The organism is Streptomyces sp. NPDC091279 (genome assembly GCF_044757465.1).
Taxonomy (GTDB): Bacteria; Actinomycetota; Actinomycetes; order Streptomycetales; family Streptomycetaceae; genus Streptomyces.
The window spans coordinates 1-56,528 of record NZ_JBIVVA010000003.1 but is presented as its reverse complement, the minus strand read 5'-3'; the positions used below and the strand labels follow the sequence as shown (position 1 = coordinate 56,528).

Here is a 56,528-nt window from a genome sequence, read left to right as displayed (position 1 = left end):
TCTGGACCTTCGCGTGCGGGACGAGCGAGAGGCGCCGCCGCAGCAGCCCGCGCCGGGTCACGAACACGGCGTCGGTCACCGCGACCCGACGGCCCCGCCACCACAGCGGCACGCACCAGCGGGCCCGGCCCGGCGGGCGGGTCAGCTCGGCCGGCGACGGCACGGTCACGCCGGGCAGCACGCGCGCGACGAGGGCCTCGGCGACCGCGCGCGGGGCGACCGGCACCAGCACCGAGTTCGACGAACCGGCCACGTCCAGCTCCACCCGCACCCAGCCGCGCCACCGCCACAGCAGCGGCTCCACGATCCGCACGGTCTGCACCCGGCCCGGCGGCACCGTCTCGTGGGCGCGGTCCAGCAGCCCGTGGTCGATGCGCAGCCCGTCGGGGGACTCGCCGACCGTCCAGTCGTACTCGGTGACGAACCGGCCCGCGCTGCTCGCGCCCGCCGTGCCCAGCAGCGGCAGCGCGGTCGCGAGGACCGTCCACAGGTTGTGGGTGGCCATCCACAGCAGCGGCGGCACGACCAGCGCGGCGGCCAGGGAGCACCAGGTGGCGCCCGTCAGCAGCAGGGAGATCACGAGGTCGCGCGGGGGCGTGCGCAGCAGCTCGCGCGCCGGAGCCTCGCCTACCTCGTGCGCCGTGCCGGGTGCGAAACCGGCGGCGCGCGCCAGGAGTTCCGCGCGCAGCGCACGCGCCTCGCCCGCCCCCAGGAAGGCCAGCTCGTCCTTCTTGTCGGCGCCTATGACGTCGAGCTTCAGCTTGGCGACGCCCGCCACGCGCGCGAGGAGCGGCTGCGTGACGTCGATGGCCTGGACGCGTTCGAGCCGGATGTGCGCGGTGCGCCGGAACAGCAGTCCGGTCCGGATGCGCAACTCGGACTCGGTCACCGCGTAGTGCGTGAACCACCAGCTGAGGAAGCCGTACAGGGCGGCCGCCGGTATCAGCACGGCGAGCGCGATCAGCAGGGTCGTGGTCGTCAGCCGGGTCAGCTGCCGTTGCGCCTGGTCCGGGTCGTGCACGGCCCACCCGATCAGCACGGCCACCGGCGCCCACGCCCGCCTGAGCGGCGTCACGGGGTGCAGCCGCTGCTCGGCGACGGGCCCCGCGGCCCCGACGGTGTCCTCGGCGCCCGGCGTCGTCACAGCCCCGCCGATCGAGCCTGGCCCAGCTCGGTGAGCCGGTCGCGCAGCCGCTCGGCCTCGGCCGGGTCGAGGCCCGGGATGGTCGCGTCGGTCGCGGCGGCGGCCGTGTGCAACTGCACGCTGGCCAGCCCGAAGTACCGTTCCACCGGCCCGGACGTCACCTCGACCAGCTGCATCCGCCCGTACGGCACGACGGTCTCCTGACGCCACAGCACACCCCGGCTGAGCAGCAGGTCGTCGGCGCGCTCGGCATACCGCCAGGACCGCCAGTTGCGGCCGATCAGCCCCCAGCCCCAGACGGCGAACGCCGGCGGCAGCAGCGCGAACGCGGCCCACACCGGCGCCACCAGCAGCCCCAGCAGCAGCCCGGTCGCGACGGCTGCGAGGCCCAGCCACACCACCAGCAACAGCCGCCGCATCCGCAACAGCCCCGGCGGCAGCCCCGTCCAGCCGGGCTCGGCCTCCGTGCCCCGCGCCCCGCCCGTGTCCCGCGCGCTCCCCGTATCCATGGGGCCAGCGTACGTAGGACAGACTGTGTCCATGACTCCTACGACGGAGACCGTGGTCGGCGTCGGCGGCGCGGCGGAGAGCACCGACATGGTGCTCAACATCGGCCCCCAGCACCCCTCCACCCACGGCGTGCTGCGGTTGCGGCTGGTCCTTGACGGTGAGCGCATCACGCGCGCGGAGCCGGTGATCGGCTATATGCACCGGGGCGCGGAGAAGCTCTTCGAGGCCCGCGACTACCGGCAGATCATCATGCTCGCCAACCGCCACGACTGGCTGTCGGCGTTCTCGAACGAGCTGGGCGTGGTCCTCGCCGTGGAGCGCATGCTCGGCATGGAGGTCCCCGAGCGCGCGGTGTGGACGCGCACGCTGCTCGCCGAGCTGAACCGGGTCCTCAACCACCTGATGTTCCTCGGCTCCTACCCGCTGGAACTCGGCGGGATCACCCCGGTCTTCCACGCCTTCAGGGAACGCGAGGTCCTCCAGAACGTCATGGAGGAGGTCTCCGGCGGCCGCATGCACTACATGTTCAACCGGGTCGGCGGCCTCAAGGAGGATCTGCCGGCCGGCTGGTCCACACGCGCGCGTGCGGCCGTCTCCGCCGTCCGCTCCCGCATGGACGTCTACGACGATCTGGTGCTCGGCAACGAGATCTTCAGGGGGCGCACGCGGGGCGTGGGCGTCCTCGCGCCGGAGGCCGTGCACGCGTACGGCGTGAGCGGGCCCATCGCGCGCGCCTCGGGCGTCGACTTCGACCTGCGGCGCGACGAGCCGTACCTCGCCTACGGGGAACTGCGCGACACCCTGCGGGTCGTGGGGCGGCGGGAGGGCGACTGCCTGGCCCGTTTCGAGGTGCTCCTCGAACAGACCCACGTCGCCCTCGACCTCGCTGACGCCTGCCTCGACCGGCTCGCCGACCTCGCGCCGGGGCCGATCAACCAGCGGCTCCCCAAGGTCCTCAAGGCGCCCGAGGGCCACACGTACGCGTGGACCGAGAACCCCCTCGGCATCAACGGCTACTACCTCGTCAGCAAGGGCGAGAAGACCCCGTACCGGCTCAAGCTGCGCTCGGCGTCCTACAACAACATCCAGGCCCTCGCGGAACTGCTGCCGGGGACGCTGGTCGCGGACATGGTGGCGATCCTGGGGTCCCTGTTCTTCGTGGTCGGAGACATCGACAAGTAGAGCGGCGCGAACGTCGACAAGGAGGAGCCGGGCGGCGTCAACAGGGCGCCTACCGGGGGCGGCCCCTTCTATGCGCCCTTCTTGCGAAGTCTTGAGGAGGCGTCATACGGCGGCCTCCTGAAGCCCTTCAGGAAGAGGGCGTCGTGAAGGCACGCCCTCCCCGCTCGGCGCTCCTCACGCGGGGGCGTCGATCGGGGGGTCCGGGATGCCGATCGGTTGCAGTAGCCAGCCGAAGTCGCCGAGGCCTCCGGCAGCGGTGAGTTCGGCGGCCTCACCGGCGCTCGCGAGGGCGCGCAGATAGGACGCGGGGTGCGTGGAGGCGAGCGCGAGCGAGGGGCGCGCGCCGTCGATACCGAAGGCGCGGAGAGCTGTGCGCTGGGGGAGGAGGCGGGGGGCGCCGGCAGGCGCGAGGCGTGCGGGCGCGAGGTCTGTCGTGTGCGGGGGCGCGGAATCCGACGGGTCCGCCGCAGGCCCCTGGGGCCGGTCCGCCCCGGGCGCCCGGGCCCCGGTCGCCCGCCCACTCCGGATCACGCCCGCCGCCGCGCACGCGTCCAGGGCGACGTGGGTCGTCAGGTCGCAGGTGCCGTCCGGGACCGGGGACGTCTCGCGGCCGTTCCGGAAACCGGTGAGGGTGCCGAACGGGGGGCGCGTGTCGCGGGCGTGCGCGTAGTCGACGGCGACGGCGAGACCGCGCTCCACCGTCCCGACCGCCGCCGCCCAGGCCGCGTCCCGGGGCGCCCCGATCTCCGCCCGCAGCCCTTCCCCGGCCGCCAGCGGCCACCACCGGGCGAGCCACGCGGCGTCGGCGCCGGTGACGGGCTCCCCGAGCCGCTCGACGCCGTCCCGCCGCACCAGGACGTGCCGGACGACGCCGCTCGCGTCGGTCTCGGCGATGTCGACAGGGACGTTGTCCAGCCACTCGTTGGCGAACAGCAGCCCCGTGATGCCGGGCGGCGGTGCGGGGAGCCACCGGACGCGGGGGTCGAGGCCCTCGGGGCGGGCGGCGCGTTCGACGGCGTGGGCCCGGGTGCGGGCGGCGACCTCGGCGGGGAGGGCGGCCAGCACGCCGACGGTCAGTTCACCGCGGCCCGCCGCCATGTCGACGAAGTCGAGCACCGGGGGCCGGCCGAGGGCCTCGTCGACCCGGCACAGCAGCCGGGCCACCGCGCCGGCGAACAGCGGCGAGGCGTGCACCGACGTCCGGAAGTGCCCGGCGGGTCCCTCGGGGCGGTGATAGAAGCCGCCGGGCCCGTACAGGGCGCCCTCGGCCGCCTCCCGCCAGCCCTGCCACGCGCGCGTGGGGGACGACATCTGCTGAATCACCGTTCAAGACTAGGGGCACAGAGGAACGGAGCCTCCACCTTGGGGAGTACGCGCGGGGGACGGGGATCGACCCTCCGGTTGACCCCGGTGGGCATTCCGCTTCCCTACGCTGGGTTACGTGCAGCGCCTCTACGATTTCCTCCGCCGACACCCGACCGGGGTGGACACCCTCTGGGCCGTCGTCCTGTTCGGGATCTCGGTGGTGAGCGCGGCGGCCGGGCAGGAGACGCGGGGCACCGACTCGCTCGCGTTCACCGTCCCGATCGCGCTGCTGCTCTGCCTGATCATCGCGCTGCGCCGGCGGATGCCGGAGAAGATGCTGCTGCTCGCGATCGGGGTCGGCCTCGCGCAGGTCGCGCTGAACGTCGCGACCCAGCCCGCCGACTTCGCGATGCTGGTGATCGTCTACACGGTCGCCGTCCAGGGCGCCCGCTGGCCCTCCCGCACGGCGCTCGTCCTGGGGCTCGGCGCGGCGCCGCTGGCGCAACTGCGCTGGCCGAACGGCGAGACCAGCTTCGTCGGCAACCTCGCGCTCACCGTGTTCATGACGGTGCCGTTCGCGCTCGCCTGGGTGCTCGGTGACTCGATGCGCACCCGGCGCGCGTACTTCGCCCAGTTGGAGGAGCGCGCGGCCCGGCTGGAGAAGGAGCGCGAGGCGCAGGCCAAGGTCGCGGTGGCCGCCGAACGCGCCCGTATCGCCCGTGAACTGCACGACGTCGTCGCGCACAACGTGTCCGTCATGGTCGTGCAGGCCGACGGCGCCGCCTATGTCCTCGACGCCGCTCCCGACCAGGCCAAGAAGGCCCTGGAGACGATCTCGTCCACCGGTCGGCAGGCGCTCGCGGAGATGCGCCGCCTGCTGGGGGTGCTGCGCACCGGCGAGCACAAGGAGGTCGGCGAGTACGTCCCCCAGCCCGATGTCGAACAGATAGACGACCTGGTCGAGCAGTGCCGGATCGCCGGGCTGCCCGTCGACTTCAAGGTCGAGGGCACCCCGCGCCCGTTGCCCAGCGGCGTCGAGTTGACGGCGTACCGGATCGTCCAGGAGGCGCTGACCAACACCCGCAAACACGGCGGCCCGAACGCCGGTGCGAGCGTCCGGCTCGTCTACTTCGACGACGGCCTCGGGCTGCTCGTCGAGGACGACGGCAAGGGCGCCCCGCAGGAGCTGTACGAGGAGGGCGGCCCGGACGGCCAGGGGCACGGCCTGATCGGCATGCGCGAGCGGGTCGGTATGGTCGGCGGCACGCTGGACGCGGGACCGCGCCCGGGCGGGGGATTCCGGATCAGCGCCCTGCTGCCGCTCAAACCCGCACCCTGACATCGACGTGTGCCCCGCGTTGACACCTGTCACGACCCCGGCGACCAGCGCCGACGCCCACGGAAGAGAACGGAAGAGGCTGCGATGACGATCCGCGTCATGCTCGTCGACGATCAGGCGTTGCTCCGTACCGGATTCCGGATGGTGCTCGCCGCACAGCCGGACATGGAGGTGGTCGCCGAGGCCGGGGACGGCGTCGAGGCCCTCCAGGTGCTGCGGGCGACCGACGTCGACGTGGTCCTGATGGACGTCCGGATGCCGAAGCTCGACGGCGTGGAGACCACCCGGCGGATCTGCTCGGAGCCGGAGCCGCCGAAGGTGCTGATCCTGACCACGTTCGACCTGGACGAGTACGCGTTCTCCGGGCTGAAGGCGGGCGCCTCCGGTTTCATGCTGAAGGACGTGCCGCCCGGCGAACTCCTCACCGCGATCCGCTCCGTGCACAGCGGCGACGCCGTGGTCGCGCCCTCGACCACGCGCCGGTTGCTCGACCGGTTCGCGCCGATGCTGCCCAGCGCGAACCAGGAACCCCAGGGCAAGGAGCTGGAACGGCTCACCGGCCGGGAGCGCGAGGTGATGGTGCTGGTCGCCCAGGGCCTGTCCAACGGCGAGATCGCGGCCCGTCTCGTGCTGTCCGAGGCGACGGTGAAGACGCACGTGGGCCGCATCCTCACCAAGCTGGGCCTGCGCGACCGGGTCCAGGTGGTCGTCCTGGCCTACGAGACGGGCCTGGTCCGCGCGGGCGGCCACGGCTGAGGCGCCGGGGCGGGCCGTTGGGGGCGTGACCTGCGTGTAACCCGTTCCCACTAGGGTCTGCGCATGCTTTTGTGGATCAACGGGCCGTTCGGCGGCGGCAAGACACAGACCGCGTACGAGATCCAACGGCGGCTGCGGGGCAGCGTCGTCTGTGACCCCGAGCATCCCGGTTTTGGCCTGCGTCGGATGCTGCCTCCCGAACTGCGCGGCGACTTCCGGGAGTTGGCGTCCTGGCGGGAGGGCGTCGTCGAGGTGCTCGATCTCGCCCTCACCCGGCGGGAGGGCGTGGTGATCGTGCCGATGACGGTCACCGACTCCGGCTGCTTCGCCGAGACCGTCGGCCGGTTGCGTGAACTCGGGCACGATGTACGGCACTTCACGCTCCTCGCCGAACGGGAGACGGTGCTGCGACGGTTGCGTGAGCGCAGCCTCGGGGACCTGCTTCGGGGCCTGAGCAGGAAGAACGCCCCGTTGCGGAACGAGAGTTGGGCGGTGCAGCAGCTCGACCACTGTCTGGAGCGGTTGCGCGAGGAGGAGTTCGCCGAGCATCTGTGGACGGACCGTTCGACCGTGCCGAAGACGGCCGACCGGATCGCGGTGCTGGCCGGGCTGACGCTGCGGCCCAACAACGAGGGCGCGCTGCGTACGCGGCTTCGCCAGGTCCGGATCGGCATCCGGCACGTACGGTTCGACTGACGTCCTGTTCCGGACGCGTTCCGTTCAAGTGACCTCCTGGTCAGGTGAGTTCCTGGTCGTATCCATGGGGGTCGCGGTGGTGCCGTTGGTCGCGGGCGCGGGGGACCTGCCGGAGTGGGGCTCGGCTGGGGCACCTCCGGCCGGGGCGGCGGGGCTCGGTGGGTCTCCTCCGGGTGGGTCAGCGGAGGATGCCCTCCAGGAAGTCGCTGCCCAGGCGGGCCGCCACCGTCACGTCCAGTTGGTGCAGGACGTAGCGGCCACGGCGGCGGGTGGTGAGCAGGCCCGCCTTCTTCAGCACCCCCAGGTGCCGGGATATCTCGGGCGCGGACATGCCGTGGATCTGGGCCAGCTCGCCGGTGGTGTACGCGCTGCGGGCGAGGTGACGGCAGAGCCGCATCCGCACCGGGTGGGACAGCGCGGCCATCCGCAGCGCGAGCTGCTCGACCGAGGGCGGGGAGGCCAACTCGGGGGAGTTGACCGGGTAGTGCAGCACCGGCTGCCAGCCGTGCCGGTGCAGGACGCTGAGGTGCGGCCAGCCCATGCTGGTCGGGATGAGCAGCAGGCCGCCGTCACCGGTGCGGGTGCGGCCCTCGCCGAGCTTGTCGACGGTGATGCGGGTGCCCGACTCGTCCACGCCCGCCGCAGGGGAGACCGCGGCGAGCGCTCCCGCGAGGCCCTTGCGGCGCAGCAGGTCGGTCTTGTGACGGGCGTCCGCGGCCAGTTGGTGGCCGAGGCGGGCCCAGGTCTGGGAGAAGAACGCCTCCTCGCAGTCCTCCACGAACTGCCTGAACCACGCCCGTATCCGCGGCGGGTCGGACAGCAGCCGTTCGGTGAACCGGACCTGCTGCGGCCCGCGCGAGGCCGCCAGCTCCACGGCGCGCCGCCGCTGCTCCGAGTCGTCGAGCAGCACCGGCCCGGGCGAGCCGTACGACGACACGCACGTGAACTCCAGCGCCGCGTCCACGAACTGCTCGTCGGTCAGCTTGTCCAGCAGGCTCAGATCCTCGGCGATGGTCCCGCCGGGCAACGCGCTGCGCCCCGGAACGCCCGCGAACGGCAGGAACAGGTCCGACAACGTCGTCCGCCACAGGAAGTCGGCCTCGCACATCCGGTCGGCCAGGTGCGGGTCGAGGCGGGCCGTCACGCCCGTCGCCCAGGCCTGGAGGCCGGGGTGGTGGCCGGGCTCGGACAGCGCGTGCAGCGCCATGCAGAGCTCGGCCAGCGGAGAGGGCACGAAGGCGATCTTCTCCGTCCGTAGCCCCGCGATGTCGATGTGCACGCTCATGACCTCATGGTGCACCGCACCACTGACAACGGCGTCCCCGATTGACTGCGGACGTCAATCGACGCGACCGCACGGCCGACGAAGGCGCAGGGTGGAGCCACCGGGGCAGCAGCGGACAACGCCTCCCCGTCCCCGTTCCCATCTCCCTTCCCCATCGCTGGGACACGTCCCGAGAGGGCGGATTGTCATGAGCCTCACACAGCAGTACCTCCTCGACACCTACCGCGCCCGGCAGCTCGGGATGCCCGACCCGCCCGCGCCGGGCAGCGGGGAGTGGCAGGTCGTGCGCGACTGGCGCGACCACCGGCACCTCACTGCGGCCCTCGCCGGACCACCGGCAGACGGGCGCGTACGGCGTGCCCTGCGCCGACTGCTGCGCCCGCGCACCACCTGCTGACCCGTCCGCTACCGCGCGCCGGTCTCCTCCCCGAGGAGGGCCACGAAGTCGGCGACGGCCGCCGTCACGTCGTCGGCCGTCCACTCCAGGCCCTCCGCGCGGACGGAGACCTCGGTGACGGCGAGCCCGGGGCCCTTGGCGTCCCAGGCGTCCGTGAACAGGAGCGTCCCGCTCTCCTCGCCCTGCCGGATCGCGGCCTCGGCGAGCACCTCGGCGTCGTAGGGCAGCCAGACCTGGAACTCATGGGTGTGCGGGCGCTCGGGGTGCACGTGCGACCAGGGCACCCCGGCCGCCGCGAACCCCGCGCGCAGGGCATCGGCGACCACGCGCGCGTGCGCGACGTAGGAAGGCAGCCGGGGCAGCTCCCGTTCCAGACCCGCCAGGGCCGCCAGCGCCGTCGGGAACTGCTGGTAGATCTGGCCTCCGTACCGATGACGCCAGGTCCGGGCCTCCTCCATCAGGGAGTTCGGCCCGGCGAGCGCGGCGCCGCCGAAGCCGTCGAGCGACTTGTAGAACGACACGTACACGCTGTCCGCGAGGCCCGCGATCTCCTCAAGGGAACGGCCGAGATGGACCGTCGACTCCCACAGGCGGGCCCCGTCGACGTGCACCACGGCGTCCCGTTCGCGCGCGGCAGCCACCACCTCGGTCAGCTCCTGCCAGGAGGGCAGCACGAAACCGGCGTCCCGCAGCGGCAGTTCCAGCATCAGGGTCCCGAACGGCTCCGGGAAGTCGCGTACTTCATCTGCGGTCGGCATCCGCTGCTCGCTCGTGATCCGCACCGGGCGCAGACCGCTGACCTGGCTGAGCGCACCGCGTTCGTGCACCTCGGGGTGGGCCAGCGCGTGCAGGGCGACGGTCGGGTTGCCGGTGCGCCCCGCCCAGCAGCGCAACGCCACCTGCTGCGCCATCGTGCCCGACGGGAAGAACGCGGCGGCCTCGGTGCCGAGCAGCCCGGCGACCTTCTCCTCCAGCGCCTCCACGACGCCGTCGCCATAGAGGTCGACGCGCTCGTCCAGGTCGTACACGCTGTCCACGCCGTCCAGCAGCGCGAGGCGTTCACGGAGGGTGCCCACATAGCCGGGGCGGGCGAGGACGCGCCGCGCGCTGCGGTGAGCGCCCTGGCGCCGTGCCCGACGACGCGCGAGCCGCTCGTCGGCGGTGACCTCTTGGGGTGGGGCGGGCCGTTCGGGGGCCGTGGCCTCTTCGACCGGCTCGGTGTCGGCGCGCTCCTCCGACTGACGGGACTGCTCGATGTCCGTGCCGTTCTCGGGCGGGCCGGGGTGCCCGGGGGCTGGGGGAGTCGTGGGGTGCGTGGTCTGCTCGGCCGGTTCGCTCATGCCCGGATCATGCCGCGCGCGTCTTGATGCGGGCACCCGAGTATGTCGGCCCCGGACGATCGCCTCCGGCCCGGCAGGATCGTTGCCTCGATGGCGCCCTGTTTCTCCACGCGTGCGTGGCCACGTGCCAAGGCACCGACGTCACGGTCGTCGCGGCCCGTGCTTCTCCACGCGTGTGTGGCCACGCGCAACGTGGGACTTCCGGGGCGCCCTGCGATACGTTGCGGCCCCGCGCTCGCCCCCCCGTTCCCCGCTTCCTCGCGGGTACGCGCGCGTGCCGAGAGTCCGCCCACAGCCTGTGGACAACCGGGGCCGGGTCCCGCAGATCGCGTTAACATGACGAGAAATCGTCCGGTACCCAGTGCGGACTGGAACGGGAAGGCCACCGTCGCGTGAGTACAGTCCAACCACCAGATCCCCGGGACCGCCCCGCGCGGCTCACCGTCGGCGTCGTCGGCGCCGGTCGGGTGGGCCCCGCCCTCGCCGCGTCCCTCCAGCTCGCCGGACACCGTCCGGTCGCCGTCTCCGCGGTCTCCGACGCCTCCAGGCGCCGTGCCGCGCAGCTGCTGCCGGACGTGCCCGTGGTGCCGCCCGCCGAGGTCATGGCCCGTGCCGAGCTGGTCCTGCTCACCGTCCCGGACGACACCCTGCCCGGGCTCGTGGAGGGCCTCGCCGAGACCGGCGCCGTCCGCCCGGGCCAGCTGCTCGTGCACACCTCGGGACGGTACGGCGCACGCGTGCTGCACCCGGCGCTGCGGGCGGGCGCGCTGCCGCTCGCGCTGCACCCGGCGATGACGTTCACCGGCACGCCCGTGGACGTCCAGCGCCTCGCCGGCTGTTCGTTCGGCGTCACCGCGCCCGAGGAGCTGCGGCTGGCCGCCGAGGCTCTCGTCGTCGAGATGGGCGGCGAGCCCGAATGGATCGCCGAGGAGCACCGCCCGCTCTACCACGCGGCCCTCGCCCTGGGCGCCAACCACCTGGTGACGCTGGTCGCGCAGTCCATGGAGCTGCTGCGCGAGGCCGGGGTCGAGTCCCCCGCGCGGATGCTCGGGCCGCTGCTCGGCGCGGCTCTGGACAACGCCCTGCGTTCCGGCGACGGGGCGCTGACGGGGCCGGTCGCGCGCGGGGACGCCGGCACGGTCGCCGCGCACATCACGGAGCTGCGCACGCACGCACCGCAGACCGTCGCCGGGTACCTGGCGATGGCCCGGGCGACGGCCGACCGCGCGCTCGCCCACGGCCTCCTGAAGCCGGAGCTGGCCGAAGACCTCCTCGGGGTACTCGCCGACGAAGGCACCGGAACCGGAGCCGAGGGAGACACCCGATGAACAACGCCGTGTCACGCTCCATAGACACCGTGCACACGGGCCGCCGGAACCCGGCTCGGGTGAGCCACGCGCGCACCCACACAGGCCACCAGCCGACCCCGGACACCTCGCGTGGAACCGCGGCCGGTCCGATCGACGCCGCCGATGCCCTGCCCGCAGGTACGCACGCGGGAGGGGGTGTGCGATGAGTGCCGTTCTGGTGCGTACTGCCGGGGAGTTGCACGCGCGGGCGCGGGTGGGGCGGCGGGCTGTTGTCATGACCATGGGTGCGCTGCATGAAGGGCACGCCACTCTGGTGCGGACCGCGCGCGGGATCGTCGGGCCGGACGGCGAGGTCGTCGTCACCGTCTTTGTGAACCCCCTTCAGTTCGGGGCCGGTGAGGATCTCGACCGGTATCCGCGCACCCTCGACGCCGACGTCAAGATCGCCGAACAGGCCGGTGCGGACGCCGTGTTCGCGCCCTCCGTCGACGAGGTGTACCCGGGCGGCGAGCCGCAGGTCAGGATCAGCGCGGGCCCGATGGGGGAGCGCCTGGAGGGTGCCACGCGCCCCGGGCACTTCGACGGCGTCCTCACGGTCGTCGGCAAGCTGCTGCACCTCACCCGGCCCGACGCCGCCCTGTTCGGGCAGAAGGACGCCCAGCAGCTCGCCCTGATCCGCCGCATGGCGCGGGACCTGAACTTCGGCGTCGAGATCGTCGGCGTGCCCACCGTGCGCGAGCCGGACGGCCTCGCCCTGTCCAGCCGCAACCGCTACCTCACGCCCTCCGAACGGCGCACCGCGCTCGCGCTGTCCCGCGCGCTGTTCGCCGGCCGGGACCGGCACGCGGCGCAGGAGGCGCTGCGCGCGCGGGCCCGCGAAGTGCCCGCCACGCACGCGCGTGCGCAGGCCCTCAGCGCGCTCGGCGAGTCCCGCGCAGCCGCCGACACGCACGCCGTCGCGAAGGCCCTGCCGGGCGCTCCCGCCGCCGTGCGCGCCGCGGCCCGGCTCGCATTGGACGACGCCGCCCGGGCCAACCCGCCGTTGGTCCTGGACTACCTGGCGCTCGTCGACCCGGCCGACTTCACCGAGATCGGGGACGACTTCACCGGCGAGGCCGTCCTCGCCGTCGCCGCCCGGGTCGGCACGACCCGGCTGCTCGACAACCTCCCGCTGACCTTCGGAGCCGCCCCGTGACCAGCACAGGCATACGTCTGCACGCGCCCGCCCCGGGCTGGTCCATCGCCGCGGACGTGGTCGTCGTCGGCTCCGGCGTCGCGGGCCTCACCGCCGCCCTGCGCTGCGAGGCGGCCGGGCTGCGCACCGTCGTCGTCACCAAGGCGCGCCTCGACGACGGCTCCACCCGCTGGGCGCAGGGCGGCATCGCCGCGGCCCTGGGCGAGGGCGACACGCCCGAACAGCACCTGGACGACACGCTGGTGGCGGGCGCGGGCCTGTGCGACGAGGAGGCCGTACGGCTCCTCGTCACCGAGGGACCGCACGCCGTGCGCCGGCTCATCGACACCGGCGCCCACTTCGACGAGTCCTCCGAAGGAGGACTCCAGCTGACCCGCGAGGGCGGCCACCACCGGCGCCGGATCGCCCACGCGGGCGGCGACGCGACCGGCGCCGAGATCTCCCGGGCGCTCGTCGAGGCCGTCCGCGCGCGGGGGCTGCGCACCATCGAGAACGCGCTCGTCCTGGACCTGCTGACCGACGCCGAGGGTCATACGGCGGGCGTGTCGCTGCACGTCATGGGTGAGGGGCAGCACGACGGCGTGGGCGCGGTGCACGCGCCCGCGGTGGTCCTCGCGACCGGCGGCATGGGCCAGGTGTTCGCCGCGACGACCAACCCGTCGGTGTCCACGGGCGACGGCGTGGCGCTCGCGCTGCGGGCCGGCGCGGAGGTCTCCGACCTGGAGTTCGTGCAGTTCCACCCGACGGTGCTGTTCCTCGGGGCCGACGCCGAGGGACAGCAGCCGCTGGTCTCCGAGGCGGTCCGGGGCGAGGGCGCCCACCTCGTCGACGCGGACGGCGTGCGCTTCATGGTGGGCCAGCACGAGCTGGCCGAGCTGGCGCCCCGGGACATCGTCGCCAAGGGCATCATGCGCCGGATGCGCGAACAGGGCGCCGACCACATGTTCCTGGACGCCCGGCACTTCGGCGCCGCCATGTGGGAGCGGCGGTTCCCGACGATCCTGGCCGCCTGCCGCGCCCACGGCATCGACCCGGTCACCGCCCCGGTCCCGGTCTCCCCGGCCGCCCACTACGCCTCCGGAGGCGTCCGCACCGACGCCCGGGGCCGCACCACCGTGCCGGGCCTGTACGCGTGCGGCGAGGTCGCCTGCACCGGCGTGCACGGCGCCAACCGGCTCGCCTCCAACTCCCTCCTCGAAGGCCTCGTCTACGCGGAGCGCATCGCCGCCGACATCGCCGCCGACGGCCGCCACGCACGCGTACCCGTCGAGCACCCCGCCCGCCCCGAACCGCCCGCCCACCCGCTGCTCGCCCCCGAGACCCGCCTCGCCGTGCAGCGGATCATGTCCGACGGCGCCGGTGTCCTGCGCTCCGCCGACTCCCTCGCCCGTGCCGCGGGCCGCCTCCAACGGCTGGACGCGGAGGCGCGGGAGGCCCTGGAGGAGAACGGCAAGACCGCCGAGCCCGGCGTCGACACCTGGGAGGCCACCAACCTCCTCGCGGTCGCGCGCGTGCTCGTCGAGGCGGCCCGGCTGCGCCAGGAGACGCGCGGCTGCCACTGGCGCGAGGACCACGCCGAGCGCGACGACACCGACTGGCGCCGTCACATCGTTGTCCGGCTGAATCCTGACCGGACGCTGGCCGTGGACACCACGGACACCTCAGACTTCCCCCCTACCCGGCCGTCCCCGTGCCCCCAGGAGCAGTGACAGAAGTGAGCACCCCCGACCTTCCCCTCGCGTCGACCGGCGGCTGCGGTGACGGCTGCGCCTGTGGCGCGGGCGGCGATCCCGAATCCGCCGAGTACGCCGAATACATGGAGTGCGGGCTCGACCCCGCCCTCGCTGACCTGCTGACCGACGCCGGTCTCGACCCCGTCGAGGTCGAGGACATCGCCAACGTCGCCCTCCAGGAGGACCTCGCGGGCGGCGTGGACGTGACCACCGTCGCGACCATCCCCGAGGACGCCGTCGCCACCGCCGACTTCACCGCGCGCGAGGCGGGCGTCGTCGCCGGGCTGCGGGTCGCCGAGGCCGTCGTCTCGGTGGTGTGCGCGGACGAGTTCGAGGTCGAGCGGCACGTCGAGGACGGCGAGCGGGTGGCGGCCGGACAGAAGCTCCTGTCGGTCACCACGCGCACGCGTGACCTGCTCACCGCCGAGCGCAGCGCCCTCAACCTGCTGTGCCGCCTCTCCGGCATCGCGACCGCCACGCGCGCGTGGGCGGACACGCTGGACGGCACGCGCGCGAAGGTGCGCGACACCCGCAAGACCACCCCGGGCCTGCGCGCCCTGGAGAAGTACGCGGTGCGCTGCGGCGGCGGCGTCAACCACCGCATGTCGCTCTTCGACGCGGCCCTGGTCAAGGACAACCACGTGGTCGCCGCCGGTGGCGTCGCGCAGGCCTTCAAGGCGGTCCGGGAGGCGTTCCCCGACCTGCCCATCGAGGTCGAGGTCGACACCCTGCACCAGCTGCGCGAGGTCGTCGACGCGGGCGCCGATCTCATCCTTCTGGACAACTTCACGCCCGGCGAGTGCGAAGAGGCGGTCGGCATCGTCGCCGGCCGCGCCGCCCTGGAGGCCTCCGGACGGCTCACCCTGGACAACGCCGCCGCGTACGCCGCCACCGGCGTCGACTACCTCGCCGTAGGCGCCCTGACCCACTCCTCGCCGATCCTGGACATCGGCCTGGACCTGCGCGCGGCGGAGTAACCGGCATGCTGCTCACGATCGACGTGGGGAACACGCACACGGTCCTCGGTCTGTTCGACGGCGAGGACATCGTCGAACACTGGCGCATCTCCACGGATGCCCGCCGCACCGCCGACGAACTCGCCGTCCTCCTCCAGGGCCTGATGGGCATGCACCCGCTGCTCGGCGAGGAACTCGGCGACGGCATCGACGGCATCGCCATCTGCGCCACCGTGCCGTCCGTCCTGCACGAGCTGCGCGAGGTCACCCGCCGCTACTACGGCGACGTGCCCGCCGTCCTCGTCGAACCCGGCGTCAAGACGGGCGTGCCGATCCTCACCGACAACCCCAAGGAGGTCGGCGCCGACCGCATCATCAACTCGGTCGCCGCCGTCGAGCTGTACGGCGGCCCCGCGATCGTCGTCGACTTCGGTACGGCGACGACGTTCGACGCGGTCAGCGCGCGCGGGGAGTACGTCGGCGGGGTGATCGCGCCCGGCATCGAGATCTCCGTCGAGGCGCTCGGCGTCCGGGGCGCGCAGCTGCGCAAGATCGAGGTGGCCCGGCCGCGCAGTGTGATCGGCAAGAACACCGTCGAGGCCATGCAGGCCGGCATCATCTTCGGCTTCGCGGGACAGGTCGACGGCGTGGTGACCCGGATGGCCCGCGAGCTGGCCGACGACCCGGACGAGGTCACCGTCATCGCGACCGGCGGCCTCGCGCCGATGGTGCTCGGCGAGGCGACGGTGATCGACGAGCACGAACCGTGGCTGACGCTGGTCGGGCTGCGCCTGGTGTACGAGCGGAACGTGTCACGGATGTGACGGACGGGACGGACGGGACGGACGGGACGGAAGGGGTGTGCCCGGGGCCACGGGCGCAACCGGGTGGCCCCAGGTGCGCCACACCCGCCCCCTATGTCGAGTTTGTCTGATTAGCGCGTATCGTCGCCGCATGCCCACGCCATACGGATCTCGCGGCGGCATGGCGTTCGGCGCGGCGGAGCTGCGTGTGCTCCGCCGCGCGCTCGCCCTCGCCCTGAACCCCGCCCCCGCCTCGGCCGAGGACGTCCAGGACTGCCACCGGCTCGCCGAGTCCCTCGACGAGGCGATGTGCGAGGGCGTCAGACTGCGCGCCTTCCTGCTGGCCGACCTCGCCCGCTACCGCGCCGCGCTCCCCGGCACCGCCGCCGGCTTCCTCACCCTCCTTGAGGAGGCGCTGCGCGCCGGGTACCGGCCCGGCGCCGACGACCTCGCCGCCCTGCGGGCCCTGCGCGGCAACCCGATCGCGGCGGCACTGCTCGACCACTGCCAGGCCGCCGCCGAGCAGGACGTGAGGGCCCGTCTGGCGCGCGCGACGACCCGGCAGGCCGCCCCGACCGTCCCCGCGTCCCGCACGCGCCTCACGGCCCTTCCAGGCGGCCTGTCGGCCATGTCGGGCGACGACGCGGAGGAGACCCCCGCCCGGCGCCCCGCCGACCGGCCCGCGCGTCGACCGGCGCCGCCCGCCCCCGCGCCGACCCCGACTCCGACCCCGACCCCGAATCCGGCCCCGGAGAAACCGTCCCGGCCCATCCCCACCCCGGGCGAGGTCTTTCCGCCGCGCCGCAAACCGGCCCCCTCGGCCACGTCGTCATCGCGCGAGTTGGCGGCCGGCTGAACCGAACAACGTTCGAAAGAAGGGGGCGAAGACGGCCGGTCGGGCCGCCTTCGCCCCCTTCGAATTCGATGAGAAGTTCTGCCCAAGGCTGGATTCCGGTGGCCAGGATTCGGAAAAGGTTCCGCCCGCCGGGTCCCAAATCCCCCGACCCCCATCCCGGACCACCCCGCCCCCGTGGCTACTCTGGGCCCATGGACTACGTCTCCGCGCTTGTGCCCCCGGTCGTCATGGCCGTGTTCTTCATCGGTCTGATCAGGGTGATCGTGAAGACCCAGGGCGGCGCCATGAAGGCCAAGGAGGACGCGGCCGTCGACGCCGCGCTCGCCCGCGCCGAGAGCACCCGGCAGGCCGGCGCCACCGACGGCGGCTGAGGCCGGCGGGCCCCGAGGGCGTGCGACACCGGTGTTTCCCGGGCCGTACGCCCCTTTTTGATGCTGTTTGCCGCTGAACGAGCCCGTCCGGCGGGTCAATGACCGGACCTCCCACTATTGTCGGAGCTGTGCCTCGCCCATTGGGAGAACTCGAAGACTCGGTCATGACGCGGGTGTGGAAGTGGAACCGCCCGGTGACTGTTCGAGAAGTCCTGGAAGACCTTCAGCAGGAACGGACCATCGCCTACACCACGGTGATGACCGTTTTGGACAATCTCCATCAGAAGGGCTGGGTGCGCCGTGAGGCGGAAGGCCGGGCCTATCGATATGAAGCCGTCTCCACCAGGGCCGCCTACGCCGCCGCCCTGATGAACGACGCCTGGTCGCAGAGCGACAACCCGGCCGCCGCACTCGTCGCGTTCTTCGGGATGATGAGCGACGAACAGCGACAGGCCCTGCGGGACGCCGTACGCATCGTCCAGGGGCCGGAAACCCCACAAGACGAGAACCAGAACCCCGGCGCGGCGCGGGACGACACCGAGCGATAGCGTCCGCACATGTCAGCCGAACGTCCCGAACGCGCCGAAGTCAGCGCTAAAGCCATCACCGTCCGCCGGGCCCGTACCAGCGATGTCACGGCCGTACGCCGTCTCCTGGACGCCTACGTTCGTGACCGTATCCTGCTCGACAAAGCGACCGTGACGCTTTACGAGGACATCCAGGAGTTCTGGGTCGCCGAACGGGACGACAACGCCGAGGTGGTCGGTGCAGGTGCCCTGCATGTGATGTGGGAAGACCTCGCGGAAGTGCGCACTCTTGCTGTGAAGCCCGGCCTGAAGGGTGCCGGTGTAGGGCACCAGTTGCTGGAAAAGTTGCTGCACACGGCACGCTGGCTCGGCGTTCGTCGCGTTTTCTGCCTCACCTTCGAAGTCGACTTCTTCGGCAAGCACGGCTTCGTCGAGATCGGTGAGACACCGGTCGACACCGATGTCTACGCGGAGCTGCTGCGTTCCTATGACGAGGGTGTGGCGGAGTTCCTCGGTCTCGAACGGGTGAAACCGAACACCTTGGGCAACAGGCGGATGCTTCTGCATCTGTGATCGCCCCGGAGTATTCGATCCGGCCGCCCTGCCCACGTTCCCTATGTCCGAAACGCGCATGTTTCCGGACCGGGCCCTGACTGCCGGTCTCTCCGGGGGGTTTGTGTTTTTCCCGCAAAAGCGGTTTGCTTTCCGACGTACTGCTGTACTGCATATAACAGGGGACGGCGAAACGGCGGATGCCGCAGGCCCCCGGCCCTCACGTTATGGATGAAAGGAAATCCCGGTGGCACAGAAGGTTCAGGTCCTTCTTGTCGATGACCTCGACGGCGGCGAGGCGGACGAGACCGTGACGTTCGCGTTGGACGGCAAGACGTACGAGATTGATCTCACGACCGCCAATGCGGACAAGCTTCGCGGCCTTCTGGAGGCTTACGTGAAGGGCGGCCGTCGCACCGGCGGGCGTTCTTCGGGTGGTCGCGGAAAGGCCCGCGTCACGGCCGGCGGCAGCCAGGACACCGCGCAGATCCGCGCCTGGGCGAAGGAGAACGGCTACGAGGTCAACGACCGCGGCCGTGTTCCCGCGTCCATCCGCGAGGCCTACGAGAAGGCCAACGGCTGATCACGGACGAGTGGCGAGGTCCACGGCCTGGACGCCGGGGGCCGGGCGCATCAGCGCCGCAGCCGCGAACGGTGGCACCAGGTGGCCACCGTGTCCACGAGACGTACGAGATCGGGGGCGTCCCCACCGCCCCCCAGGGCCGGCATCGCCGGCAGCGAGGCCTCCACCTCGCATCCAGGCTCGGGGGGTCGCATCCAGACGGCGGCCCCCTGAAGGTCGTCCGGGCGGTGCGCGGTGGTCCACGGACCCGCCCCGGGAGGCGGCGGCGCGTCCATGAGGCCGCCCTCCCCGGTCGCCGTCAGATCGAGCGGCAGCCCGCCCCACTCCAGCCACTCAAGGAGCCCCGGCAGCTCCTCGGCGCCGCCCACGGCCACCAGCAGCCGCATCCGGTCGCCCTGGACGGCCACCGGAGAGCCCGGCGCCAGATGACGCAGCCCCGCCCGGCCCGCCTCGGCCGCCACCTCCAGAACGTCGAAATCCCGGCCGACGATAAGTCGTACCGGAAATCCGGCGGAGGCGGGCACCGTCGCCCACCCCAGTTCGTTCTCGTACCAGTGGCGCACCGCCTCGGGGCCGTGCGGAGGCGGACCGGGAGGACGAGGGGCGTCCGGATTCAGGGGGCGGCGGGGGAGCGGAATCGCGCCGCGATCCGTACCGGAGGGCGGGGGAAGCGGACGGAGGCTGCCAACCATGCCAAGCGCAACGCCCGAAAAGGCCTCCGGGTTACGCTGGGTGGCCTGTCGAGCGCCCAGTGTGCCGACAGAGGGGTGTGTGGGGGCTGGGGAAGACATGAGGTTGTTCGCCCATAGCGGAGGGAACGGGCGCGCGAGGCATGTGGACTGTCCGTACCTACGGGTAAGACATCCCTAGTGGGAGGGGGCGACACACAGAAAGAGCCGTCTCACGTTCGCCATCGGCGTACTGGAGACAGGGGTAACTGCCTGGCCTGCGGGAACATCGTCTCGCACCATCGGGTTGGAGCAGATGTCGGCGTACGGGGTCAGGAGGCAGAGTTGGTTCTCGGTCCGGTGTCGGCAGTTGGAATGAGCGGTCCCCGCTTGCGGGACTAAGCTGCGGAAGGACAGGGAGGGGAAGTTCCCCCCACTGCCTGACCGCTCTGAGGAGCGATTAACGATGTTCGAGAGGTTCACCGACCGCGCGCGGCGGGTTGTCGTCCTGGCTCAGGAAGAAGCCCGGATGCTCAACCACAACTACATCGGCACCGAGCACATCCTCCTGGGCCTGATCCACGAGGGTGAGGGTGTCGCCGCCAAGGCCCTTGAGAGCCTCGGGATTTCGCTCGAGGCGGTCCGCCAGCAGGTGGAGGAGATCATCGGCCAGGGCCAGCAGGCCCCGTCCGGACACATCCCCTTCACCCCCCGTGCCAAGAAGGTCCTGGAGCTGTCGCTCCGCGAGGCCCTTCAGCTCGGCCACAACTACATCGGCACGGAGCACATCCTGCTCGGCCTGATCCGCGAGGGCGAGGGCGTCGCCGCCCAGGTCCTGGTCAAGCTGGGTGCCGACCTCAACCGGGTGCGGCAGCAGGTCATCCAGCTGCTCTCCGGCTACCAGGGCAAGGAGACCGCCACCGCGGGCGGCCCTGCCGAGGGCACGCCCTCGACGTCCCTGGTCCTCGACCAGTTCGGCCGGAACCTCACCCAGGCCGCTCGTGAGTCCAAGCTCGACCCGGTCATCGGGCGCGAGAAGGAGATCGAGCGGGTCATGCAGGTGCTGTCCCGCCGTACCAAGAACAACCCGGTGCTGATCGGTGAGCCCGGCGTCGGCAAGACCGCCGTCGTCGAGGGGCTCGCGCAGGCCATCGTCAAGGGCGAGGTGCCCGAGACCCTCAAGGACAAGCACCTCTACACCCTCGACCTCGGCGCGCTGGTCGCCGGCTCCCGCTACCGCGGTGACTTCGAGGAGCGCCTGAAGAAGGTCCTCAAGGAGATCCGCACCCGCGGCGACATCATCCTGTTCATCGACGAGCTGCACACGCTGGTCGGTGCGGGTGCCGCCGAGGGCGCCATCGACGCCGCGTCGATCCTCAAGCCGATGCTGGCCCGTGGTGAGCTCCAGACCATCGGCGCCACCACGCTGGACGAGTACCGCAAGCACCTGGAGAAGGACGCGGCCCTTGAGCGCCGTTTCCAGCCCATCCAGGTCGCCGAGCCGTCGCTGCCGCACACGATCGAGATCCTCAAGGGTCTGCGTGACCGGTACGAGGCCCACCACCGCGTCTCCATCACGGACGAGGCACTGGTGCAGGCCGCCACGCTGGCCGACCGGTACATCTCGGACCGCTTCCTGCCGGACAAGGCGATCGACCTGATCGACGAGGCCGGGTCGAGGATGCGCATCCGCCGGATGACCGCGCCGCCGGACCTGCGCGAGTTCGACGAGAAGATCGCCGGTGTCCGCCGGGACAAGGAGTCCGCGATCGACTCGCAGGACTTCGAGAAGGCCGCTTCGCTGCGCGACAAGGAGAAGCAGCTCCTGGCCGCCAAGGCCAAGCGCGAGAAGGAGTGGAAGGCCGGCGACATGGACGTCGTCGCCGAGGTCGACGGCGAGCTGATCGCCGAGGTCCTCGCGACGGCCACCGGCATCCCGGTCTTCAAGCTGACCGAGGAGGAGTCCTCGCGTCTGCTGCGCATGGAGGACGAGCTGCACAAGCGGGTCATCGGTCAGGTCGACGCCGTCAAGGCGCTGTCGAAGGCGATCCGCCGTACGCGTGCCGGGCTCAAGGACCCGAAGCGTCCGGGTGGTTCGTTCATCTTCGCCGGCCCGTCCGGTGTCGGTAAGACCGAGCTGTCCAAGGCGCTCGCCGAGTTCCTCTTCGGTGACGAGGACGCGCTGATCTCCCTCGACATGTCGGAGTTCAGCGAGAAGCACACGGTCTCGCGGCTCTTCGGTTCGCCTCCCGGCTACGTGGGCTACGAAGAGGGCGGCCAGCTGACCGAGAAGGTCCGCCGCAAGCCGTTCTCCGTGGTCCTGTTCGACGAGGTCGAGAAGGCCCACCCGGACATCTTCAACTCGCTGTTGCAGATCCTGGAGGACGGTCGTCTGACCGACTCCCAGGGCCGGGTCGTGGACTTCAAGAACACGGTCATCATCATGACGACCAACCTCGGCACGCGGGACATCTCCAAGGGCTTCAACCTGGGCTTCGCCGCCTCCGGCGACACGAAGACCAACTACGAGCGCATGAAGAACAAGGTGTCGGACGAGCTGAAGCAGCACTTCCGCCCCGAGTTCCTCAACCGCGTCGACGACGTCGTCGTCTTCCCGCAGCTCACCCAGGCCGACATCCTGCGGATCGTCGACCTGATGGTGGGCAAGGTGGACGAGCGCCTCAAGGACCGGGACATGGGTCTTGAGCTGTCCTCGTCGGCGAAGGAGCTGCTGTCCAAGAAGGGGTACGACCCGGTGCTGGGCGCGCGTCCGCTGCGGCGCACGATCCAGCGCGAGATCGAGGACACGCTGTCGGAGAAGATCCTCTTCGGCGAGCTGCGCCCCGGTCACATCGTGGTCGTCGACACGGAGGGCGAGGGCGAGGCCCAGACCTTCACCTTCCGGGGTGCGGAGAAGGCGGCCCTGCCCGACGTCCCGCCGATCGAGCAGGCGGCCGGCGGTGCCGGACCCAACCTGAGCAAGGAGGCGTGACCCGCTAGGGACACGCTGAGCCGGACAGAACGGCAGAACAGAAGGGGCCGGTGCTTTCGAGCACCGGCCCCTTCCGTATGGCGTGTCGCGGGTTACGAGAGCTGGCCGTCGTAGTCCGGCAGCTTGAACGTCTTCTCGGCGTGGCCGCCCGACAGGTCGGAGGCGCTGTTACCGATGTTGGCGATGATCGTGTAGCCCTTGTTCTCGATGGCGACGCGCTGCGCGGTCTTGTACGCGGCGACGTCCTTGAACAGGTCGGACACGCCGCGGACGTAGAGACCGGAGACCTCGTAGCCGTCGTGCTTCAGGTTCCACTCGGTGGGCGCGGCGATCAGGCCAGGGCGCGCGGTGACGAAGAAGAGGGCGACGCCGTGCTGCTGGGCGTACTCGGCGACGTTCAGGACCGGCTTGTTGGCGGGCTGCGGGTAGCTGAACCCGAAGTCGGTCTCCAGCGTGGTGTTGTCGATGTCGAAGACGATGGCCCGCTTCTCGCCGGACTTGCCGGCGGAGATCCGCTGCGTCACATAGGGCAGCGCCTGGTCCATCACGGCCTGGCAGTCGCTCTGCCAGGTCGCGTAGTCGACGTCCTCGGCGGCAGCGGCGGTGCTGGTCGCCGCCTGGGCCGGCACCGCGAGCGCCAGGAAGGCGGAGGCGGAAACGGCGGTCACGGCGATGCGGTGCGCCCAGGGGCGTCGGCTCGTCATGGGGGTCCTCTTCTCACGTCTGTATGCCGTTGTCCGGAGCATGCTGGGCGAGCAGAGTGGCTGAAAAGGAACCACAGGGTTACCGGGTGGTAGTCAGTGAGAGGCCGGTGTCACATCGAGGCGGGTTCCGGGCGCGGGGTCCGGTGACAAGCCGCACAGGGGATATGTCCGGTACTAGCGGGTCTAGTAGCTCTGGTGAGGTTTGCCGGGTGGGGCGGCCGGGCAGAAGGGGGCCTCGGCCGCGCGGCCACGGCAGGGCGATCGTCGGATTTCGCCGTGATCGGCCGGTCTATTCCCGATGGATTCCCTGTCAAGGTCCATGGGGATATGGGGCGAGATACTAGCTTCCGTCGTAGTTGGAGGGTTTTGGGGTCCGGGGGGTCCCGGGTTACCAAGGGATGGTCCATTCGGCGATCGCGTCCCGCGGTCCGCGCCGGATGGATTTCCTCGTCCCCCATCCCATGAGGTCTTCATGTCTTCGCGCGTCCCGTCCCGTTCCGCCCGCACGTCCACGCTCCGTGCCCGTGCGACCGTCCTGGCCGCAGGCCTGGGAGTGTCGGTCGCGCTGGGGGCCGGGGTCGCGGTCGCCGCCGACATCACCGGCGTGTCCGCCACGGCCGGTACGGCCAGCGCCGTCACCGCCCAGGCCCAGGCGCAGGCCAAGGCCGCCAAGAGCGCCGCCGCGAAGAAGAGCGCGCAGGTGGCCGCCGCCAAGAAGGCCGCAGTCAAGAAGGCCGCCGCCAAGAAGAGCGCCGCCAAGACGTCGGCCAAGACCGCCGCCGCCAAGAAGAACGCCTCCTGGATCGCGCCGGTGAAGAGCTACACCCTCTCCGCGAGCTACGCGCAGGCCGGCGGCATGTGGCAGTCCACCCACAGTGGCCAGGACTTCGCCGTCTCCACCGGCACCGATGTCCGCGCCGCGCACGGCGGCACCGTCGTCAAGGCGGGCGGCAACGGCGCCGGCGACGGGCCCGCGTACGGCAACGCCGTTGTCATCAAGCACGCCAACGGCACGTACTCGCAGTACGCGCACCTGTCCCGGATCGACGTCAAGGTCGGCCAGGTCGTCTCCACCGGGCAGCACATCGCGCTCTCCGGCTCCACCGGCAACTCCAGCGGTCCGCACCTCCACTTCGAGATCCGGACCACCGCGAACTACGGCTCGGCCGTCAACCCGGTCGCCTTCCTGCGCACCCAGGGCGTCAGCGTCTGACCGACGGCCTGCATGGCTGCCTGCACGGATGCCGGACAGACGTCCGGCGGACGCCCGACGGATGCCTGACGGGTGCCCGACCGGCGTCGGATCTGCGGCTAGGAGGAGGCCTGCATGCCCTCGTGGGCGCGGGTCACCAGGTCGGTGGCGACTTCGAGGACGGCCTTGCGCTTGGCCTCGGGGTCGCCCTCGATGTCGCCCAGGGCGAACATCCCGGCGTGCAGCGTGAACATCGCGCTGACACAGCGGACCTGGTCGATCAGCTCGGACTCCGGGTCGATGAGGATGTCCCGCATGCCGATCATGCGGTTGCGGAACATCTCGCCGATGCGGAGTTCCTTCACCGTCGCCTGGTTCTCCTGCATGAAGCGGATGAGCCGGGAGGCGCCGGCCAGGACGTCGCTGTACCGGCGGATGATCTCCTGCTTGGTCGCGAGGTTCTGCGGCTGCCGCCTGCCCCACTCGATCAGGGCCTCTATGGGCTGCGAGAGGTCCTCGAAGATGCTGACGAGGATCTCTTCCTTCGTCTTGAAGTGGTAGTAGAGCGCGGCCTTGGTGACGTCGAGGCGCTCGGCGATCTCGCGCAGGGAGGTCTTCTCGTAGCCCTGTTCGGCGAAGAGTTCGAGGGCCACGTCCTGGATGCGCTGGCGGGTGTTTCCGCGGCGCTGCTGCTTGGTGCCGTCCATGGTGCCGACCATCCTCGCACTCCGAAAAACTTACTTGACGCCCGGCTAGTTACGGGGCTACCTTCCGCAGTGTAGTGAACTAGCCGGGCGGCAAGTAAGTGGTCGGCCGGGGGGAAGCACCAAGGGGAAGTGGCTGGCCATGGCGGACACGACGAAGGTCGACGAGGTCGACCCGTTGACCGGGAAACAACCGAGAAGCGTGCGGGTGGTCCTGCTCGCCCTCATGATCACGATGATGCTGGCGATGCTCGACAACATGATCGTGGGCACCGCGATGCCGACGATCGTGGGGGAGCTGGGTGGGCTCGAACACCTGTCGTGGGTGGTGACGGCGTACACGCTCGCGACCGCCGCGTCGACCCCGGTCTGGGGCAAGCTCGGCGACATGTACGGCCGCAAGGCCACCTTCATGACGTCGATCGTGATCTTCCTGATCGGGTCCGCGCTCAGCGGCATGGCCCAGAACATGGGCGAGCTGATCGCCTTCCGCGCGGTGCAGGGGCTCGGCGCGGGCGGCCTGATGGTCGGCGTCATGGCGATCATCGGCGATCTGATACCGCCCCGTGAGCGCGGCAAGTACCAGGGCATGATGGCCGGCGTCATGGCCATCGCGATGATCGGCGGACCGCTGGTCGGCGGCACGATCACCGACAACTGGGGCTGGCGCTGGGCCTTCTACATCAACCTGCCGCTCGGTGTGGTCGCGCTCGGCCTCATCAGCGTTGTCCTGCATCTGCCGAAGAAGCGGTCCAAGGCCGGGATCGACTACCTCGGAGTCGTTCTGCTGACCGTCGGCATCACCGCGATCGTGCTCGTCACCACCTGGGGCGGCTCGGAGTACGCGTGGACCTCGGCCCGCATCATGGAGCTGACCGGCATCGGGGTCGCCTCGCTCGTCGGGTTCGTGTTCTGGCAGACCAAGGCGGCCGAGCCGGTGCTGCCGCTGCACATCTTCCGCAGCCTGAACTTCACGCTGATGTCCGTCATCGGCTTCATCACCGGCTTCGTGATGTTCGGTGCGACGCTGTTCCTGCCGCTGTACCAGCAGTCCGTGCAGGGCGCTTCCGCGACCAACTCCGGGCTGCTGCTCCTGCCGATGCTCGGCGCGATGCTCGTCACCTCGATGGTGGCCGGGCGGGTCACCACGAACACCGGCAAGTACAAGGTCTTCCCGATCGTCGGCAGTGCCCTGATGATCGTCGGGCTGTATCTGCTGTCCACGATGGACACCGGGACCTCGCGGTTCACGTCCGGTGTGTTCATGGCGGTCGTCGGGCTCGGCATGGGCTGCCTGATGCAGATCACCATGCTGGTCGCGCAGAACAGCGTCGAGATGAAGGACATCGGCGTCGCGTCGTCGTCCGCCACGCTGTTCCGTACGCTCGGGTCCTCGTTCGGCGTCGCGATCATGGGTGCGCTGTTCAACGACCGGGTCCAGGACGTCATGTCCGAGCGGGCGGGGGCGTTGGGATCTCAGATCACCGAGAAGTCCGCGCAGCTGGATGCGGCGAGTCTGGCGAAGTTGCCGGAGGCGGCGCGGGAGGCGTATCAGCACGCGGTGTCCGCGGGGACGCACTCCGCGTTCCTGCTGGGGTCGGTCGTGGCCGTGGTCGCGCTCATCGCCTCCGTCTTCGTCAAGGAGGTCGCCCTTCGGGGGGCGGGGCCGGCGAAGGGCGAGTCTGCCGACGGGGCTGAGGGTGGCGTGAAGATTCAGGCGCCGATCGTCGAGGCGGTCTGAACGGCCGTGTGAGCGGCGGGGGTTGAGCGCTTGCGCTCTGCTTGGGCTGAAGGCCTCTCGGTGGTGTCCGCCACGGGGGCCTTCGGCGTTGGCGGGGGTGTGTCCGGGCCCGGGCGGGCCCTGGCTGGTGGCCTGTCGGCCGGGGGGCTTGTGCGGGGCGCGTGTCAGGGGTGCGGGTCGCTATCGGGGTGTGGGTGCGGGCCGGTGGGGGGTTTGCGCAGTTCCCCGCGCCCCTGGATATGCGGGGTTGTGGGTGGGTGCGGGGCCGTGGAGGCTGGTTGCGCCCGCGCGGCGGAGCCGCATATCGATACAGCCCCGCGCCCCTAAGACACGGGCCGTGGGGGCTGGGCCTGCCCGTGCGGTGGAGGCGCATATTGATGCAGGCCCGCGCCCCCTAAAACACGGGTTGTGGGCAGGTGCGGCGCCGTGGGGGCTGGTCGCGCAGTTCCCCGCGCCCCTAAAACAGGGGTTGTGGGCGGGTGCGGGGCTGTGGGGGCTTGTCGTGCCCGTGCGGCGGAGCCGCATATCGATACAGCCCCGCGCCCCTAAAAACAGGGGTCGTGGGCAGGTGCGGCGCCGTGGGGGCTGGTCGCGCAGTTCCCCGCGCCCCTAAAAACAGGGGTTGTGGGCGGGTGCGGGGCCGTGGGGGCTTGTCGTGCCCGCGCGGCGGAGCCGCATATCGATGCAGGCCCGCGCCCCTTAAGGGCGTTGCCCGGCCGTGGGTTGGATGGTCGGGGCGGTTGGTCGTGGCCCCTTAACGGCGGTGCCCGGCCGTTGGCTGTGGGGGCGGGGCCGTTGGTCTTGGGCTTTGGTGGCGTTGCCCGGCCGTTGGCTGTGGGGGTGGGGCCGTTGGTTGGTGGGGTGGGGGTTACGGGAGCATGGGGTAGCTGCCTGTGTTGGTTGGGGCGTGTTCGGGGAGCCAGAGGACGGCCACCGCGCCCTCCGCGGGGACGTGGTCCGGGGCGCCGGTGGGGCGGACGTTGCGGAAGGTGAGGCGGGCGCCGAGGACGCGGGCCTGCCCGGCCGCGATGGTCAGGCCGAGCCCGTGCCCCTGCCCCGCGCGGTCCGCGCTGCCGGTGCGGAACCGGCTCGGGCCGTCCGCGAGCAGGTCGGACGGGAAACCGGGGCCATGGTCGCGGACCCGGATGACCCGGCCCTCGACGGTGACCTCGATCGGCGGCTTGCCGTGCCGGGCGGCGTTGGTGAGGAGGTTGAACAGCACCCGCTCCAGGCGGCGCGGGTCGGTCGTCACCTCGGACTCGTGCACCACCCGCACCACGATGGCCGGGTCCTTCGCGATCACCCGCCGGGCCACGAACTCGCCGAGCAGCAGATCCTGGAGTTCCGCACGTTCCGAGGCGCCGTCCAGGCGGGCCACCTCCAGGACGTCCTCGACGAGCGTGCGCATCGCCTTCGCCCGGTCGAGGACCAGCTCGGTCGGCCTGCCCGGGGGCAGCAGTTCGGCGGCGGTGAGCAGTCCGGTCACCGGGGTGCGCAGCTCGTGCGCGATGTCGGCGGTCACCCGGCGTTCCGCCTCCAGGCGCTGCTGGAGCGCGTCGGCCATGGCGTCGACCGCGCGCGCGAGGTCGTCGGTCTCGTCCCGGATCACCCCGCCGATCGCGTCCCGCACCCGGACGTCGGTCTCACCCCGGGCGACCGCGTTCGCGGCGTGGGCGGCCTTGCGCAGCCGACGTGACAACTGGCCGCCGATCAGCACGCCGAGCGCGCTGCCGCCGAGGACCACCGCGATCGAGCCGATCACCAGGGCCTGGTCGAGATCCTTGAGGATGTCGGTGCTGCGGTCGGTGAACCCGGTGTGCAGGGACAGCACATGCCCGCCCTTGACGGGGACGGCGGCCCAGATGTCCGGGACGCCGTTGGGGCGGTCGGTGACGAAGGTCGCCCGGCGGTTCTGCTCCATCTTGGTCTGGAGGGCCGCCGGCAGGTCGGGGTCGTCGATCTTCACGCTGGGGAAGTTCGGCCGGCCGGACAGTTCGTAGGTGCGCTGCGCGATCTGGATGCGTTCGTCGGCGAGGTCGCGCGCGTTGTCGAGCATCGAGACGCGGGCCGCGTTGTGCACGACCAGGCTCAGCGCGACCGCCACCAGCGCGCCGACCAGCGCGATGGCGGCGCTCAGCTTCCACCGCACGCCGGTGCGGATGCCGTTGGTGTCGTCGTGCGCCGGGTTCAGGCGCCGGAAGATCCCCCGCATGTCGTGGTGTCCCCGCTCAGGCCTTCAGCTTGTAACCGAAGCCGCGCACCGTCTCGATGCGGTCCTGGCCGATCTTCGTGCGCAGCCGCTGCACATGGACGTCGACGACGCGGGTGTCGCCGCCCCAGCCGTAGTCCCAGACCCGCTCAAGCAGCTTGTCCCGGGACAGGACCGTGCCCGGCGCCGACGAGAACTCCAGCAGCAGCCGCATCTCGGTCGGCGTCAGCGCCACCGGCTGCCCGGACCGGCGCACCTCCATGCCCTCGGTGTCGATCTCCAGCTCGCCGAAGCTCAGCACCCCGCCCTCGGCGCCGTCGCCCGGTGTCTCGGAACGGTCCCCGCCGCTCGCGTGCCCGAAACGGCGCAGCACGGCGCGGATGCGGGCCACGAGGACGGCGCCGTCGAACGGTTTCGTGACGTAGTCGTCCGCGCCCGCCTCCAGGCCGAGGACGACGTCGATCGAGTCGGCGCGCGCCGACAGCATGATGACCGGCACGGTGGAGTCGTCGCGGATACGCCGGCACAGGCTGACGCCGTCGAGGCCGGGAACCATCACGTCGAGGAGCGCGATGTCGGGGCGGTCGGCCCGGAACGCCTCCAGGCCGGACAGTCCGTCGGGCATCGCCGTGACCGCGAAGCCGTCCCGCTCCAGGGCGAGTTGGGTGGCCTCACGGATGACGTCGTCGTCCTCGACGAACAGGACGTGGGTCTGGTCTGCCATCCCGGTGCTCTCAGTTCTCGATTCGGGTCGGGGTCTGACGGGGTCGGTCTCATGGGCTGCGGGTCGCGCGAGGTACGGGTCTCGCGGGACCGAACGCCGTTCACCCATCTGTACATCACCTGGGCCGGTGTATGCCCCCTACATCGGGCCGGGGTGGGTGATCGGTTCACCGGCGACCGGTCCCACCTGCGATCGAACCGGCCGACGAGGCCCTGACCACAACTGCTGGGTCACGTGCTCGGGGCCGGGGACGCGACGCCTCCGACGGCGGTGCTGTAGTCGTTGTGTGTGCGGTACTCCTCGGTGAATCGGTTCGCCGTCCAGCGGTAGGTGATCACGTTCTCGCCGGACGGGCTCGACACCGGGTCGCCCTTCTCGTACACCTGTTTGGTCACCACCAGGTCGCCGCGGTCTATCTCGGCGTAGACCGGGGGTTCCTCGGCCTTGAAGACATTCTCGTACCGTCCGGCGACCCGGCGATAGACATACGAGCCGACCCCCACCGCGTCACCACAGGTCAGGACGTTCACGACCACGTCGTCGGCCGAACCGCCGGTCAGCTCGCCGTAGGACACGTCGACGGGGTACTCGTCGGCCACGCAGGGTTTCAGCTCGCGCTTGACCTCCGCGGAGACCTCCGGGTCGTCCTTGACCAGCCGGACCGCGTTCACCTGGCCGGGCGTGGCGGTGGCGCTTGGCGTGGCGGAGGAGGCCACTCCGGCCACCGAGTCGGCGTGCGCGGGGCCCTCGTCACGGGCGCCGGTGCCGCCGGTCGCGCACGCGGACGCGAACAGCCCGAGGGCGACGAGCACGGCCACCGCCGTGAACGTCGCCCGCACCGCCCCCCGTCCCGGGGGTTCCGCGTCGCTCAGACCGCGCACCGCTCCCGCTCCTCACGCTCCAGCGCGCGTGCGTCCAGATCGCGGCTCTCCAGCTCCTCCCGGAGCCGGGCGAGCGCCCGGTGCAGCGTGCTCTTGACCGTTCCGGCCGACATGCCGAGCGCGGCGGCCGTCTCCTCCGTGGACATCTGCTCCCAGTGTCGCAGGACGACGACGCTGCGCTGCTTCGGTGCCAGAACTTTCATGATGTCCATGAGGAGCGCGCGGTCCGCGTGCTGCTCGGCGGAGTCGTCCACGCAGGCCTCGGGCAGCTGCTCGGTCGGCACCTCCTCCAGCTTCCGGGCCCGCCACCACTCGGTCCGGGTGTTGATCATCACCCGGCGCAGGTAGGCGTCCGCGAGGCGCTTGTCGGCGATGCCCTCCCAGCGGCCGTAGGTCCGCACCAGCGCCGTCTGGAGGAGGTCCTGGGCGTCGACCGGGTCCGGGACCAGCCGACGGGCGCTGCGCAACAGCGCGTCCTGTCGGGTGCGGACGTACTCCTCGAACTCCAGCACCTCGGCCTGCGCCATCTGAACCGCCTCCCGTTCCCCGTTCCGAGCGGCTCGATGGCCGTCGGGCTCCGCTTGCGTTCCCTCGTCGTCCCCGGTCCGCCGGGCACACAAATGAAGCTACGGACGGGTTGTCACGGCACTGTGCGAGCGAGCGCGCGGCTGGCAATCGGCTGTCCGTCGGTTGTGTAACAGCGGGAGGCAACGACGGAGCAGACGGGCCCTGTTGTCCGGCTGTGCGGCGATTTGTCTAGGTGGCGCGGCCCTTACAAAGGCGTCGGAACGGCGTCTGCGCGCACGTCGACGTGACAGCGAGGCCGGTCAGACCTGTGAACGTGTCCTTATGCCGACGGCAACCGATACAAACCGTTCGGCAGCGGTTCGACGAGCCCGTCCGCGACGAGCCCGTCCAGGGCCCGCGCCCGCTGCACCGGCTCGTGCCAGACCCGGTCGAGCGCCGACTGCGGCACCGGCGCGTGCGCCTCGCGCAGCACGGCGAGGAGCTTGCCGCGCACCTGGCGGTCGGTCCCGGCGTAGGTCTGGCCCCGGCGCGGCGGTCCGTCGTGGTCCGGCTTCCCGGCCAGCCGCCACACGCACTGCGCGGCGATCGGGCAGCGGTGACAGGTCTCGTTCTTCGCCGTGCACACCAGGGCGCCCAGCTCCATCGACGCGGCGGCCCAGCGGGCGGCGGTGGGCTCGTCGTCGGGGAGCAGGGCGCGGGCGAGCTTGCGTTCGGCGGCGGTGGTCGCGTTCGGCGGGTACTGGACGCCGGTGACCGCGCGGGCGAAGACCCGGCGCACGTTGGTGTCGAGCACCGGGTGGCGCTGGCCGTAGGCGAACGACGCGACCGCGGCGGCCGTGTACTCGCCGATGCCGGGCAGCGCGAGGAGCGCCGCGTGCTCGGTGGGAACGTCGCCGTCGTGCCGTTCCGTTATCGCGACGGCGGCGCCGTGCAGCCGCAGGGCGCGGCGCGGGTAGCCGAGCCGGCCCCAGGAGCGGACGGCCTCGCCGGGGGCGTCGGCGGCGAGGTCGGCGGGGCGCGGCCAACGGCGCAGCCACTGCTCGTACACCGGCAGGACGCGGTTGACGGGGGTCTGCTGGAGCATGAACTCGCTGACCATCACCCCCCAGGGCCCGGCGTCGGGGCGGCGCCAGGGGAGGTCACGGGCGTTCTCGTCGAACCAGTCGATGACGGGGGAGTGGAGCGACGGAGCGGGGGCGGGGGTGGGTTTCGTGGGCACAGTCATGGCGGTTCCGATCCTGCCACGGCGGGTGGGCGTTTGGTCACCGATGCGCCGTGTGCCCGGGGAGCGGATCGGTCGCGCGGCGGGGCTCGCGGGAGCGCGCGCGGCCCGATGTCCCCTTGTGATCCGGGCTAGTTGCATGATGATCCGGAAAAGTTGAGGTAGTGGCGGCGGGTGGGGCGGGTCGACGCGCCGTTCTCTCGTAGAGTTTGGCGCGTGGGATCTCTGCGCAATCCGATCGGGCCGCTTCCCTCCTCCATCTACTGGCGCCGGAGGGTCGTACTGCTGTCCGTGATCGCCCTGTTGGCGGTCATCGCCCTGTGGATCGTGCTGTCGAGCGCCGGGGACGGCAAGAACGGCGCGGGCGGGGGCGACGCGAAGCACCCCACGGCTTCGATCACGCCCGGCCCCTCGGAATCGGGCCCCGCGATCAGCCAGGCACCGGGCGGACGCGACGACTCCGGTGCGGGCACGGGCAGTTCGAGCGGCTCGGGCTCCGACTCCGGTGACGCGTCGGGCTCTTCCGGTTCGTCCGGCTCCGGCGACACGTCGAGTGCGGGCGGCACGGGTACGGGGACCGGCTCCGGTTCCGCCGCCGTCGAGGTCGGCTCGGAGGACGCCCTGCCCGGCGGCAGCCCGCTGCCCAACTGCGTCTCCAACGCCGTCCAGTTGAGCCTGCGCAGCGCCCACAACACCTACGAGCCCGGCGAGCAGCCGTCGTTGCTCCTGACCGCCAAGAACACCTCGGGCAGCGACTGCAAGATCGACCTCGGCCCGAAGAACGCGATCGTGACGATCAGCAAGTCCGGCGAGAGCAGCGACTACTGGTCCTCCGCGGACTGCCCGCCGGGCGCGTCGACGATGCTCTTCAAGGTCCCGGCCAACACCACCATCACCTACACGGTGAAGTGGGACCTCAAGCCCAGCGCCCCCGAATGCGCCACACCCCCAGCAGGCACGGCGGCCCCAGGCACCTACCTGGCCGAAGCCAACTCCTCGGGCTTCCCCAAGGCCCAGACATCTTTCGTGATCAAAACCGACTGACCCAACCGGCCCGACCCGAGCGCCGCGCGAGTGCGGAGCACCGGGGGCAGGGCTGGGGGCACCGGGCGGGGTTGAGGCGCGGGGGACGGCTGGGGCGCCGGGTACGGCAGGGGTGGCGTCGGGGTGCCGGGGGCGGCTGAGCTGGTGGGGCTGGGGCGCCGGGTACGGCCGGGGCGCTAGGGGCGGCTGGGGCGCCGGGCGAGGCCCCGGACCGCCGGTCCAGCCCCCGGCCCACCGGAGTCGCCACCGTCCTGTCGGTCCAGCCCCCCGGCCCACCCCCCCCGTTCCCGCAGGGGGCGCCGTGTCTCAGCGCGTCGGGGTGTGCCCGGTCCCGGGGTGGCGGGGTTGCCCCCGGCCCGCCCCCGCTCCCGCACGCGGCGCCGTGTCTCTGCCCGGTGTGACGCGTCCCCCCCCCGGTGGCACCGGAGTTGACCTGGGCCGCCGGTTCAGTCGGCCGGTTCGGGGTCTCGGGCCCGGTGTAACGTGCCTGCTTCTGCCGGGAGGCTAGACGTAGCGTTCGAGGATGGAGGATTCCGCCAGCCGGGAGAGGCCCTCGCGGACGCTGCGGGCTCGGGCCTCGCCGACGCCGTCGACCGTCTGGAGGTCGTCGACGCTGGCGGCGAGGAGCTTCTGTAGGCCGCCGAAGTGTTCGACCAGGCGGTCGATGATCGCGCCGGGCAGCCGGGGGACCTTGGCCAGCAGCCGGAAACCCCGGGGCGAGACCGCGGAGTCGAGAGTCTCGGGCGAGCCCGTGTAGCCCAACGCGCGGGCCACCGTGGCCAGTTCGAGCAGCTCGGCGTGGCTGAGCTTGTCCAGCTCGGCGAGCGCCTCGTCGACCGTGCGGGAGCGCTTCGCGGTCGGCTCGGGCACGTAGTCCCGGACGACCAGCTCACGCTCGGGCTCGACGCCCGCGATGAGTTCGTCGAGCTGGAGGGCCAACAGACGGCCGTCGGTGCCCAGTTCGACGACGTACTCGGCGATCTCGGTGGCGATACGGCGGACCATCTCCAGGCGCTGGGCCACCGCGGAGACGTCCCGGACCGTCACCAGGTCCTCGATCTCCAGGGCGGAGAGGGTGCCCGCCACCTCGTCGAGGCGGAGCTTGTAGCGCTCCAGGGTGGCCAGCGCCTGGTTGGCCCGGGAGAGGATCGCGGCCGAGTCCTCCAGGACGCGGCGCTGGCCGTCCACGTAGAGCGCGATGAGGCGCATCGACTGGGAGACCGAGACCACCGGGAACCCGACCTGTTTGGAGACCCGGTCCGCCGTGCGGTGCCGGGTGCCCGTCTCCTCGGTGGGGATCATCGGGTCGGGGACCAACTGGACCCCCGCCCGCAGGATCTTCGAGAGGTCCGACGAGACGACGATGCCGCCATCGAGCTTGCACAGCTCACGCAGGCGCGTGGCCGAGAACTCGACGTCCAGCACGAAACCGCCCGTGCACATGACCTCGACGGTCTTGTCGGAGCCCAGGACGATGAGACCACCGGTGTTGCCTCGGAGCACCCGCTCCAGGCCGTCGCGCAGGGCCGTGCCGGGTGCCACGGCGCTCAGTGTGGCGCGCATCAGGCCATCGGCACCGGAACTCCCACCGGACTTTCCGGGAGCTGCTGCCCGGTCGTTGGCTGCCACTGCACTCCTCCGGTCGCAGGTTGTGGGGGCGCTCCCGATTCGCACGTGATGTCGTACGGACAGGCGAGACCAGGGCAAAGTCTACCGGCGGTCCTCCTCGTCCCGTGGGGCGTCTCGTCGACGGGAGCGCGGGAGGACTCTCAGGGCGTCTCCCATGTCGGCCACTTCCAGGACCTTCATGCCCGCCGGGATCTTGCCGGGGTCGCCCGGCACGAGCGCGTGGGTGAAGCCGAGCCGGTGTGCCTCGGCGAGTCTGCGCTGCACGCCGGTGACCCGTCTGACCTCGCCCGCCAGGCCCACCTCCCCGATCGCGACGAGGTTCTTGGGCAGCGGGGTGTCGCTCGCGGCGGAGGCCAGGGCGAGGGCGATGGCGAGGTCGGCGGCCGGTTCCGACAGCTTCACGCCGCCGACCGTCGCCGAGTAGATGTCCCGCTTGCCGAGCGAACTGATCCGGCCACGCTGCTCCAGGACCGCCAGCATCATCGAGACCCGGGACGTCTCCAGACCGGACGTGGTGCGGCGCGGTGAGGGGATCTGGGAGTCGACGGTGAGCGCCTGGACCTCGGCGACCAGCGGGCGGCGCCCCTCCAGGGTGACGGTCAGACAGGTGCCGGGCACCGGCTCGTCCCGCCGGGTCAGGAAGAGGCCGCTGGGGTCGGCGAGGCCGACGATGCCCTCGTCGTGCAGCTCGAAGCAGCCGACCTCGTCGGTCGCCCCGTAACGGTTCTTGACGCCCCGGACCAGGCGCAGGCGTGCGTGCCGGTCGCCCTCGAAGGACAGGACGACGTCGACGAGGTGCTCCAGCAGGCGCGGGCCCGCGATCGCGCCGTCCTTGGTGACATGGCCGACCAGCAGGGTGGACATGCCCCGGTCCTTGGAGGCGCGGATCAGGGCACCGGCCACCTCACGGACCTGCGCCATGCCGCCGGGGGCACCGTCGATCTCCGGGGAGGCCACCGTCTGCACCGAGTCCAGGATCAGCAACGACGGCTTCACCGCGTCCAAGTGGCCCAGAACGGCGGCCAGATCGGTCTCGGCGGCGAGATACAGGTGGTCGTGGAGGGCGCCGATCCGGTCGGCGCGCAGCCGGACCTGGCTCGCGGACTCCTCGCCGGTCACGTACAGGGTGCGGTGCTCGTCGCTCGCCGACTTGGCGGCCACGTCCAGCAGCAGGGTCGACTTGCCGACGCCGGGTTCGCCGGCCAGCAGCACCACCGCGCCGGGCACCAGACCGCCGCCGAGGACCCGGTCCAGCTCGGGCACGCCGGTGGAGCGGGCGGTGGCCTGACGGACGTCGACCTCGCCGATGGGCAGCGCGGAGGTGGTGACGCGGCCCGGCGTCGTCGTGCGCACGGCGGGCGCGCCGTACTCCTCGACCGTCCCCCACGCCTGGCACTCGGCGCAGCGGCCGAGCCACTTCGCCGTCTGCCAACCGCACTCCGTGCAGCGGTAGGACGGTCGGTCCTTGGTGGTCCTCGTGCGGGCAGCCATGACGAAACCGTAGCCCCCGCCACTGACAACGCCCCCGCCGCCCTGATCCCGGGCCCGACGAGGAGGCCCTCCGGCCGGCTCAGGCCGCCCCGCCCCACCCCGGACAGGTGACCGGCACCCCGCTGTTGACGCGCCCCGCCCGCACGACCGTTGGCCCGCAGTCCCGCCGTTGCAGCGAACCGCCCCCTGCCCGGCGGCCACCGGGTTGACGCGCGCCGCCCGTATAGCCGTTGGCCCGCTGTCCCGCCGTTCCCGTGAACCGTCCCCTGCCCGGCGGCCGGTCGCTGCCCGTGGCCGGGGGCCGCCACGTTGACGCGCGCCGCCCGCACCGCCGTTCCCCCGCTCCCGCGAACCGTCCCCCCGACCGGCGGCCGGTCGTTGCCGTTGCCGTTGGGTACCCGGTTGAACGTGTGTTGCCTGCATCGGTGTTCGCTCGGAACGGACCTGGTCGGTGGGCCTCGTTACCGTTGGCCGGTGGGTGGCTGTGTCCCCTGGCAGGTCGCGCGTAAGGTGGCCAGTTTCTCGGCGTCGTCGGTGTTCGTGTCGGCCGTGTAGGTGATGATCCGCAGGTCGGAGCCGGGGACCAGGAGGACGTCGAGTTCGAGGACGAGGTCGCCCACGACGGGGTGTTCGACGGTCTTGCGATCGCCGGTGAGGGGGCCCGCGGTGCCGTTGGACCAGAGGTGGGCGAACCGGGGGCTGGTGCGCCGCAGGCGTTCGACGAGCGCGGCGAGGCGGGCGTCGTCGGGGTAGGTCGTCGCCGTGACCCGCAGATCGGCCACGAGGGCCGCCTCCTCCGCCTCGTCGCCCGCCCAGGAACGCACCGGCCAGCCGCCGATGGGGCCCGCCCTGTGCCCGCCCTCGGTGCGGAACATCCCGGCGACGATGTTGCCCTGGTCCCAGCCGTATGAGTGCGGGTCGCCGATCGCGGCGGTCCACATCCGGTTCCAGCTGACCAGCGTCCAGTCGGCGGCGAAGACCGCGACCGGCGCGTCGCTGAGCTGCCGGGCGAGCCGGTGGACCCGGGGCGGCACCCGCAACGGCACGTCACCGTGGGACGGCGGGGCGAGGTGGGCGCAGCGGAAAAGATGGTCGCGCTCGGCGACGTCCAGCCGCAGGGCGCGGGCCAGGGCGCCGACGACCTGCGGGGAGGGCGTGCGGGCGCGGCCCTGTTCGAGCCGGACCACGTAGTCGACCGACAGGCCGGCGAGGTGGGCCAGTTCCTCGCGGCGCAGGCCGGGTATGCGGCGGCCGGTCAAGGGCGGGGCGGCGCCGGGATCGAGTCCGCTCGCCAGGGGCGAAAGGCGCTCCCGCCAGCCTCGTAGGGCGGTGCCGAAGTGGTTCGCCGTGACCATGGGGTCATCATGGTCGGCGTCACGCGCGCGTGCGGGTCGCTTCTCTCACGTCTGGGTAAAGCCCGGCGGCCGAGGGCACGCGTGGCCCTCCCCAACTCGCCCCAGAAGCCCCTGGAACGGCAGCTTCCGGGCGCGTCGGCCGGGTCGGGAGGGCGTCGCGGCTCAGGTCCCGGGCGCGGCCTCGGCGGCGTCCCAGTGCGCCCGGGTGAACCTGCCGGCCGCCTCAAGGGCGTCAACGGCGTCGTCGAGCACGGCGGCGAACGCCTGGAAGACGTGCGGGACCTCGGGCCAGACCTGCAACTCCACGTGGACGTCGTCGGCGCCCGCGCGCGCGGCGAGCCGGACGGCGTCGTCGAGCAGGATCTCGTGCGAGCCCACCTGGACGAGCAGCGGCGGCAGCCCGGTCAGATCGGCGAACACCGGGCTGGCCAACGGCTCCTTCGCCGCCGTTGCCCCGAGGTAGTCACGCGCCCTGGTGCGCAGGACCTCGGCGGTCAGCGCGGGGTCGAGGGCGGCCTTGCCGGTCGCGCTGGCGCCGGAGACCGTGAGGTCGGCCCAGGGCGAGAACACCGCCGCCGACGCCGGCCGGGGCAGCCCCGCGTCCCGCAGGGCGACCAGCGCCGCGACGGTGAGGCCACCGCCCGCGGACTCCCCGACGAACGCGATCCGCTCCGCGGGGACGCCCTCGTCGAGCAGCGCGCGGTACGCGGCGACGGCGTCGTTTACGGCAGCCGGGAACGGGTGTTCGGGGGCAAGCCGGTAGTCGACGCAGACCGCGCGGGCGCCGGCGCGCCGGGACACGTCGGCGGCGAGACCGGCCGCGGCGGCCGCGGAACCGACGACATAGGCGCCGCCGTGGAAGTACAGCAGCACACGGTCCGGATCGCTGCCGGGCGTGTCGACGGTGACGACGGGGATCTCGCCGAGCAGCCCGTCGACGGTCGTCACGTCGGGCGGCAGCGGGATCGACGTCATCATGGCGTGGAAGACGTCCCGCGCGGCGGTCACGTCGCCGCCGAGGTCGAGCGGGGCGTGCCGGAACAGCGCGTCGAGGTCACGGCGTTGCTGCGCGGACATGGTGGTGCCTTTCTTAAGAAGGGTGGCGAAACGGCGGCGACGACAGGGCCTCAGCGGGGCGGGCCGACGATGACCTGGCCGTACAGGTCGGCGGCCTCGGCCATGCGTTCCTTGCTGATCTCGAACCCCTCGGGCCGCTCGGTCGCCAGGTCGCGCCCGGCGTGCCGGAACATGCCCTCGATGCCGCCCGGCGTGCAGATCATCAGCAGGTCGGCGGTGTCGGAGGTGATCCGGTAGCCGTGCGGGACGTTGCGCGGCAGGTAGACGACGCCGCCCTCGGAGAGTTCCATCTCCTGGTCGTCCGACCACAGCAGCGCGGTGCCCTTGATGAGCATGAAGATCTCGTCCTCGCGCGTGTGCAGGTGATACGGCGGCGCCTCGCCCTTGGACACGGTGAACCGTCCGACGGTCAGCTGTCCGTCGGTGGCCGCGCTGTCCAGCAGAACGGCGAACTGGCCGCCGTCGAGCCATTCAAGCTTCTGCTGCTGATCGGCCTGGGCCAGGTAGGTCATGCTCACGACAAGGTCCGTTTCTGTCGTCACGGTCAACGGGGCACGGCGCCCTGGCCGGGGCGGGCGGGGCAGGGCGCGCGGGTCGAGACCCCCGGCCCGTACGACCCCCTCCGGCGAACTGGCCCTCGCCCTCATCGTCCTCCGCCGGACCGCGCGAGCGCCAGGGCCGAGGCTGGGACCAGCAGTACCAGTGGGGTGGGGGGGGAGGGGAGAGGGGGACTGCGGGGGTTGGGGGGTGCTGGGTTCCGGGGGTGCGTCGGCGGCGGAGTCGGGGGGTGCGGGCTGCGGCTGCGGGGCCGGGGCCGGGGCTTGCCGGGGGCTGGGGGCGTCGGCCGAGGAGTCGGGGGCAACTGGCCGTGGGGCCGGGAGGGGTCGGTCGCGGCGTCGGGAGGGGTGGGCGTCGAGCTGGGACGGCCCGGGAAGGGGGCAGGCGGGGGGCTGGGGGCCCGGGAGAGGGGCGGTCGCGGAGCGGGGAGGCGGCCCGCTGCGGAGCCGGGAGGGGGCCTGTCGTGGCGCCGGGAGAGCGCAGCTGAGGGGGCGCCAGGGAATCGGACGTGGCGCCGTGCGGAGGGGGCGGCCGGGAGCCGCGACGGGGTCGACCGGGGTGCCGGGGCAGCGCGGTCGAGGGGGCGTGAAGGCGGGGCCGTCGCGGAGGTGAGGGGCCGTCGACCGGGGTGCCGGGGCGGGGTCGGCCGCTCGGCTCGCGAACAGGTCGACCGCGACCTCAGTAAGCCGTTGGCGGTGGAATTGGAACTTCCGCGTCCCCTTTTGAGGGATCGTTTCACCCGTACGGAGTAAATATGCTTAAGCGAGGGGAAGGTGCTGGTCCGCGCCGCCTACGGTCCATGGATGAGTAGCAGTCCGGAGACCTCGACCCGAGCCGCCGGCGCCCACCGGGCACGCCGTCAGGAGCGTGACCGCGGTGCGGCGCGCAACCTGGCACAGCGACCGCCCACGCGCTACGAGCCCTATCTCGACGGGCTGTTCACCTACTGCCTGTCCGTGCTGTGCGACCACGACACGGCCACCGCGGCCCTCGGTGACGCCCTCGCCCTCGCCGAACGGCGCCGTGGCCCCGACGCTCTCGGTGAACGTCGGGCGTGGCTGTACGCGTTGGCCCGCTGGGCGTGCCTGCGTCGGCTGACCGAGGCCAAGCAGAAACGTCAGGGCACGCACGCGTCCGCCCACACCGGCGACCCCGAACCGGCCCCGCCCGCCCTCCCCGAGCAACTCCGTCAGGACCGGCGCCGCGAACTCGCCCTGCTCGCCTGGCCCGAGGCCGCGGGCACCACCCCGGAGCAGCGCGAGGCCCTCGAACTGGCCGTACGCCACCACCTCGCCGCCCACGAGGTCGCCGCCGTCCTCGGCCTCGAACTCGCCGCCGCCCGCGACCTGTTGGCCTCCGCCGCCTGCGAGGTCGAGCGGACCAGGGCCGCCCTCGCCGTCGTGGAGAGCGGCACCTGTCCGAGCGTCGCCCGGCTCACCGGCGACCGCAGGCTGGTGCTCAGCCCGGCCCTGCGCAAGGAACTCGTCCGGCACGTCGACGACTGCCCGCGCTGCCGCCGCCGCGCCGAACGCGCCCAGCCCGGCTGGCCCGGCGCCAGCGTCACCCCCGCCGAACTCCCCGTTCTGGAGGCGCCCCGCGCGGCCCTGCACATGGCGCTCGTCCACGCGCCACGCACGCGTGGCGCCACCGCGCCCCGTTTCGACCGGCGCGGCTTCCCGATGGCGCCCAAGGACCGCGCGGCCCGTCGCGAACGGCTCCGCGCGCGTGCCGTGACCACGACCGTGGTCGCCACCGTCGTCGCCGCCCCGGTGCTCGCGATGTGGGCGGCCTACCGCAGTGCCGACGACGGCGCCGACGGCCACGCCGCCACCGCCGGTGAGGCACACGGCCCCGACGGCGCCTCCGGCTACCAGAACGCGGGCAACGCCAGCACCCGCCCCGAGACCCGGTTCCGCAAGGGCGCGGCGCCCGGCGTCTCCGTCGAGGTCATCAGCGTCAACGGCACCGGCTCCACGGGCACGGGGCAGCTCGCCGTGACGGCGGCCAACAGCGGCTCCGCCACGCTCGTCACGCTCACGGCGTCCGGGACCGCGCCGGTGCACTGGTCCGCCGGCACCTCGGCGCCCTGGCTCCACCTCAGCCAGACCTCGGGAACCCTCGCCCCCGGCCACACGTTCACCCTCCAGGTCCACGTCGACCCCCTGCGTGAGCCGTCCGGCCACTGGAGCGCGCAGGTGGCGATCGCACCGGCGGGCGCGGTCGTCTCCATCGACGGCCACGGCCCGGCCCCCACCCCTCACCCGACCCCTACCCACCCGACGTCCCACCCGCCGACGTCCCCCTCACCTCACCCCACCCCGACCACCCCACCGTCCTCCTCCGCACCCCCCACCCCGACGTCCCCACCCCCGTCAGACCCACCCACCTCCCCATCCCCGCCCGACGAGAACACCAGCCCCAGCCCGGAGGCGTCTTAGGGCGGGGGAGCCCGCGAGACGTGGGTGTCGTGAGCCGGTCCGTGGGGCGCACCGGCTGTGGGGCTGCCTGTGCGGCGCGGGTGGCGTGGGTTGGCCTGTGAGGCGCAGGTGGCGCGGGTCGGCCTGTGGGGCACGGGCGTTGTGGGTGGCCTGCGGGGCGTGCGTGTCCGTGGGGCGCTCGTGGGCGGGAGGTATCCGCCGAGGCCGGTGCCCATCAGGGCCTGAACGGCAGCCGTGACCGTCGGTTCGGCACGGAAACCGTGACCGTCCGTCATCCGGCCGACCGAACCGCTGCCACCGCCCCCCGGTCCCGGCCTGGGCCCCGGCCTTCGTCGCCGTCCTTGTTCCGGCCCGAGGCCCCGCCCTCGTTACCGCCCGGCCCCGGCGCTAGCCCCCCCAGCCCCGGCGTTAGCCCCGCGCGTCCGGCGCTAGCCGCCCCTGGCGTTAGCCCCCCGCCCCGTCCGCCGGGTGGGGAGCCAGCATCGGGAGTTGGGACGCCAGGCGCTGTTCGCACAGCTCGACCAGGCGGTCGTAGCCGGCCTTGCCCATCAGTTCGGTCAGTTCGGGGCCGTAGGACACGTACACCGGGTCGCCCGCGCCGTGCGCCGACGTCGCCGAGGTGCACCACCAGTGCAGGTCGTGGCCGCCGGGACCCCAGCCCCGCCGGTCGTACTCGCCGATGGACACCTGGAGCACGCGCGTGTCGTCGGGCCGGTCGATCCAGTCGTAGGTCCGCCGCACCGGCAGCTGCCAGCACACGTCCGGCTTGGTCTCCAGCGGCTCCCGGCCCTCCTTGAGGGCGAGGATGTGCAGCGAGCAGCCCGCGCCGCCCGCGAACCCGGGCCGGTTCTGGAAGACGCAGGACCCCTGGAACGGGCGCGTCTGACGGTCGCCGTCCTCGTCCTCGGAGATCCAGCCGTTCTCGGTGCCCTCGGCGTGGTGCTGCCAGATGTCCGGCGTGAGCCTCGCCACATGCCCGGCGACCCGCTGCTCGTCCTCCTCGTCGGAGAAGTGCGCGCCGAGCGAGCAGCAGCCGTCGTCCGCGCGGCCCGCCTGGATGCCCTGGCAGCCGCTGCCGAAGATGCAGTTCCAGCGCGAGGTCAGCCAGGTCAGATCGCATCGGAAGACCTGCTCGTCGTCCGCCGGATCAGGGAATTCCACCCAGGCGCGGGCGAAGTCGAGCCCCTGCTCGTCGGCGGCCAGGGCCTTCTTCGACTTCTTGGACGACTTGTCGGCCTTGGGTGACTTGGCCGGGTTCTGGTCCTTCGCCTTTTTCGTCTTTGGCACGCGTCCAGGGTAAGTGGCCCGGATGACATCCGGAGACCGCCGGGGGGAGGGAGCACAGCGTCGCTGGCAGTAGCGTTTCCCTTCATGAGACTCGGTGTCCTCGACGTGGGATCGAACACGGTGCATCTGCTGGTGGTGGACGCACACCCGGGCGCGCGCCCGCTGCCCGCGCACTCGCACAAGGCGGAGCTGCGCCTTGCCCAGCTCCTCGACGAGGACGGCGCGATCGGCCCCGAAGGGGTCGACAAACTGATCGCCACCGTCCACGACGCCCTCCAGGCCGCCGAGGACAAGGGCGTCGAGGACCTGCTGCCGTTCGCGACCTCCGCCGTGCGCGAGGCCCGCAACGCCGATGACGTCCTCGCGCGCGTGCAGGCCGAGACCGGCGTCGAGCTACAGGTCCTCACCGGCGCCGAGGAGGCCCGGCTCACCTTCCTCGCCGCCCGCCGCTGGTTCGGCTGGTCGGCCGGGAAACTGCTGGTCCTGGACATCGGCGGCGGCTCCCTTGAGATCGCGTACGGCATCGACGAGGAGCCCGACGCCGCCGTCTCGCTGCCGCTGGGCGCGGGCCGCCTCACCGCCGCCTGGCTGCCGGGCGACCCGCCGGGCCCGGAGGCCATAAGGGCGCTGCGCCGCCACGTCCGCGCCCAGATCGCCCGCAACGTCGGCGAGTTCACCCGCTTCGGCGCCCCCGACCACGTCGTCGCCACGTCGAAGACGTTCAAGCAGCTGGCCCGCATCGCCGGAGCCGCCCGCTCCACCGAGGGCGTCTACACACAGCGCGAGCTGAAGCGGGAGTCCCTGGAAGCCTGGGTCCCCAAGCTGGCCGGCATGACGGTCGCCCAGCGCACCGCCCTCCCCGGCGTCTCCGAGGGCCGCGCCAACCAACTCCTCGCCGGCGCCCTGGTCGCCGAGGCCACCATGGACCTCTTCGGCGTGGAGTCCCTGGAGGTCTGCCCGTGGGCCCTGCGCGAGGGCGTCATCCTGCGCCGCCTCGACCACATGGGCTCCATGACCCCCTGACCCCGAACGACGCCGAGGGCAACGCCCTTAAGGGGACGCACACCCCCTCAAGGGCAGAGCAACACCCTTAAGGCGAACGGCGACAAAGACGACGCCCTTAAGGCGAACGGCGACCACGGCGACGCCCTCAAGGCGGACCGCCCCGCCCCGAGGGCAACGTCCTTGCAGCGGGCGCCCCTTGAGGAACGCGGGAGCCTCCCGAGGGCGCCCAGCCCGCCGCAGCACGCGGACCCCCAAGGGCGCCGGGCGCCGGGTGAACCGTTGGCCCCCCTGTCCTCGCCCCGTCCCCGCCCCGTCCCCGCTCCCGTCGGACCCGCCCCGCCGCCCGTTCCGCATCCGCCCTCGGCCGTCCGTCGGCGGCCACAGGCGCGGCCGGTGTCCGTGGTGAACCCCACAACGGCCAGGAGGCGCCCCTTCCCACCCGGCCGCACCCCGTAACCTGTCCCTCATGGCAGAGCCAGTCGTGCGGATTCCGGATGCGAAGGTCGCCCTGTCGACAGCTTCCGTGTACCCGGAGTCGACGGCGACCGCCTTCGAGATCGCCGCGCGCCTCGGATACGACGGCGTCGAGGTCATGGTGTGGACCGACCCGGTCAGCCAGGACATCGACGCGCTGCGCCGGCTCAGCGACTACCACCGCATCCCGATCCTCGCCGTGCACGCCCCCTGCCTGCTCATCACCCAGCGGGTCTGGTCGACCGACCCGTGGATCAAGCTCCAGCGGGCCCGCGCGGCGGCCGAGAAGCTCGGCGCGAGCACCGTCGTCGTGCACCCGCCGTTCCGCTGGCAGCGCCAGTACGCGAAGGACTTCGTCAGCGGGATCTGGCGGATGGCGGACGAGACGGACGTGCGGTTCGCCGTGGAGAACATGTACCCGTGGCGCTACCGCGACCGCGAGATGCTCGCGTACGCCCCCGACTGGGACGTGACCAAGGACGACTACCGGCACTTCACGATCGACCTGAGTCACACCGCGACCGCCCGCACCGACGCGACCGACATGATCGACCGCATGGGCGACCGCCTCGGCCACGTCCACCTCGCCGACGGCACCGGCTCCAACAAGGACGAGCACCTGGTCCCGGGCCGCGGCAACCAGCCCTGCGCCGAGCTGCTGGAGCGGCTCGCCCGCACCGGGTTCGACGGCCATGTCGTCATCGAGGTCAACACCCGGCGCGCGATGTCCGGCGCCGAACGCGAGGCCGACCTCGCCGAGGCCCTGGCCTTCACCCGCCTCCACCTCGCGTCCGCCCTGAAGGCTCCGGGGCGGTGACCGACGGGGGCGCTTGACGCTCGGCGCTCGGCGGAGGACTAGAGGACTAGGGGAAACCCGTAGGGCCGGTCCCGTAGGGGTGATCCCGGTGAGGGTGGTCCCCTAGGGGAGATCCCCGTCAGGCCGGTCCCGTAGGGGAGATCCCGGTGAGGGTGGTCCCCTAGGGGAGATCCCCGTCAGGCCGCTCCCCTAGGGGAGCCCCGGTGCGGCCAGTCCCGTAAGGGAGACCCCGTAAGGCCGGTCCCGTAGGGGCCCCCATCCGACGCGTACTGAGACAAGCGTCCCGTATTCCGGACACTCCGTCCCGGTCCCTGGATGACGGGCGTACGCTCGTGTGCAATCAGAGGTCTCTTCGCGGCCCGCCCGCGCCGAACCTCACCGACCGCGGTCCGCACCGCGGCCCCGTCTCCACCGCGGTCCCCGAGACCGCAGTCCCTGAAGGAGCGAGCGACGATGCCCGAGCTGAGGTCCCGCACAGTCACCCACGGCCGCAACATGGCGGGCGCACGCGCCCTGATGCGCGCTTCCGGTGTACCGGGTGCGGACATCGGCCGCAAGCCGATCATCGCGGTCGCCAACTCCTTCACCGAGTTCGTCCCCGGCCACACCCACCTCCAGCCGGTCGGCCGGATCGTCAGCGAGGCGATCGTCGAGGCCGGCGGCATCCCGCGCGAGTTCAACACCATCGCCGTCGACGACGGCATCGCGATGGGCCACGGCGGCATGCTGTACTCCCTGCCCTCCCGCGACCTCATCGCGGACTCGGTCGAGTACATGGTCGAGGCGCACTGCGCGGACGCCCTGATCTGCATCTCCAACTGCGACAAGATCACCCCGGGCATGCTCAACGCCGCACTGCGGCTGAACATCCCCACGGTCTTCGTCTCCGGCGGCCCGATGGAGGCCGGCCGGGCCACGCTCCAGGACGGCACCGTCCGCACCCTCGACCTGATCGACGCGATGGTCGAGGCCGCCAACGACAAGGTCTCCGACGCGGACGTCCTCAACATCGAGGAGAACGCCTGTCCGACCTGCGGCTCCTGTTCCGGCATGTTCACCGCCAACTCGATGAACTGCCTGACCGAGGCCATCGGCCTCTCCCTCCCCGGCAACGGCTCGGTCCTGGCCACCCACACGGCCCGTAAACGCCTGTACGTCGACGCCGCCCGCACGGTCATGGACATCACCCGCAGGTACTACGACCAGGACGACGAGACGGTCCTGCCGCGCAACGTCGCCACCGTCGCCGCCTTCGAGAACGCGATGGCCCTCGACATCGCGATGGGCGGCTCCACCAACACGATCCTCCACCTGCTCGCCGCCGCCCAGGAGGCGGGCGTGCCGTTCGGCCTGGACGAGATCAACGCCGTCTCGCGCCGCGTGCCGTGCCTCGCGAAGGTCGCGCCGAACGTCGCCAAGAACCGCACGTACTACATGGAGGACGTGCACCGCGCCGGTGGCATCCCGGCCCTCCTCGGCGAGCTGCACCGCGCGGGCCTGCTCCACGAGGACGTCCACTCGGTGCACAGCCCGTCCCTCTCCGACTGGCTCAAGACCTGGGACGTGCGCGGCGGTTCGCCCTCCCCGGAGGCCGTCGAGATGTGGCACGCGGGCCCCGGCTGCGTCCGCTCCGCCGAGGCCTTCTCCCAGTCCGAGCGCTGGGCCGCCCTGGACGAGGACGCCGCCGAGGGCTGTATCCGCGACGCCGAGCACGCCTACTCCAAGGACGGCGGCCTCGCGGTCCTCAAGGGCAACCTCGCCGTCGACGGCTGCGTCGTGAAGACCGCCGGTGTCGACGAGTCCATCTGGACCTTCGAGGGCCCGGCGGTCGTCTGCGAGTCGCAGGAGGAGGCCGTCGAGAAGATCCTCAACAAACAGGTGACCGACGGCGATGTCGTCGTCATCCGCTACGAGGGCCCCAAGGGCGGCCCCGGCATGCAGGAGATGCTCTACCCGACGTCCTTCCTCAAGGGCCGCGGCCTCGGCAAGACCTGCGCCCTGATCACCGACGGCCGCTTCTCCGGCGGCACTTCGGGCCTCTCCATCGGCCACGCCTCCCCCGAGGCGGCCTCCGGCGGCACCATCGCCCTCGTCGAGAACGGCGACCGCATCCGCATCGACATCCCGAACCGCACCATCGAACTCCTCGTCGACGACGCCGAACTCGCCCGCCGCGAGCAGGAGTTGAACGGCCGGTACGCCCCGAAGAACCGCGAGCGCAAGGTCTCCGCCGCGCTGCGCGCCTACGCCGCGATGGCCACCAGCGCCGACAAGGGCGCCGTCCGCGACGTGAGCAAGCTCGGCTGAACCAGCCCGACTCCCGCCCAGGTCAAGGGCGTTGAAGGGCCGCTACCTCCCCGGAGGGAGCGGCCCTTCTCAACTCGGCTGAACGGCGGCTACCAGTGCGCCGGTTGCCGCGCGTCCACGGCGAAGACGGTGCCGTCGGGGGCGGCGCCGTAGACGGCGGAGCCGGACAGCACCGGGGTCGGCAGCACGCCGGGCACCTGGTTCGACCGGCCCGAGGGGCGGGGCCCGGTCTGCCCGACGAACGTGCCCTTGCGCGCGTCCACCGCGATCAACCGCCCGTCGGCGGCGCTGACATACACATGCCGCGCGTCGACAGCGGGCGCCGAACCCCGGCTCAGCGAGGTCTCCAACTGCCACAGCGACGTGCCGGTCTCCGTGTCGACGGCTTCGAGGGTGCCGCCCACCGCCATCAGATACACGACCGACCCGCGCACGGTGGCCACGGCACCGTTCAGCCCGACCGGCAACGCCGTCCGCCGCGCCTTCCGCGCCCCGGGGTCGTAGTGAACGACGGCCTGCGTGACGTCGGACAGATCGTTCGCCAGGAAGGTGACCGAGCCGTCGTGGACCCCGACCGGCGTCAGCGACCCGGCCAGCCGAGCCTCCCAACTCACCTTGCCCGTCACCGGGTTCACGGCGGCGACGCGCGTATGGGTGCCGTCGACCGACACCGCGTACACCGACGGGTCCCCGGCGAACGATCTCAGGTACGGCGTGGTCTGCCCCGGGATACGGTGCTGCCACTTCTGGTCGCCGGTGGCGCTGTCGACCCCGGTGACCCGGCCGTCGGCGCCGGTGAGCAGCAGCATCCCGGCGACGGTCCGCAGGGCGCTGTCCGAGGGCCGGTCATGGTGCCAACGCACCGTGCCGTCACGGGGGTTGAGCGCCTCCAGACGCGAGGTGGCCTCCGTCAGGGGCTGCACGAGGCCGCCGGAGAAGGTGGGCGGAGCGCTCCGGGCGGTGTCGGCGACGGGGTGCCGCCACAGCGACGTCCCGTCGGCGGGATCGAGCGCGAACACCACCCCGGCCTGCCCGCACACCAACTGCGCGCCCCCGTAGGAACATTGAGGCATCCCCGAACCGGGCGCCTTCACCTGCCAGGCCTCGAACCCCGCCGAACTCCCCCGCGTGGAACCGGACTTGGCCCTACCCGTCGGCCGCTCATCACTCCCACCGGACTGGACGGCCACGACCCCGGCACCCAGAGCGAGCGCGACGGCGACGGCCGCGAGGCCCACCCTCCGACGAGCCCACCGACGCCGACCGGAAACGGCCTCGTCCCCACCGCCCCCACCGCCCCCATCGCCATCCCCGGCACGACCACCCTCGCGATCACCGTCCCCCTCACCGTCACGGTGACCCTCACGGTCACCGTCACCGCCCCCCTCCCCGGCGTCGGCGTCCGTCGTCCGCTGGGCCGGTATGAAGGCCTGGGTGTCGTAGGAGGCCGCCACCGACCGCAGCTCACGCATCAACTCGTCCGGCGTGGGCCGCTCTTCGGGCTCCTTGGCCAGACAGCGCCGCACCAGCGGCGCCAACGGCTCGGGCACCCCGGTCAGATCGGGTTCGTCGTGCACGACCTGGTAGGCGACGAGATAGGGACTGTCCGAGTCGAAGGGACCCCGCCCGGTCGCCGCGTGCACCAGCACCGAGCCCAGCGCGAAGACATCGGCGGCGGGCCCGACCTCCCTCGGCCGCCGGAACTGCTCCGGAGCCATGAACGGCGGCGTCCCGATCAACTTGCCTGTCTCGGTGCGCAGTTCGCTGTCCTTCGGCCGGGAGATGCCGAAGTCGATGACCTTCGGGCCGTCCTTGGCGAGCAGCACATTGCTCGGCTTCAGATCCCGGTGCACCACCCCCACCCGGTGGATGTCCCGCAACGCCTCCGCCAACCCGGCCATCAGCCGCCGCAGTTGCGCGGTGGGCATCGCGCCGTTCCGCTTCACATGCTCGGCGAGGGTCGGCCCGGGGATGAACAACGTGGCCATCCAGGGCCGTTCGGCATCCGGGTCGGCGTCGACCACCGGCGCGGTGAAAGCACCGCTGACCCGGCGCGCGGCGGCGATCTCCTGCCGGAACCGGCCCCTGAACTCCGGGTCCCTGGCGAACCGGGCGTGCACGACCTTCACCGCGAGCTTCAGCCCCGAGGTGGAACGGGCCAGGTGCACGACGCCCATGCCGCCGGAGCCGAGACACGACTCCAGGTGGTAATGACCGGCGTACTCGGGAAGTTCCGCTTCCGCGCCCGCTCCGGTACTGCCCTGCGGCGCCATGGAACCACCCCCGTGCCTGCTCGTTCGCGCGCGCGACGGACGGAGCCTAGTCGATGACACGTGCGAGACAGAGGCGGCTTGCGGGTGTCCGGATACGCTTCGGCAACACACGTTTTCGGGCGTTTCATGGCCGGAAACAGGGGAATCAACTGCTCCCCATGGCAGCCATGGGGAGCACAGGGGGGGAGTTTCCACATGTCTGTCGACAGTTCCGAACAGACCCAGGCAACGACGACGGCGGCCACGGCGGCCCGGACCTATCCGGTCGCGCCGGGCGTCCAGCTCAACGTCCGCAGCGGACCCGGCACCGGCTACCCGATCGTCCGCACGCTGTCCGAGGGCGCCCGCGTCACGATCTACTGCCAGACCACGGGCACCAAGGTGTCCGGGCCCTACGGCACATCGAAGATCTGGGACAACATCGCCGGCGGCCAGTACGTCTCGGACGCCTACGTCCTCACCGGCAGCTCCGGCTACGTGGCCCCGGGCTGCGGCTGATCCGACCGGGAGCCCGCGGGCACCGGGCGCCATAATCGTCCCGTGAGCGACGACCACGGCACCCCGGCCACCCCCGCGGGCCCCCGACCCGAGCCCCTGCGCTTCTTCGGCACGACATGGGTGCACCACGACCACGGCTACCCCCTCCGCCGGACCGGCGCCGCCGTCGGCTCGCTGGCCGCCGCCGTGCTCGCCTGCCTCGTCCTGCGCTTCGCCTACCAGGGCCTCCAGATCGCCGACACCGGCACCTTCGTGAACGTCCTGGTCGTCGCCATGTTCGTGGTCTGCACCGCACTCGCCTTCCGCCACACCTGGGACAGCTTCACCAGCCGCCCCGACCCGGAACGCCAGTCCTCCCTGCGCGGCCTGCTCGCCATCGGCTTCGTGGGCTCCCTCCTCGCCTACTTCCTCCGCTCCCTCAAGGAGGCCCCCGGCGAGACCCTCCACCGCGAGGAGTACGAGACCGCCCGCGCCCAGCACGAAAAGCGCACCACCCGCCGCACCGGCAACCCCTCCAAAAAACGCCGCCACCCCTGACCCACCCCAAGGCCCCCTCCCGCCCCACTGCCCCCAGGGCCACCATGTCCCCATGACGACACCCACCCCTTCCCCCGCCTCCCCTTCTCCCTCCTCCTCCCCGGCCCCCGGCCTCTCCTCCTCGCCCGCCCACCACGCGCTCCGGGCCCGGTCCTTCGACACGGCGGCCGCGCAGTACGCGGCGAACCGCCCCTCCTACCCGACCGCGCTCCTCGACGAGATCGAAGCGGTCGCCGGACACCCCCTCGCCGGGGCCCGGGTGATCGACGTCGGGGCGGGCACCGGCATCTCGACGGCACTGCTGCACGCGCGGGGCGCACGGGTGGTCGGGGTGGAGCCCGGCGAGGGGATGGCCGCCGAGTTCCACCGCGGCCTGCCCGACGTCCCCGTGGTGCGCGGCGACGGCAACGCGCTGCCGTTCGCCGACGGGAGCGCCGACTTCGTCACCTACGCCCAGTCATGGCACTGGACCGAGCCGGCCCGCGCGGTGCCGGAGGCACTACGGGTCCTGCGCCCCGGCGGCTCGCTCGCGCTGTGGTGGAACACCAACGCCGTCGACGTGCCCTGGATCGCCCGGCAAGGGGGCCGCATCCAACGCCACTTCGGCATCGACCGCGTCGGCGGCCTCCAGGGCGCCGCCCCGCGCACGGCCGCCGCCGACCCCACCGGCAGCCTGGACTTCACCCCGCGCACGGTCCGCTGGAGCCGCCGCGTCCCTGTCGACACCCACCTCGCCAACATCGGCAGCCACTCCGTCTTCCTGGTCCTCGGTGAGGAGGGCGCCGCGGCCTTCCTCACCGAGGAGCGCGGCCATCTGCTCGCCGAGTTCCCGGACGGGTTCGTCGAGGAGACCTACGTCGTCGAACTGCTCGTCGCCGCCCGCCCGTGATCCCGCGCGGCGGCCCACCCCTCCAGGGCCGCCGCACACGCGTGGTCGACGTGCCGCAGCCCACCCAGCTCCAGGCGCACCGCCCGGTCCCGGGGCAACGCCTCCAACGCGTCCAACAGCTTCGGCAACCGCAGGAACGTCGCGTGCCCGAGTATCCGCACGACCAGGCCCCCGTCCGGGTCGTCAGCCGTCTCCACATGGACGAGGCTGGTCTCCCACGCCGTCTTCGCTATCGCCACCGCCAACCCGATCAACACCCCCTCGAACAGGTTCCCGACGACGATCGCGACCGTCGTCACCACCAGCACCAGCACCTCGCCGCGATGCCCACGCCACAACAGCCGCACCTCCCGCACCGGTATCAACTTGCACCCCGCGTGCACCAGCAGCCCCGCCAGCGCCGCCACCGGTATCAGCCCGAGCACCCCGGGCACCACGGCCGTGAACAGCAACAGCCACACCCCGTGCAGCACCCGGGAGGCCTTGGTCCTGGCCCCGGCCCGCACATTGGCCGCGCTGCGCACGATCACCGCGGTCATCGGCAACGCCCCGAGCAGCCCGCACACCGTGTTGCCCACCCCCTGCGACATCAGCTCACGGTCGTAGTCCGTACGCGGCCCCCGATGCATCCGGTCCACCGCCGCCGCGCTGAACAACGACTCCGCCGACGCGATCAACGTGAACGCGACGACCGTCCCGATCACCCCCACATCAGCCAGCCGCCCGACATCCGACACCCCCGGCACCCGCACGGCGTCGAGCAGCCCCCGCACCTCCACCCGGCGCACGCCCAGGTCGAACACGCCGGTCACCACCGACACCGCCACCACCGCGACCAGCGGCGCGGGCGCCACCCGCGCACCCCGCCGCCACCGCGGCCACAGCACCAACACCGCTATGGTGGCACCCCCCACTGACAACGCCACCGGGTCCACCAGACCGGGCAACGTCACCAGCCCCGTTATCTTGCCGAGCCCACTCGCGGGCGCCGTCGCGTCGCCGAGCGGGTACACCTGCCCGACCAGCAGAACGAGCCCGATCCCGGCGAGCATCCCGTGCACGACCGCCCCGGACACGGCCCGGAACCAGCGCCCGCACCGCAGCGCCCCGAGCCCCAGTTGCAGCAGCCCGGCACTGAGGACGAGCACCCCGAGCGCCTCGACGCCGTAGGTGTGCACGGCCTCGTACACCAGCACCGTGAGCCCCGCGGCGGGACCGCTCACCTGAAGACTGCTGCCGGGCAGCGCACCGGCGACGAGGCCACCGACGATCCCGGTGACCAGCCCCAGTTCGGCCGGCACACCGGACGCCATGGCCACGCCCACACAGAGCGGCAGCGCCACGAGGAACACGACTGAAGAAGCGAGCAGATCGGCTTTGCCTGTGCCAGAGCGCATGACTGCACCTCCGTGGTCAAGGGAGATGCGTGGGCGCCGCGCCGGGGGAAGACGCGACAGACGTCAGTGCACGGCATATGACCCCACACCGAACCCCATTGTCGCCAACGGAAGCCACCCCCGCACCCACCCCGGACACCAAGCCCATGAACACGGAGGCACCCGATCCGGACCCCCCGCTTCCAATCCCACCCCCACAAGCCTGCGCCCCCGCTCTCAGCCCGTCCGGTTTCTGAGACGCCGGTCAGGGCAACTCCAGCCCGCCTGGGGGTCCCCCCTCTGGGGGAGTTTGAGGACGAGGCCCGTTCAGGGCCGAAGCGGGGGTCTGGGGGCGGCAGCCCCCAGTGCCAGCCAAGGGAACGGGAAAGGGCGGCGGGGGCGAGATGCGAGGATGCCCGGGAACCCGCACACCCCGGAGGACCAGCCATGCCCCAGACCGTCGCCGTCCTAGGCACCGGCAAGATCGGCGAAGCCCTGCTCAGCGGAGTGATCCGCAGCGGCTGGCCCCCCGCCGACCTCCTCGTCACCACCCGCCGCCCAGAACGCGCCGAAGAACTCCGCACCCGCCACGGCGTCACCCCCGTCACCAACGCCGAGGCGGCAAAGCGAGCCGACACCCTGATCCTCACGGTCAAGCCGCAGGACATGGGCGCCCTCCTCGACGAACTCGCCCCCCACGTCCCCGCCGACCGCCTGATCATCAGCGGCGCGGCCGGCATCCCGACGTCGTTCTTCGAGGAACGCCTCGCCGCGGGCACCCCGGTCGTCCGGGTCATGACGAACACCCCGGCCCTCGTCGACGAGGCGATGTCCGTCATCTCCGCCGGCAGCCACGCCACCGAGGCCCACCTCGCCCACACCGAGGACATCTTCGGCGCCGTCGGCAAGACCCTCCGCGTCCCCGAGTCCCAGCAGGACGCCTGCACGGCCCTCTCCGGCTCGGGACCGGCCTACTTCTTCTACCTGGTCGAAGCGATGACGGACGCCGGCATCCTGCTCGGCCTGCCCCGCGACAAGGCCCACGACCTCATCGTCCAGTCCGCGATCGGCGCCGCGACGATGCTCCGCGACAGCGGCGAACACCCCGTCAAACTCCGGGAGAACGTCACCTCCCCGGCCGGCACCACCATCAACGCCATCCGCGAGCTGGAGAACCACGGCGTCCGCGCCGCCCTCATCGCCGCCCTCGAAGCAGCCCGAGACCGCAGCCGCGAACTGGCCACAGGCAAAAAGGACTGACCCCGACCGAACGGCGCCGAAGACGCCCCGCGCCTACCCCACCCCCACCCCCACCCCCGCCTCCGACACCGCCTCCACCGCCGGAGGCAACAGCCCGATCGCCCGGTAAGCGGCGTCGACGGTGGGCCGGGCCAGCGCCCGCGCCTTCGCCGCCCCGTCCCGCAACACCCGCTCGACGTACCCGGGATCGGCGCACAACTCCCGGTGCCGGTCCCACACCGGCCGCAACTCCGCCACCACGGCCTCCGTGACGTCCTTCTTGAGGGCCCCGTACGACCCGTACTCCTCCCCGAGGGCGGCCGGGTCCCCACCGGTGCACGCGGCGAGGATCTCCAGCAGATTCGCGACCCCGGGCCGCTCCTCGGGGTCGTACACGACATCGCGCCCGCTGTCGGTCACCGCCCGCATGATCTTCTTGCGCACCACGTCCGGCTCGTCGAGCAGATAGACGATCCCGGGCCCGGAGTCGTCGGACTGGCCCATCTTCGACGTCGGGTCCTGGAGGTTCATCACCCGCGCGGCCACCTCGGGCCGCGTCGCCCTGGGCACCGTGAACGTGTGCCCGTACCGCTGGTTGAACCGCTCGGCGAGGTCCCGCGTCAGCTCCACGTGCTGCGTCTGGTCGTCACCGACCGGCACCTCGTCGGCCCGGTGGGCGAGGATGTCCGCCGCCATCAGCACCGGATACGTCAGCAGCGACAGCCGCACGCTCCCGCCCCGGTCCCGTTCCCGCGCGGCCTTCTCCTTGTACTGCACCATCCGTCGCATCTCACCGTCGGTGGCCACACACTCCAGCAGATACGACAGCCGGGCGTGCTCGTCGACATGGCTCTGCACGAAGACGGTGCACAGCTCCGGATCGGCCCCGGCCGCCAGCAACAACGTCGCCGCCTGCCGACTGAGCCGGCGCACCCGCGCCGGATCGTGGTGCACGGTGAGCGCGTGCAGATCGACGACGCAGAACAGGGCGTCGGCCCGATGCTGGTCCACCGTGACCCACTGCCGCAGGGCGCCCAGATAGTTGCCCAACGTCAGATGCCCGGTCGGCTTGATCCCACTGAAGACCCGTGTCATCCGTCCCGGGCGCAAGTTGACACGCCGGTGTGTCATCCGTACTGTTCTCCGAGTTGTCCAGCGTGAGCGCCGACCCCGGTCGGTCCCCGGACAGCCATTCCGCAGGGCCACTTACTCACGACGACCGGTCGTTCCGGTCGATGTCGTGCTGTCGGTTGTGTGTTTGCGAAATGAGGAATCCACGTTCGAAAGGACGCGGTCCCCGATTAGCTTCGGGAGCCGGGAATCCGCTAAGGTTCACCACGTCGGAACGGCCCAACAGCCGGGAAGGCAAAGCCCGCTGACTGGGAATCAGGCCCGAAAGGATCTGATAGAGTCGGAACCGCCGGAAAGGGAAAGCGCGAAAGCGAAGAACCTGGAAAGCACCGAGGAAATCGGATCGGAAAGATCTGATAGAGTCGGAAACGCAAGACCGAAGGGAAGCAGCCCGGAGGAAAGCCCGAGAGGGTGAGTACAAAGGAAGCGACCGTTCCTTGAGAACTCAACAGCGTGCCAAAAATCAACGCCAGATATGTTGATACCCCGTCTCCAACCGTTCGGTTGGGACGAGGTTCCTTTGAAAAACACAGCGAGGACGCTGTGAACGGCCGGGCTTATTCCGCCTGGCTGTTCCGCTCTCGTGGTGTCACCGGCCGGTACTAGTTGCTGGCCGAGTAAACATTCACGGAGAGTTTGATCCTGGCTCAGGACGAACGCTGGCGGCGTGCTTAACACATGCAAGTCGAACGATGAAG

At 71.9% G+C, this 56,528-nt stretch carries 49 protein-coding genes and 1 rRNA gene (1 of these 50 running past the window's edge); 28 read left to right on the top strand and 22 right to left on the bottom strand.

Annotated features, from left to right (window positions below; translation table 11 throughout):
* Positions 1–1,144 carry the 5' portion of a PH domain-containing protein gene (locus ACIQOU_RS07570; RefSeq protein WP_401534830.1) on the bottom strand. 194 nt of this gene lie to the left of the window's left edge, so only the first 1,144 of its 1,338 coding nucleotides appear in the window; it begins with the start codon at positions 1,142–1,144; its stop codon lies off the left edge, out of view.
* The gene (locus tag ACIQOU_RS07565) at positions 1,141–1,653 is read right to left on the bottom strand and encodes a PH domain-containing protein (RefSeq protein ID WP_401534828.1); all 513 of its coding nucleotides are present in this window, start codon (positions 1,651–1,653) and stop codon (positions 1,141–1,143) included. The genes ACIQOU_RS07570 and ACIQOU_RS07565 overlap by 4 nt, the downstream gene beginning before the upstream one ends.
* 31 nt (positions 1,654–1,684) lie before the next feature.
* On the opposite strand from ACIQOU_RS07565, the gene ACIQOU_RS07560 reads away from it, so the two are divergent.
* Positions 1,685–2,836: an NADH-quinone oxidoreductase subunit D gene (locus ACIQOU_RS07560; RefSeq protein WP_401534826.1), complete on the top strand. Its 1,152-nt coding sequence runs from the start codon at positions 1,685–1,687 to the stop codon at positions 2,834–2,836.
* Between the two features lie 174 nt (positions 2,837–3,010).
* Here the strand turns inward: ACIQOU_RS07560 and ACIQOU_RS07555 are convergent, their stop codons facing one another.
* Entirely contained in the window at positions 3,011–4,147 is a 1,137-nt protein-coding gene (locus ACIQOU_RS07555; RefSeq protein WP_401534824.1) for an SAM-dependent methyltransferase, read from the bottom strand.
* A 130-nt stretch (positions 4,148–4,277) separates the two neighbouring features.
* Here ACIQOU_RS07555 and ACIQOU_RS07550 point away from each other — a divergent pair, with 130 nt between their 5' ends.
* From ACIQOU_RS07550 to ACIQOU_RS07540, 3 genes are all read left to right on the top strand, one after another.
* Positions 4,278–5,480 (top strand): sensor histidine kinase, encoded by a 1,203-nt coding sequence (locus ACIQOU_RS07550; RefSeq protein ID WP_401534822.1) that lies wholly within the window; start codon positions 4,278–4,280, stop codon positions 5,478–5,480.
* Positions 5,481–5,564: 84 nt separating this feature from the next.
* Positions 5,565–6,236, top strand: a complete 672-nt coding sequence (locus ACIQOU_RS07545; RefSeq protein ID WP_401534820.1) for a response regulator — start codon at positions 5,565–5,567, stop codon at positions 6,234–6,236.
* Between the two features lie 63 nt (positions 6,237–6,299).
* Positions 6,300–6,932 (top strand): AAA family ATPase, encoded by a 633-nt coding sequence (locus ACIQOU_RS07540; RefSeq protein WP_401534818.1) that lies wholly within the window; start codon positions 6,300–6,302, stop codon positions 6,930–6,932.
* Positions 6,933–7,110: 178 nt separating this feature from the next.
* Here the strand turns inward: ACIQOU_RS07540 and ACIQOU_RS07535 are convergent, their stop codons facing one another.
* Positions 7,111–8,217 (bottom strand): DUF5937 family protein, encoded by a 1,107-nt coding sequence (locus ACIQOU_RS07535; protein WP_401534816.1) that lies wholly within the window; start codon positions 8,215–8,217, stop codon positions 7,111–7,113.
* Between the two features lie 187 nt (positions 8,218–8,404).
* On the opposite strand from ACIQOU_RS07535, the gene ACIQOU_RS07530 reads away from it, so the two are divergent.
* Entirely contained in the window at positions 8,405–8,614 is a 210-nt protein-coding gene (locus tag ACIQOU_RS07530) for a hypothetical protein (RefSeq protein WP_401534814.1), read from the top strand.
* 8 nt (positions 8,615–8,622) lie between these two features.
* Here the strand turns inward: ACIQOU_RS07530 and ACIQOU_RS07525 are convergent, their stop codons facing one another.
* Entirely contained in the window at positions 8,623–9,954 is a 1,332-nt protein-coding gene (locus tag ACIQOU_RS07525) for a threonine aldolase family protein (protein ID WP_401534811.1), read from the bottom strand.
* 392 nt (positions 9,955–10,346) lie between these two features.
* Here ACIQOU_RS07525 and ACIQOU_RS07520 point away from each other — a divergent pair, with 392 nt between their 5' ends.
* From ACIQOU_RS07520 to ACIQOU_RS07475, 10 genes are all read left to right on the top strand, one after another.
* A complete protein-coding gene (locus ACIQOU_RS07520; RefSeq protein WP_401534809.1) occupies positions 10,347–11,282 on the top strand; it encodes a Rossmann-like and DUF2520 domain-containing protein in 936 nt (311 codons plus the stop codon).
* A gap of 184 nt (positions 11,283–11,466) precedes the next feature.
* Positions 11,467–12,459, top strand: coding sequence for a pantoate--beta-alanine ligase (gene panC, locus ACIQOU_RS07515; RefSeq protein ID WP_401534807.1), 993 nt, complete (start codon positions 11,467–11,469; stop codon positions 12,457–12,459).
* The gene (locus ACIQOU_RS07510) at positions 12,456–14,168 is read left to right on the top strand and encodes an L-aspartate oxidase (protein WP_401534805.1); all 1,713 of its coding nucleotides are present in this window, start codon (positions 12,456–12,458) and stop codon (positions 14,166–14,168) included. Before panC ends, ACIQOU_RS07510 begins: the two co-directional genes overlap by 4 nt.
* 5 nt (positions 14,169–14,173) lie before the next feature.
* A complete protein-coding gene (gene nadC, locus ACIQOU_RS07505) occupies positions 14,174–15,169 on the top strand; it encodes a carboxylating nicotinate-nucleotide diphosphorylase (RefSeq protein WP_401534803.1) in 996 nt (331 codons plus the stop codon).
* Positions 15,170–15,174: 5 nt separating this feature from the next.
* Positions 15,175–15,972, top strand: a complete 798-nt coding sequence (locus tag ACIQOU_RS07500; protein ID WP_401534801.1) for a type III pantothenate kinase — start codon at positions 15,175–15,177, stop codon at positions 15,970–15,972.
* Between the two features lie 160 nt (positions 15,973–16,132).
* Positions 16,133–16,807, top strand: a complete 675-nt coding sequence (locus ACIQOU_RS07495; protein WP_401535784.1) for a hypothetical protein — start codon at positions 16,133–16,135, stop codon at positions 16,805–16,807.
* A gap of 191 nt (positions 16,808–16,998) precedes the next feature.
* Complete coding sequence (locus ACIQOU_RS07490) at positions 16,999–17,178, top strand: hypothetical protein (RefSeq protein WP_401534799.1); 180 nt, start codon at positions 16,999–17,001, stop codon at positions 17,176–17,178.
* Between the two features lie 128 nt (positions 17,179–17,306).
* A complete protein-coding gene (locus ACIQOU_RS07485; RefSeq protein WP_401534796.1) occupies positions 17,307–17,726 on the top strand; it encodes a BlaI/MecI/CopY family transcriptional regulator in 420 nt (139 codons plus the stop codon).
* A gap of 9 nt (positions 17,727–17,735) precedes the next feature.
* Complete coding sequence (locus ACIQOU_RS07480; RefSeq protein WP_401534794.1) at positions 17,736–18,278, top strand: amino-acid N-acetyltransferase; 543 nt, start codon at positions 17,736–17,738, stop codon at positions 18,276–18,278.
* 226 nt (positions 18,279–18,504) lie between these two features.
* On the top strand, positions 18,505–18,840 hold the full coding sequence (locus ACIQOU_RS07475; protein WP_401534791.1) for an Lsr2 family protein: 336 nt from the start codon (positions 18,505–18,507) through the stop codon (positions 18,838–18,840).
* A gap of 50 nt (positions 18,841–18,890) precedes the next feature.
* On the opposite strand, the gene ACIQOU_RS07470 is transcribed toward ACIQOU_RS07475, so the two are convergent.
* Positions 18,891–19,532 carry an SCO3374 family protein gene (locus ACIQOU_RS07470; RefSeq protein WP_401534789.1) on the bottom strand — a complete coding sequence of 214 codons (642 nt, stop codon included), beginning with the start codon at positions 19,530–19,532 and terminating at the stop codon, positions 18,891–18,893.
* A 442-nt stretch (positions 19,533–19,974) separates the two neighbouring features.
* Here ACIQOU_RS07470 and ACIQOU_RS07465 point away from each other — a divergent pair, with 442 nt between their 5' ends.
* Positions 19,975–22,500 (top strand): ATP-dependent Clp protease ATP-binding subunit, encoded by a 2,526-nt coding sequence (locus tag ACIQOU_RS07465; RefSeq protein WP_401534787.1) that lies wholly within the window; start codon positions 19,975–19,977, stop codon positions 22,498–22,500.
* A gap of 92 nt (positions 22,501–22,592) precedes the next feature.
* Here the strand turns inward: ACIQOU_RS07465 and ACIQOU_RS07460 are convergent, their stop codons facing one another.
* Positions 22,593–23,204, bottom strand: a complete 612-nt coding sequence (locus ACIQOU_RS07460) for an HAD family acid phosphatase (protein WP_401534785.1) — start codon at positions 23,202–23,204, stop codon at positions 22,593–22,595.
* Between the two features lie 472 nt (positions 23,205–23,676).
* Between ACIQOU_RS07460 and ACIQOU_RS07455 the strand changes: the two genes are divergently transcribed.
* Positions 23,677–24,417: a M23 family metallopeptidase gene (locus tag ACIQOU_RS07455; RefSeq protein WP_401534783.1), complete on the top strand. Its 741-nt coding sequence runs from the start codon at positions 23,677–23,679 to the stop codon at positions 24,415–24,417.
* A 98-nt stretch (positions 24,418–24,515) separates the two neighbouring features.
* Here ACIQOU_RS07455 and ACIQOU_RS07450 read toward each other — a convergent pair whose 3' ends face one another.
* Positions 24,516–25,115: a TetR/AcrR family transcriptional regulator gene (locus tag ACIQOU_RS07450; RefSeq protein ID WP_401534781.1), complete on the bottom strand. Its 600-nt coding sequence runs from the start codon at positions 25,113–25,115 to the stop codon at positions 24,516–24,518.
* Positions 25,116–25,242: 127 nt separating this feature from the next.
* On the opposite strand from ACIQOU_RS07450, the gene ACIQOU_RS07445 reads away from it, so the two are divergent.
* On the top strand, positions 25,243–26,841 hold the full coding sequence (locus tag ACIQOU_RS07445; protein WP_401534779.1) for an MDR family MFS transporter: 1,599 nt from the start codon (positions 25,243–25,245) through the stop codon (positions 26,839–26,841).
* An 868-nt stretch (positions 26,842–27,709) separates the two neighbouring features.
* Here ACIQOU_RS07445 and cseC read toward each other — a convergent pair.
* From cseC to ACIQOU_RS07420, 5 genes are all read right to left on the bottom strand, one after another.
* Positions 27,710–29,053, bottom strand: a complete 1,344-nt coding sequence (gene cseC, locus ACIQOU_RS07440) for a two-component system sensor histidine kinase CseC (RefSeq protein WP_401534777.1) — start codon at positions 29,051–29,053, stop codon at positions 27,710–27,712.
* Positions 29,054–29,069: 16 nt separating this feature from the next.
* Positions 29,070–29,774, bottom strand: coding sequence for a two-component system response regulator CseB (gene cseB, locus ACIQOU_RS07435; RefSeq protein WP_401534774.1), 705 nt, complete (start codon positions 29,772–29,774; stop codon positions 29,070–29,072).
* A 230-nt stretch (positions 29,775–30,004) separates the two neighbouring features.
* Entirely contained in the window at positions 30,005–30,655 is a 651-nt protein-coding gene (locus tag ACIQOU_RS07430; RefSeq protein ID WP_401534771.1) for a hypothetical protein, read from the bottom strand.
* Positions 30,643–31,182: a SigE family RNA polymerase sigma factor gene (locus ACIQOU_RS07425; protein WP_401534769.1), complete on the bottom strand. Its 540-nt coding sequence runs from the start codon at positions 31,180–31,182 to the stop codon at positions 30,643–30,645. The genes ACIQOU_RS07430 and ACIQOU_RS07425 overlap by 13 nt, the downstream gene beginning before the upstream one ends.
* Positions 31,183–31,502: 320 nt before the next feature.
* Positions 31,503–32,408, bottom strand: a complete 906-nt coding sequence (locus ACIQOU_RS07420; protein ID WP_401534766.1) for an A/G-specific adenine glycosylase — start codon at positions 32,406–32,408, stop codon at positions 31,503–31,505.
* 213 nt (positions 32,409–32,621) lie between these two features.
* On the opposite strand from ACIQOU_RS07420, the gene ACIQOU_RS07415 reads away from it, so the two are divergent.
* Positions 32,622–33,449: a hypothetical protein gene (locus tag ACIQOU_RS07415; RefSeq protein ID WP_401534764.1), complete on the top strand. Its 828-nt coding sequence runs from the start codon at positions 32,622–32,624 to the stop codon at positions 33,447–33,449.
* Positions 33,450–33,953: 504 nt separating this feature from the next.
* On the opposite strand, the gene disA is transcribed toward ACIQOU_RS07415, so the two are convergent.
* From disA to ACIQOU_RS07390, 5 genes are all read right to left on the bottom strand, one after another.
* Positions 33,954–35,078, bottom strand: coding sequence for a DNA integrity scanning diadenylate cyclase DisA (disA, locus tag ACIQOU_RS07410; RefSeq protein WP_401534762.1), 1,125 nt, complete (start codon positions 35,076–35,078; stop codon positions 33,954–33,956).
* A gap of 81 nt (positions 35,079–35,159) precedes the next feature.
* Positions 35,160–36,569 (bottom strand): DNA repair protein RadA, encoded by a 1,410-nt coding sequence (gene radA, locus ACIQOU_RS07405; RefSeq protein WP_401534760.1) that lies wholly within the window; start codon positions 36,567–36,569, stop codon positions 35,160–35,162.
* A gap of 461 nt (positions 36,570–37,030) precedes the next feature.
* The gene (locus ACIQOU_RS07400) at positions 37,031–37,924 is read right to left on the bottom strand and encodes a helix-turn-helix transcriptional regulator (RefSeq protein ID WP_401534758.1); all 894 of its coding nucleotides are present in this window, start codon (positions 37,922–37,924) and stop codon (positions 37,031–37,033) included.
* Between the two features lie 162 nt (positions 37,925–38,086).
* The gene (locus ACIQOU_RS07395; protein ID WP_401534756.1) at positions 38,087–39,001 is read right to left on the bottom strand and encodes an alpha/beta hydrolase; all 915 of its coding nucleotides are present in this window, start codon (positions 38,999–39,001) and stop codon (positions 38,087–38,089) included.
* Positions 39,002–39,051: 50 nt separating this feature from the next.
* Positions 39,052–39,513, bottom strand: a complete 462-nt coding sequence (locus tag ACIQOU_RS07390) for a cupin domain-containing protein (protein ID WP_401535783.1) — start codon at positions 39,511–39,513, stop codon at positions 39,052–39,054.
* A gap of 849 nt (positions 39,514–40,362) precedes the next feature.
* On the opposite strand from ACIQOU_RS07390, the gene ACIQOU_RS07385 reads away from it, so the two are divergent.
* Positions 40,363–41,997: a hypothetical protein gene (locus ACIQOU_RS07385; protein ID WP_401534754.1), complete on the top strand. Its 1,635-nt coding sequence runs from the start codon at positions 40,363–40,365 to the stop codon at positions 41,995–41,997.
* 444 nt (positions 41,998–42,441) lie between these two features.
* On the opposite strand, the gene ACIQOU_RS07380 is transcribed toward ACIQOU_RS07385, so the two are convergent.
* Positions 42,442–43,284: a hypothetical protein gene (locus ACIQOU_RS07380; RefSeq protein WP_401534752.1), complete on the bottom strand. Its 843-nt coding sequence runs from the start codon at positions 43,282–43,284 to the stop codon at positions 42,442–42,444.
* An 84-nt stretch (positions 43,285–43,368) separates the two neighbouring features.
* Between ACIQOU_RS07380 and ACIQOU_RS07375 the strand changes: the two genes are divergently transcribed.
* The 3 genes from ACIQOU_RS07375 to ilvD all read left to right on the top strand — a co-directional run bounded on the left by ACIQOU_RS07375 (position 43,369) and on the right by ilvD (position 47,887).
* A complete protein-coding gene (locus ACIQOU_RS07375) occupies positions 43,369–44,307 on the top strand; it encodes a Ppx/GppA family phosphatase (RefSeq protein WP_401534750.1) in 939 nt (312 codons plus the stop codon).
* Positions 44,308–44,755: 448 nt separating this feature from the next.
* Positions 44,756–45,580, top strand: coding sequence for a sugar phosphate isomerase/epimerase family protein (locus ACIQOU_RS07370; RefSeq protein WP_401534747.1), 825 nt, complete (start codon positions 44,756–44,758; stop codon positions 45,578–45,580).
* Between the two features lie 453 nt (positions 45,581–46,033).
* Positions 46,034–47,887: a dihydroxy-acid dehydratase gene (ilvD, locus tag ACIQOU_RS07365; RefSeq protein ID WP_401534745.1), complete on the top strand. Its 1,854-nt coding sequence runs from the start codon at positions 46,034–46,036 to the stop codon at positions 47,885–47,887.
* 89 nt (positions 47,888–47,976) lie between these two features.
* Here ilvD and ACIQOU_RS07360 read toward each other — a convergent pair whose 3' ends face one another.
* Positions 47,977–50,160 carry a PQQ-binding-like beta-propeller repeat protein gene (locus ACIQOU_RS07360; protein WP_401534743.1) on the bottom strand — a complete coding sequence of 728 codons (2,184 nt, stop codon included), beginning with the start codon at positions 50,158–50,160 and terminating at the stop codon, positions 47,977–47,979.
* Positions 50,161–50,355: 195 nt separating this feature from the next.
* Between ACIQOU_RS07360 and ACIQOU_RS07355 the strand changes: the two genes are divergently transcribed.
* From ACIQOU_RS07355 to ACIQOU_RS07345, 3 genes are read left to right on the top strand one after another with little or no spacing between them, the layout of a single operon-like run.
* Positions 50,356–50,658: an SH3 domain-containing protein gene (locus ACIQOU_RS07355; RefSeq protein ID WP_401534741.1), complete on the top strand. Its 303-nt coding sequence runs from the start codon at positions 50,356–50,358 to the stop codon at positions 50,656–50,658.
* 42 nt (positions 50,659–50,700) lie between these two features.
* On the top strand, positions 50,701–51,195 hold the full coding sequence (locus ACIQOU_RS07350) for an EamA/RhaT family transporter (protein ID WP_401534738.1): 495 nt from the start codon (positions 50,701–50,703) through the stop codon (positions 51,193–51,195).
* 52 nt (positions 51,196–51,247) lie between these two features.
* A complete protein-coding gene (locus ACIQOU_RS07345) occupies positions 51,248–52,084 on the top strand; it encodes a class I SAM-dependent methyltransferase (protein ID WP_401534736.1) in 837 nt (278 codons plus the stop codon).
* On the opposite strand, the gene ACIQOU_RS07340 is transcribed toward ACIQOU_RS07345, so the two are convergent.
* Positions 52,048–53,481 carry a SulP family inorganic anion transporter gene (locus ACIQOU_RS07340; RefSeq protein ID WP_401534733.1) on the bottom strand — a complete coding sequence of 478 codons (1,434 nt, stop codon included), beginning with the start codon at positions 53,479–53,481 and terminating at the stop codon, positions 52,048–52,050. The two genes, ACIQOU_RS07345 and ACIQOU_RS07340, sit on opposite strands and share 37 nt — an antisense overlap.
* 426 nt (positions 53,482–53,907) lie before the next feature.
* Here ACIQOU_RS07340 and proC point away from each other — a divergent pair, with 426 nt between their 5' ends.
* Positions 53,908–54,720: a pyrroline-5-carboxylate reductase gene (gene proC, locus ACIQOU_RS07335; RefSeq protein WP_401534730.1), complete on the top strand. Its 813-nt coding sequence runs from the start codon at positions 53,908–53,910 to the stop codon at positions 54,718–54,720.
* A 33-nt stretch (positions 54,721–54,753) separates the two neighbouring features.
* On the opposite strand, the gene trpS is transcribed toward proC, so the two are convergent.
* Positions 54,754–55,794, bottom strand: coding sequence for a tryptophan--tRNA ligase (gene trpS / locus ACIQOU_RS07330; RefSeq protein WP_401534727.1), 1,041 nt, complete (start codon positions 55,792–55,794; stop codon positions 54,754–54,756).
* 660 nt (positions 55,795–56,454) lie between these two features.
* On the opposite strand from trpS, the gene ACIQOU_RS07325 reads away from it, so the two are divergent.
* Positions 56,455–56,528 (top strand): 16S ribosomal RNA (locus ACIQOU_RS07325); the annotation flags it as partial.

Bases quoted from the DNA above. Each gene is read 5' to 3' on its own strand.
- ACIQOU_RS07565 (WP_401534828.1), bottom strand. From the start codon at position 1,653: ATGGATACGGGGAGCGCGCGGGACACGGGCGGGGCGCGGGGCACGGAG.
- ACIQOU_RS07560 (WP_401534826.1), top strand. From the start codon at position 1,685: ATGACTCCTACGACGGAGACCGTGGTCGGCGTCGGCGGCGCGGCGGAG.
- ACIQOU_RS07555 (WP_401534824.1), bottom strand. From the start codon at position 4,147: ATGTCGTCCCCCACGCGCGCGTGGCAGGGCTGGCGGGAGGCGGCCGAG.
- ACIQOU_RS07545 (WP_401534820.1), top strand. From the start codon at position 5,565: ATGACGATCCGCGTCATGCTCGTCGACGATCAGGCGTTGCTCCGTACC.
- ACIQOU_RS07540 (WP_401534818.1), top strand. From the start codon at position 6,300: ATGCTTTTGTGGATCAACGGGCCGTTCGGCGGCGGCAAGACACAGACC.
- ACIQOU_RS07535 (WP_401534816.1), bottom strand. From the start codon at position 8,217: ATGAGCGTGCACATCGACATCGCGGGGCTACGGACGGAGAAGATCGCC.
- ACIQOU_RS07530 (WP_401534814.1), top strand. From the start codon at position 8,405: ATGAGCCTCACACAGCAGTACCTCCTCGACACCTACCGCGCCCGGCAG.
- ACIQOU_RS07525 (WP_401534811.1), bottom strand. From the start codon at position 9,954: ATGAGCGAACCGGCCGAGCAGACCACGCACCCCACGACTCCCCCAGCC.
- panC (WP_401534807.1), top strand. From the start codon at position 11,467: ATGAGTGCCGTTCTGGTGCGTACTGCCGGGGAGTTGCACGCGCGGGCG.
- ACIQOU_RS07500 (WP_401534801.1), top strand. From the start codon at position 15,175: ATGCTGCTCACGATCGACGTGGGGAACACGCACACGGTCCTCGGTCTG.
- ACIQOU_RS07495 (WP_401535784.1), top strand. From the start codon at position 16,133: ATGGCGTTCGGCGCGGCGGAGCTGCGTGTGCTCCGCCGCGCGCTCGCC.
- ACIQOU_RS07490 (WP_401534799.1), top strand. From the start codon at position 16,999: ATGGACTACGTCTCCGCGCTTGTGCCCCCGGTCGTCATGGCCGTGTTC.
- ACIQOU_RS07480 (WP_401534794.1), top strand. From the start codon at position 17,736: ATGTCAGCCGAACGTCCCGAACGCGCCGAAGTCAGCGCTAAAGCCATC.
- ACIQOU_RS07470 (WP_401534789.1), bottom strand. From the start codon at position 19,532: ATGGTTGGCAGCCTCCGTCCGCTTCCCCCGCCCTCCGGTACGGATCGC.
- ACIQOU_RS07465 (WP_401534787.1), top strand. From the start codon at position 19,975: ATGTTCGAGAGGTTCACCGACCGCGCGCGGCGGGTTGTCGTCCTGGCT.
- ACIQOU_RS07460 (WP_401534785.1), bottom strand. From the start codon at position 23,204: ATGACGAGCCGACGCCCCTGGGCGCACCGCATCGCCGTGACCGCCGTT.
- ACIQOU_RS07455 (WP_401534783.1), top strand. From the start codon at position 23,677: ATGTCTTCGCGCGTCCCGTCCCGTTCCGCCCGCACGTCCACGCTCCGT.
- ACIQOU_RS07450 (WP_401534781.1), bottom strand. From the start codon at position 25,115: ATGGTCGGCACCATGGACGGCACCAAGCAGCAGCGCCGCGGAAACACC.
- ACIQOU_RS07445 (WP_401534779.1), top strand. From the start codon at position 25,243: ATGGCGGACACGACGAAGGTCGACGAGGTCGACCCGTTGACCGGGAAA.
- cseC (WP_401534777.1), bottom strand. From the start codon at position 29,053: ATGCGGGGGATCTTCCGGCGCCTGAACCCGGCGCACGACGACACCAAC.
- cseB (WP_401534774.1), bottom strand. From the start codon at position 29,774: ATGGCAGACCAGACCCACGTCCTGTTCGTCGAGGACGACGACGTCATC.
- ACIQOU_RS07425 (WP_401534769.1), bottom strand. From the start codon at position 31,182: ATGGCGCAGGCCGAGGTGCTGGAGTTCGAGGAGTACGTCCGCACCCGA.
- ACIQOU_RS07420 (WP_401534766.1), bottom strand. From the start codon at position 32,408: ATGACTGTGCCCACGAAACCCACCCCCGCCCCCGCTCCGTCGCTCCAC.
- radA (WP_401534760.1), bottom strand. From the start codon at position 36,569: ATGGCTGCCCGCACGAGGACCACCAAGGACCGACCGTCCTACCGCTGC.
- ACIQOU_RS07400 (WP_401534758.1), bottom strand. From the start codon at position 37,924: ATGGTCACGGCGAACCACTTCGGCACCGCCCTACGAGGCTGGCGGGAG.
- ACIQOU_RS07395 (WP_401534756.1), bottom strand. From the start codon at position 39,001: ATGTCCGCGCAGCAACGCCGTGACCTCGACGCGCTGTTCCGGCACGCC.
- ACIQOU_RS07390 (WP_401535783.1), bottom strand. From the start codon at position 39,513: ATGACCTACCTGGCCCAGGCCGATCAGCAGCAGAAGCTTGAATGGCTC.
- ACIQOU_RS07385 (WP_401534754.1), top strand. From the start codon at position 40,363: ATGAGTAGCAGTCCGGAGACCTCGACCCGAGCCGCCGGCGCCCACCGG.
- ACIQOU_RS07375 (WP_401534750.1), top strand. From the start codon at position 43,369: ATGAGACTCGGTGTCCTCGACGTGGGATCGAACACGGTGCATCTGCTG.
- ACIQOU_RS07370 (WP_401534747.1), top strand. From the start codon at position 44,756: ATGGCAGAGCCAGTCGTGCGGATTCCGGATGCGAAGGTCGCCCTGTCG.
- ilvD (WP_401534745.1), top strand. From the start codon at position 46,034: ATGCCCGAGCTGAGGTCCCGCACAGTCACCCACGGCCGCAACATGGCG.
- ACIQOU_RS07360 (WP_401534743.1), bottom strand. From the start codon at position 50,160: ATGGCGCCGCAGGGCAGTACCGGAGCGGGCGCGGAAGCGGAACTTCCC.
- ACIQOU_RS07355 (WP_401534741.1), top strand. From the start codon at position 50,356: ATGTCTGTCGACAGTTCCGAACAGACCCAGGCAACGACGACGGCGGCC.
- ACIQOU_RS07345 (WP_401534736.1), top strand. From the start codon at position 51,248: ATGACGACACCCACCCCTTCCCCCGCCTCCCCTTCTCCCTCCTCCTCC.
- ACIQOU_RS07340 (WP_401534733.1), bottom strand. From the start codon at position 53,481: ATGCGCTCTGGCACAGGCAAAGCCGATCTGCTCGCTTCTTCAGTCGTG.
- proC (WP_401534730.1), top strand. From the start codon at position 53,908: ATGCCCCAGACCGTCGCCGTCCTAGGCACCGGCAAGATCGGCGAAGCC.
- trpS (WP_401534727.1), bottom strand. From the start codon at position 55,794: ATGACACGGGTCTTCAGTGGGATCAAGCCGACCGGGCATCTGACGTTG.